Below are 57,671 nucleotides of genomic sequence, written 5' to 3' on the forward strand. Positions count from 1 at the left end.
GAATCCAAGGTGGTACTGTCAATTTCCTTCAATGGTTTAACATCGCCAAAACCGTAAGCGTTTCGCAAAACCCCGATTGTCGGGTCAAAATAGCCGTTTGTTTTGGTGTTTACTTTTTTGGAAATTTCAAAAACTTCCTTAAAAATGGAATCCACAACCACGGTGGAATCGCCTTGGTTTACTTTGGAAATATCGCTATCGGGAATATAGGTGCTCACGGAATGGTTTACGGCGGCAATCACCGAATCCAATCCTTTTTTAAAATCAATATCCTTTTCGGAATAAAATTGAATGTTATAGGTAGTTCCAAAAGCATCACCTTGTAAAAAAATGGGGCGTGGTTCTTTCTTTTCACAAAAAACGAAAAGCAACAATACGGGTATTAAAAATAGTTTCCTCATAATATTTGCTGTAATCCTTTATAAACCATGGTATAATCCTCATCTTTTAAAACCGGTTGTCCATAATCGTTTCCATGGCCAAGACCTACTCCTGCATAATATGTTTTGGCTTCAAATTTTTCGGCATGCGCTTTTATGGTTTCCATAAAAATTGGATCATAGGCGTGCGCATCCTGTGGATATGTGATGGCGCGTACTATTATGAAATGAAGTACTTTATCCTTTAACGCTACAAACTGTGGGTCTCGTTTCAATTTTGAATTGATACCCAAAAATTCATAGCCCTCAGCTTCAAGTTGTTTACCCACAATATTCATTGCAAGGTTGTGAAGTTCCTGTTTGGTAAGTTTCTCGCTCATAAGTGACTTCAAAATTACAAATATTTGAACTTATTTTTTCTACTTCCAAAGCATAAAAAAACCGTTTCTAAAATTAGAAACGGTTTTACAAAATAAATCTATGGGACTTTAATTATCCTCCAAAATCATCAAAACGTATGTTTTCATCAGGGATTCCAAAATCCTCACCCATTTTTTGCACAGCTTGGTTCATCAATGGTGGTCCACAGAAATATAGCTCTATATCTTCTGGAGATTCGTGATGGCTTAAATAGTTATCTATAACCACTTGGTGAATAAAGCCCACAAAACCATCACCAGCCTCATCGTTAATGTCTTTCTTCACTTTCCAATTATCTTCTTCCATTGGCTCTGAAAGTGCAAGGTAGAATTTGAAGTTCGGGAATTCGTTTTCCAATTGTTTAAAGTGATCTAAATAGAAAAGCTCTCTTTTGGAACGTCCTCCATACCAATAAGTAACTTTTCTTCCAGTTTTTAGGGTTTTGAAAAGATGATATAGATGCGAACGCATAGGTGCCATTCCTGCTCCACCACCTACGTATAACATTTCTGCGTCCGACGGGTTTATGAAAAACTCACCATAAGGTCCAGAAATCACAACCTTGTCTCCTTTTTTGCAATTAAAAATATAAGAAGAAGCTATCCCAGGGTTTACTTGCATCCATTGGTTTTTTGCGCGATCCCACGGTGGAGTGGCAATACGAACGTTTAGCATAATCTCGCGTCCTTCAGCTGGATAAGACGCCATAGAATAGGCCCTCTCTACAGTTTCGGTATTCTTCATCACCAATGGCCATAGTCCAAATTTATCCCATTCTGCTTGAAACTTGTCTGGAGTTTCATGCTCTTCGGGATGGGCAGTAATGTCAATATCTGAATATTTTATTTCGCAAGGTGGAATTTCAATTTGAATATATCCCCCAGCCTTGTAATTCATATCCTCTGGGATTTCAACCACAAATTCTTTAATGAAAGAAGCAACGTTATAGTTACGCACAACGGTAGCATCCCATTTCTTAATGCCGAATACTTCTTCAGGAATGCGGATGTTCATATCCTGCTTCACTTTTACTTGGCAGGAAAGACGAGCGCCTTCTTTTAATTCTTTGCGTGTAAAGTGAGGGGTTTCCGTAGGCAAAGCTTCACCGCCACCCGAAAGCACGTGGCATTCACATTGAATACAGGTTCCACCACCACCACAGGCAGATGGAAGGAATATTTTCTCACCTCCTAATGTAGATAAAAGTGTTCCGCCACTTTCTACTTCAATTACTTTTTCGTCATTAATAGTAATTTTTACAGGACCAGATGGCGAAAGTTTCTGTTTTGTAAAAAGTAATAATGCAACCAATAGTAAGGTTAAGATCAAAAAAGCGATAACCGTTACTAAAATTACTCCAAGGGTACTTACTGCTAAAAACATATTATTGCTTCGTTATGGTTGAAACTTCAACCGTTTGTGCGGTTTCTGTATTTTCTTCTTGAATTTGTTCGGTTTTGACACCCAAGTTTTCAGGATTTGAATCCAGTGAAGGAGTTTCTTCGTCTCCTCCCGTCAGCATTCCTCCAAAACTCATAAAACCGATGGCCATTAAGCCCGTGATGATAAATGTGATTCCCAAACCTCTTAAAGGCGCAGGAACATTGGAATATCGTATCTTTTCACGGATGGCGGCAATTGCCAGAATGGCCAAGAACCAGCCAATTCCTGAACTAATACCATAGTTTAGCGCTAATCCCAGGGTTGGAATCTCTCTAGACTGCATAAACAATGACCCCCCTAAAATAGCACAGTTAACGGCAATAAGTGGAAGGAAAATACCCAAAGAGTTATACAATGACGGTGAAAATTTTTCAACCACGATCTCTACCAATTGAACCATTGTGGCAATAGTTGCAATAAAAAGAATGAAGGAAAGGAATCCTAAATCGTACGAAGCGTATTCTTCGCCCAACCATGCCAGAGCTCCGTCTTGCAATAGATATTGATCCAGCAACCAGTTAATGGGCACTGTAACCGCAAGCACAAATATAACCGCAGCTCCAAGTCCTACAGCTGTTGATACTTTTTTAGACACAGCAAGATATGAGCACATTCCTAGGAAGGTTGCAAATACCATATTGTCTATAAATATCGATTTAAAAAATAACTCTATATGTTCCATTTTTCAGTATTCAATTTGCAGTTGCAGTATGCAGTTGCAGTAAGATTAATCACCGCTCTATCTACCGCCAACTCTATTTATTCTTCTATTAACTCTTTATTTCTAGAGCGTTGTACCCATATAATAATACCAATAACTATCAAAGCCATTGGCGACAAGAGCATAAACCCGTTATTTTCATAGCCTAGGGCATATAATCCTGTTTTGGAGATAGGGTCACCGAGCACTTTGAACCCTAAAAGTGTTCCAGAACCCAATAACTCTCTAAAGAAACCTACGATTATAAGTATAACTCCATAACCAGCGGCGTTTCCTATTCCGTCTAAAAAAGAGCGCCAAGGACCGTTACCCAAAGCAAAAGCCTCGAAACGTCCCATAATGATACAGTTTGTAATAATCAATCCAATAAAGACCGATAATTCTTTACTTAATTCGTAAGCAAAAGCTTTTAATACCTGATCCACGATTATCACCAAAGCAGCAACTACTACCAACTGAACGATAATTCGGATTTTTGAAGGAATAATGTTTCTCATTAGTGAAATCACTACATTACCCACTCCCAAAACAAATACAACCGAGATGGCCATTACAATAGAAGCCTTAAGTTGTGCAGTAATTGCCAAAGCTGAACAAATTCCCAAAACCTGAATGGTAATTGGGTTATTATCTGCTAGTGGGTCTAGAATTAACTTACTGTCTTTTTTTGATAGCAATCCCATAATTTATTGATTTAATGAGTTTAGATAAGGCAAATACATTCTTACGTCCTTTTTTATCATAGCCGTTACACCATCACCAGTGATAGTTGCTCCGGCAATGGCATCAACCTTATTGTCAGTTTTATTTTCGTTAACTGGGTCGTTATTACCTTTTGCTACAGTAATTCCTTTAAAAACATCAGCGTCCATTATGCTCTCTCCTTTGAAGTCATCCATAAAGTATCTCTGCTTAATTTCAGCCCCCAGTCCAGGAGTTTCACCTGCGTGATCAAAAAACACTCCTTTTACAACCAAAGATTTATCAACAGCTACAAAACCCCAAATAGCATCCCATAGTCCTTTTCCTCGCATCGGTATTACATAAAGTGTTTCCCCGTCTTTCTCGCCAACAAAAAGTGGAAGTCGGCGTTGGTAATTAGGATCTTTAGCTAAGGTTTCTTCTTTTTTTATATCAATCAAGTAAGCTTCTGGATCTTCGGTTACGTCATCGCCTTGAATAACCAATTGCTTTTTAATATTTGCAGCAAATACTCCTTCAACTTTATCGGTAGAAATAAAGGTAATGTCACCATCACTTTCATTCTCGTTAATGCCCATAGCGTAAAGAATGTTTTGCATTTTCTCAAAACGTTCATTTAGTGTTATCTTACTTTTAAGTCCTTGTGCAACCCCGGCCAAAAGCGATCCCACCACAATAACCATTATCACTGAAAAGATAATGGTGTATGAGTTTTTATCTGTTTTCTTTGCCATGATTACGCAGTTTTAGCTTTTAAACGTTTCATTCTTTTCTTTATATTTCCTCGTACCACATAGTGATCTATAGTTGGTGCAAATACGTTCATCAATAATATCGCGAGCATTACTCCTTCTGGGTAAGCAGGGTTGAAAACACGAATCAATACTGAGATAAAACCAATAAGGAAACCATAGATCCATTTACCTTTATTGGTCTGTGAAGCGGTTACAGGATCTGTAGCCATATACACTATACCAAAAGCAAGACCTCCTATTACTAAGTGATGCCAGAAAGTTTCGCTCATCAATCCGTAAAAACTGCTGCCATCTTTAATCCATCCAGCATCTACAACACCGTTAAAAATAAGACCCATCGCCAATGCACCAAGCACGGCAGAGAGCATAATCCTCCAACTTCCTATTTTGGTGAAAATTAAAAACAATGCACCTATTAGAATAAGGAAAGTAGACGTCTCACCGACTGACCCGGGAATAAAACCCCAGAAGCTATCCCATATACTGTAAATAGGCTCGTGGTTTTGCGCTAAGCTTCCTAAGATTGTTTCTCCGGAAATTGCATCTGGTTGACCGGCCATTTCTTTTGCACCGTGAACCCATACTTTATCCCCACTCATCCAAGTAGGGTATGCGAAGAACAAAAATGCTCGGATAGTTAATGCAGGGTTCAAGATGTTCATCCCTGTTCCGCCAAAAACTTCCTTCCCAATTACAACACCGAAGATTACCGCAACAGCAAGCATCCATAGTGGAATATCGATCGGAACAATAAGTGGCACGAGCATTCCCGTTACCAAATAGCCTTCTTCAACTTCGTGGCCTTTTATTACGGCGAATATAAATTCGACCAAAAGACCTACTCCGTATGATACTATAACCAAAGGCAAAACCGTCCAGGCTCCTAAAATAAAGTTATCCCAAGTGAAGAAATTTCCTAATGGATCCAGTCTTAAAGTATTGTCTATAGCCGCATAATGCTGATAACCCGCATTGAATATTCCAAAAATCAAACAAGGAATAAGTGCCATAATTACGGTATTCATCGTACGCTTTAAATCGTCTGCCGCGCGAACGTGTGATCCGGAATGCGTAGTTTCATTTGGAGTGTACAAAAAGGTATGCAATGCGTTGAACGCGGGGGCCATCTTGGTTCCCTTGTACTTTTCCTTTAGCTTATGTAAATTCTGTTTCAATCCCATAGCGGTTATCCTATTTCTTTATACATTAAATCAAGACCGTTCCTGATAATTTGTTGATGCGGCTGCTTGCTCACGCAAACAAACTCGGTAAGTGAAAAATCTTCCGGAGCCACTTCATACATTCCCAGCGCCTCCATTTCATCTAAATCTTGAACCATGCAGGCTTTCAATATCTGCATTGGATAAATATCCAGTGGAAAAACTTCTTCATAATTACCCGTTACCACGAAAGCACGGTGCTCTCCATTGGTATTGGTGTCGAGATCGTATATTTTGTTTGGCGTTAGCCAAGAAAAGGTTAATGCTCTTGAAGTTGAAATCTTATTGAAAACCGGCTTGTTCCAGCCAAACAGTTCGTAATCATCTCCTTCAGGGATTACGGTTACCGTGTTGCTGTAATAGCCCAAATGCCCTTTCGGGGAAATCTTTTTTCCAGTAAGCACATCGCCGCTGATAACGCGAACATTCTCGTCTTTTAGACCAGAGTCGTATAAAAAGGTCGCTGCCTCTGAACCGATTCTTGTTTTATAATATTTTGGAGTTTTCACTTCAGAACCCGAAAGTGCAATGGTGCGTTCGGCGTTGAATTTTCCGGTAAGTAACAATTCACCAATAATCACAAGGTCTTGTGGCGCAATGGTCCAGACAATTTCACCTTTGTTAACGGGCCCCAGCTTGTTTATTTGCGTACCCACATTTCCTGCCGGGTGCGGTCCAGAAACATTGTGAAGGGAAATATCTTTTAATCCTTTAAAAGAAGAATCATTGCCTTTGCCAATGCCCACATGTACTTGTCCTTTAGTAAGTTTGCTTAGCGCGGTCACAGCTGCCTGTAATTCTTTTTCTTTTCCTTTTAAAGAAAAATCCACATCGTTTGCCAAGGGAGCGGTACTGTATGCGGAAACAAAAACATCTCTCGGCTCTTGCTCCGTATCGGCAATCACCGCATACGGACGCTGCATAATAAATGGCCAGCATCCAGCCTCCAGCAAACGCGCTTTAATAGCATCGGCACTTGCAGCATCTGGGCTTAAAATGCCAAAATCCTTAAAAGTATCCTGCGGATCTGCTTCAATGATTATATCAGTAATCACACGTTTTGCGCCACGCTCAATTTTGGTAAGTGTTCCGCTAACGGGAGAAACAAACTTTACGGCCTCATTACTTTTTGAGTAGAAAATTATATCGCCAGCCTGAACTTTTCCACCTTCTTTAACCACCATTTTTGGTGTAATGAGATGAAAATCGGAAGGTCTTATTGCGAAAGTTCTTGATCGCGGGGCGCTGGAAAGTACTTTTTCGGCTTCGCCCTTTAATTTAATGGTAAGACCTTTTTTAATCTTAATGTCTTTGGACATAAATATGGATATTAATAATGCCTTTTTAATACCCTATTTCCCCTCAAAACAAATGCGCGGGGAATAAGGGCGTGCAAATTTATAAATTAAATATACCATTGCACAATAAATGCATATAATTTTCTGTGTTAAAAAGGAGTGGACTGTTATTTTAAAATGTTTTTAAATTAGGGAAAGGATAAATATAAAAAAGTTGCTTTTGAAAATTGCCATACTTAAAACGAGACTCAAAGAAACTAACAATGCGGCAATTATATTTTTTTTTGAGGGTTTGCTGTAAAAAACTACTGTTTCAAACAAAGATTTGGGTTGAAAAATAAATAATTCTCCATCACCCTAATAGCTATCTGGTTTTTTACATTGTTATTCTAAGCCATTTACGGGTCTAGGTTTCAATTTCATTAAAAATTACCAAAGCCGATAATTAACTGAAAATCATTAACTTTAGTAATTAATAAATTTCACAAGGAATAATAATCTCGCTAAAGGTCTTCACAGAAAAAAAATGTATTAAAACACCATTCTGGCTAATTAAATCAAAGAAAATCATGAGAACAATCTTTATTATCACCTTAACGGCATTTATTACCTTCCAATCTTTCGGGCAATCTTCAGAAACTGATTCACTGTCAAAATCAAAAATATCTGAACTAAAATTTATGGTTGGCAATTGGAAAGGTTCTGGATGGATGATGGGCAAAGAGGGTAAATCTAATTTTGAACAAACTGAAAAAATTCACTTTAAATTAGATTCTACTGCTATATTAATTGAAGGAATGGGAAAGGTGAACGGAAAAATTGTCCACAATGCCCTGGCAATCTTAACATATAACAAAACAGACAATAACTACCTTTTTAGATCTTACCTGCCAAGTGGGCAAAATGCAGAATTCAAGGCAGAATTAATTGACAACAAACTTTATTGGTATCCAAATAATAATGTAAGATATATTATTTGGCTGAACGAAAATGGGCAATGGTATGAAAAAGGAGAATACAAAAGGGAAGAAAATTGGACCCAATTTTTTGAAATGACACTTGACCGAGTAAATTAAAGCTAGACCACTCTTATTATCAATAAACACTTTTGACCAAAACGGTTAAGGACTATTAAAGCTATTAAAAAATGACCAAATTTTAAGACTGTTCTTGCATTCCCAAAAACACCAATGGAAGAGGCACAAAATTTGTTTATATTAGCTTTTTAAATTCCAGTTATGTCTAGAATCTTTGCCACTACCCTATTTATCATATTTTCAGTCCTTCCAGCATTCTCACAAATTGTTGAAAAAGTAGAACCTCCATACATCAGCACCATACAGTTTCGTGGCGCTACGGACCTCAGCCAACTGCCCGTTATCAGACTGGGCGGTCAGTTGCAACTTTCTTTTGATGCGCTTAACGGTGAAGAGGAAGATTATTACTATACCATCACCCACCATGATTTTGACTGGAGCCCCAGCGATCTTTCAAAAAGTGAATACATAGATGGTTTTGATGATGTGCGCATAGACACCTATCAAAACTCGGTAAATACACTTCAAATTTTTTCGCATTACGAACTCACCATCCCCAATCGTGATACCCGGGCGATTGAAAAAAGCGGAAATTATCTGTTAAGCATTTTCAACAGCGATGGAGAGTTGGTATTTACGAGAAAATTTTTGGTGATTGAAAACATAGCTTCTGTGGGTGTGGAAATAAAACGCGCACGGGACCTAAGGGTTATTGAAGAAAAGCAAGTAGTTCATTTTACGATAAATTCACCCAATTTATTATTGGTAAACCCTAAGCAAACCGTAAAAACACTGGTGCTGCAAAACAGCAACCTTAAAACTGCCATTACAGATCTGGTGCCGCAATACACTATGGGTAACGAGCTTATTTATAGATACGATAAGGAAGCTTCTTTCGGCGGCGGCAATGAATTTCTTGCTTTTGACAATAAAGATGAACGGTCTGCCACTAATGGCGTGCGCTCCATAGACCTTACTGATGTTTATGAGAATTATCTTTACACAAATATACCCCGATATAATAGGCCATACACCTACAATCCAGATATTAACGGAAATTTTGTGGTGCGCAATGTAGATGCCAGAAACCAAGACTTAGAAGCCGAATATGTCCGAATGCACTTTAATCTTCAGTATTATGAAGATCTGGAAGACAAGGAACTACATATTTACGGGAATTTCAATAATTGGACTATAGACGGCAGCACCTATATGAAATATGATCCAAAAAGCGACACCTACAGGAATGAACGTTTATTTAAGCAAGGATTCTACAACTATAAGTATGTTGTAGTAAATAGAGATGGAAGTATTGACGAAGGCGCCGTGAGTGGCGATTTTTGGCAAACGGAAAACGACTATACCGTAATTGTATATTTCCGTGATTTGGGGGCTAGATATGACCGCATAATTGGTACTGGTTATGCAAACTCCACAAATATTAGCAATAACTGATTTTCCTAAAATTAAATGAAGCGCTAACCCTTTTTTCATCAAGTCATGAAACGCAAAAAAGACGAGGTTTCCACTGGAAGAAAGTCGTTGCAATATCGTGGCAACAAATGTTTAAACTGCAATCAACCACTGGACGTTAGTGATGTTTACTGCCCCTATTGCTCACAATTAAACAGCAAGAAACAACTTTCAGCAAAAGATTTTTTTGCAGAATTTTTGAGCAGCATTTTAGTCTATGACTCGCGATTGCGCAATACGCTCAAAGATCTTTTATTCCGCCCCGGGGTAATATCAAAAAATTACGTAAAAGGCCAACGGTTAAAATACGCCAATCCGTTCCGGTTTTTCTTGAGTGTTTCCATTATTTATTTTTTGATGGAAGGCTTCATTGGCTATATAAATCCTTCTGAAAAGGATAATCAATTAGGTTTAAATGTAAAGCCTGCAAATGAAGCATCTATTGATTCTCTTTTTGCCAATCAACCTCCTGAAATATTTACGCCAGATTCTCGCGGAGATACTTTAAAGGCAAAACAGCTTGGAATACCTCTTTATTATTCCGAAAAGAGCCTTGACACGCTAGCATTTTTCGAGAATTACAGTAAGCGAAGCTCTCTATATATGTCTTATTATTTCCGCACAAAAACAGAAAACCCAGTAGTGGCTTTAGACAGCCTGAACCACTCAAATAGATTTAAAAATCGTTGGCTCTACTCCCGCTCTATAACTTGGTACAAAATTATAAGCAATCCAAATGCCTTCATAAATTATATAACTTCAAAGATTCCATTCTTCATTTTCTTCTTTACGCCGTTTTACGCACTTTTTTTCTGGCTTTTTTATTCTCGAAAGAAATTTACCTATATGGAGCACGTAATTTTTTTGTTCCACATTTTCAGTTTTATATTTCTGACGATGTTAATTTTTCGAATTCCAGAAGTGATTGTGGGGACTAATTTTTTTCAGATCATTTTATTCTTAATTCTTGGCCCGTTGTATTTTTACCTTGCCCTTCGGAAATTTTATAGCCAAGGAAAGTGGAGGACGTTATTTAAATTTGTATTTTTAAACATTATATTTTTTCTAAGCTTTCTAGTGGCAACTAGCTTATTTGTGGTAGCAAGCGCAGCAATTTATTAAAATGGTACAACAGGTAACACAAGGAATTAAAATTTCGGTCAAAACCGAATTTGATGGCACGTTTTACAAAAACCGTAAAATGCAGTATGCCTTTGCCTATACCGTTACTATTGAAAACCAAAGCAAAGACACGGTTCAGTTAACTTCACGCTGTTGGAAAATCAAAGACTCCCTAAACAATTCTGAAACTGTGGAAGGTGAAGGTGTAATCGGTCAAAAACCCATATTGCAGCCTGGCGAAAGACACGCATATACAAGCGGATGCCTTTTGTATTCTCCTTTTGGCGCAATGAAAGGCCACTACAATATGGTGAACTTTACCACTACCCGAAAGTTTCGGGTTTCCATTCCCCTTTTCAATCTGAGTGCGCCTTTTTCGATGAATTAACCCACAGAGAAATATTTAATTCTACATACTGATTGCTAATTTACTGGTTTTACCTGTTTGCAAATCTTCATAACGCATTTCTATAGCATTTTCTTTTTTGGAAATCTGCGTAATGCTTTTTGTTTTTATGAAACCGCGATCCATAATTAGGTTGCTGTTTAAATCACCCTCGCCCGCTGTTTTGTGGAATTGGAGCAGTTCTTCTTCCGAAGGTTTTATGGTTTCAAGTAAAAATGCAGAAAACCACTGTTCACGTTTTTTCTTTAAATTTTCAGGATATAAAGGGGAAGAAGACCAAATATGCGGCGCCAAGGGTTCTTCGGAAAAATGATACGTTTCGCCATCCCAAACCAATTGTAGTAATTGTACTTCAGTTTCCCATTCAATCAAAACTGTTGTAAAGGGCTCTATTCCGCAAAAATCATAGTTTTCAATTTCTTTTTTTAAATTGGCTGATTTCAATAAATCTTTTACGACCAATCCCCTGCTTTTTCTGTAAAAAGCCTCCCGTTTGTGGGCCACAAACCCACCGTTCATCAAACAGACAATTCTTTTTTTATCACTTGCACCAATCCACGTTCCTCCGGCCACGGCGTCTTTTGGGTAAAGCAATTTTACACCATCTTCTTCATAAATTTCTGGCGGAAAAGTTTCGCGCCCAGGCGCTTCATCACGATTGGAAGTTAAAACAAAATCGTTGTTGATTTTTGGGATAAAAGTTATTGTGCACATACGTTAAATTTGAAATTCCAAATAACAAGCACCAAATTCCAAATAAAATTCCAAAGGACAAGTGCCAAAATCCAAATAAATTGCGAAGTACAAAATCCAAATTCCAAAAAAAATAGAGAAACCAATTTGTAATTGGGGATTTCAAGGTTTGGTGCTTCCATTTTTGTACCTTTGCAATCTTCATAAATTAAAATTTAAAAAAGTTATGGGAAATGGATTTTTTGAAGTGCCAATCGCCGTAAACGAACCTGTAAAAAGCTATGCGCCAGGTTCACCGGAACGTGAGGAAGTACTTAAAACTTACAAAGAAATGTATAAGGCAAAAATAGAGGTGCCTTTATTTATCAACGGAAAAGAGGTTAAAACCAAAGAAACTGCTACTATGTCTCCGCCGCACGACCATAAGCACGTGCTTGGAACCTATTATAAAGCTACCAAAAAAAATGTGGAAGAAGCAATTGAAACTGCTTTGGAAGCCAGAAAAAAATGGGCCGTTATGCCGTGGGAACAACGTGCGGGAATCTTTCTTCGCGCCGCCGAATTGCTTGCCGGCCCCTACAGAGCTAAAATAAACGCAGCTACCATGCTCGCCCAGTCCAAAAATATTTATCAGGCAGAAATTGATTCGGCATGTGAACTTATTGACTTTTTAAGATTCAACGTTCAGTATATGACCGAGATTTATGCCGAGCAACCGGAATCTACTTCCGCAGCCTGGAACCGAATTGAATACCGTCCATTGGAAGGTTTTATTTATGCAATTACTCCTTTCAATTTCACTGCAATTGCCGGAAATCTTCCCGCCAGCGCCGCGTTGATGGGGAATGTTGTTGTATGGAAACCGAGTAATGCCCAAATATATTCTGCAAAAGTCATTATGGATGTATTCCGTGAGGCTGGTGTTCCCGCAGGTGTAATCAATATGGTTATGGGAGATCCTGAGATGATTTCGAATACGCTTATGGCGAGCCCAGATTTCAGCGGGGTTCACTTTACAGGCTCTACCGGTGTTTTCCAGGGAATTTGGAAAAAGATTGGTGATAACATTAAAAATTACAAAACCTATCCGCGTATCGTTGGGGAAACCGGCGGGAAGGATTTCATTGTTGCGCATAAAACATCAAACCCTAAGCAAGTTGCAACCGCAATGGCCCGTGGTGCCTTTGAATATCAAGGTCAAAAATGTAGCGCCGCTAGCCGTTGCTATATTTCAAAAAGTATTTGGAAAGACGTCAAAGAATATTTGGTTGATGATATCCGCTCCTTCAAAATGGGAACTCCAGAAGATATGGGCAACTTCATAAACGCTGTTATTCACGAAAGCTCTTTTGACAAACTTGCAAGCTATATAGACCAAGCCAAAAAGGATAAAAATGTTGAAATAATTGCCGGTGGAAATTATGACAAAAGCAAAGGCTACTTTATTGAACCTACAGTAATTGTCACTAAAGATCCAAAATACACTACTATGTGTACTGAGCTTTTTGGGCCTGTTCTTACCGTATATGTTTATGACGACAATAAGTGGGAAGAAACCTTGCATTTGGTTGATGAAACCAGTGAATATGCCTTAACAGGTGCTGTTTTCAGTGAAGATAGATATGCTTTGGAAGAAGCTGTGAAGATTCTTGAAAACGCTGCTGGCAATTTCTACATCAACGACAAGCCTACGGGAGCTGTTGTTGGCCAACAACCTTTTGGTGGTGCCCGTGCAAGTGGAACCAATGATAAAGCTGGAAGCAAGCAAAACCTATACAGATGGATTTCGCCAAGAATGGTGAAGGAGACTTTTGTTTCACCAACTGATTATAGATATCCATTCCTTGGATAAGACAGTGGGTGAATCCATAAAAAAACCCATCCTGAAGTATTCAGGATGGGTTTTTTGTTTAATATAAATTTTCTCTATTCGTATTGCTTGTTTTCTCCCACTTCAGCATGTTGTGAGTTTTTAGCCTCGTTATTTGCATTAACCACCATTACAATAACGCTCAAATTATCAACATTGTATTCGGAAGGAATTTCAATGCTATATTGTTTTTTGTATTCTGTATAGGCAGATGTATTGGCAATAGCATCACCAAAAATATCAGATAAAGAATTTCTAAGCGCATCGTTATGGACAAAATCTGGAATTGGATTACCGTGACCTTCCAATGGATGCCCAGAGGTATTGTTGAAATAATTTGTTTGAGCATAGATTATTCCACTTTCCACAAGATATACCACTAGTTTATCCCCAGCTTCAGAACCATTGGCATACATTAGCTTTGTATCAATCGTCAAGTTAGAACCAGTCATTTTTGAATCAATGGCAATAGAAAGATTTGTTTCGTTACCAGCCATAGCTAGCACATCTTCTTTTTTATAAGGATCGAGCCATTTTTGTGTACGGTTTAAACGTGCTTGTGGAAGTCCGCCTATTCCAAATTCATCTTTTAAAATTTCAATATCATCAAAATGCATAGGGTCAGGCAGCGTAGATCCTGTTTCGTGAATGGCTACAACCGAAATATGGTTTGTTGCCGCTTTAACGGTGTCTATTGCAAGTGCAACGGCTGGACAGAAACCACACCATGTACCGGTATAATCTTCTACAACTACTTTTCTTTTTGGCGTGTAAACGGAGAAGTTTTTGACTGGAGTGCTAAAGCTTTCATTATCTACCACGTATTCTGCATAGACTTCAAAACTTCCATCATTTGCTGAGTTATATGTAAATCCTGAAATTACATTTCCGTTTACATAAAAAGTAGCTTCTGAAGCAGTATCATCGCCATTACTATCGAGCAAACCAAATGTTATGGTTTGATTTTTCATTGCTCTAGAAAAATCAATTGTCAAGGCTCGTTCGGTTGGCGCAAGCACTTCAAAATTAAGAATGTTACTAGTAATATCATTATAAACGGCTTTAACTGCATAGGTTCCAGTTGCACTAAAAGTATAGGTTCTTCCCGTTATCGGAGTGTCGTTTATATAATAGTTTGATGCTTCTGAATAATCTTCGCCATCACTTCCAGTTACGGTAAAAACAACTGCATCGTTAAGAGACAGCACTTCGAGTTCACCGTTTCCGGCATCACTTTTGAGTTCTAAGGTTAACATTGGGTCTGAGGCAACAAAAGGATCTTCCTTTTTGCTACAAGAAACAATAGCTATGATAACAAATAGTGATAAAAACTTTAAATAGATTTTCATATTTAAAAAACTTTAAGAAATAAAATGTGCGCTAATATAGTCTAATTCTTAAAAATGCTTTTGATTAATATGTTAAATGAACAATTTTCAATCAAACCAATTCGATTTTATTAAAAAAAACTTAATATTGCTACAGTAAAATTAATCATAATCCATTTTCTCATGAAAAAAATTATTCCCCTTCTTCTTTTATTGGTGTCTTTTATAGGCTTTTCGCAAAGTGAAATGCCAAAGATTGAATTGACAACTGTTGATGGAACAACTATTAGTTCTAAAGATCTTTCAAAAGAAGATAATGTTATCGTTGTCTCTCTGTGGGCTACTTGGTGTGTGCCATGTCTAAAGGAACTTGATGCAATAAGTGAAATTTACCCAGATTGGCAAGCCGAAACCGGTGTAGAGCTCTACGCAGTTTCTGTTGATGATAGCCGTACCGTAAAAAGAGTAAAACCTTTAATTAATGGTAAAGGGTGGGACTACACTGTTCTTTTAGATACAAATAACGATTTTAAACGAGCATTGGGAGCTGCCACGGTACCTTTGACACTATTGGTAAAAAACAATGAGATTGTTTACCGCCATTCAGGTTATAGCCCAGGGGCTGAATATGAACTTTATGAAAAAATAAAGGAGTATTCAAACTAATTTATAAATTACAACCAACCAAAATTTTATAATGAAAAAAATTATTCTCGGCGCCTTTATGCTTATGGGCGCTATCGGTTTTTCACAGGATAATGGCTACTTTTTTGGTGGCCTTGAATCTAACTCACAATGGCTTCTTGATGATGAAGATTTTGATTTTATCGCCCCAGAAGATCAATTTAGAGCAAACAATTATCTACAGTTAAATTATTCACTAGGCAAATTTACGGCGGGAGTTCAATACGAATCTTACCTGCCTTCTGCCCTTTTGGGGTATTCCCCAACTTGGGACGGGCAAAACGGAATTGGAACTTATTACCTTAATTTTAAAAATGAATCCTTAGACATTACAGGAGGCTATTTTTATGAACAATTTGGTAGCGGATTAATACTTCGCACTTGGGAAGACAGGCAATTGGGCATAAACAATGCTTTAAAAGGTGTTCGGGTTAAATTTAGTCCCTCTGCTATTTTTGATATGACTGGAGTTTATGGACAAACACGTAACGGATTTGATGTCTCTGAGGGAGTAATTCAAGGACTTGATGCGAATGTGGACCTAAGCGGCTTAATGAATATGGATGCGGTAGATCTAAGATTGGGCGCAAGCTATGTGGGGCGTTACCAATCCAATGGCTCGAGCGACACCATTCCTGCTAACGTAAATGCATATGGTGGCAGATTGGATTTTGTGGTTTCCAATTTCTATGGCGGTGTTGAAGCAATTACAAAAGATCCAGATGTTTTAATAAATGAAGAAGTAGTTACTACACCTCAACTATTTGACGGAACAGCACTACAAGTTAATTTAGGTTATGCACAAAAAGGATTGGGAATTAATTCTACTTTTAGAAGGTTGGAAAATTTTACTTTTTATGCAGATAGATATGCCGAAGGAAATCAATTTAATGAACAAGTAGTAAACTATATTCCTGCAATTACAAAACAACACGATTACCTACTTTCAAACATTTACGTTTATAATGCGCAGCCTCGCCTTCTCTTTACTGAAAATGAAAAACGCGCAGGTGAAGTGGGTACACAGGTAGATGTATATTATTCATTTGACAAAGAATCTGCATTAGGCAAAGTGGGAACCAAATTAGCAGGAAACTTTTCCTACTGGGCAGGGCTTGAAGCCACTTTCAATGCTGATGATTTAACTTATGACACAAAGTTTATTGGTGATGGAGATCGCTATTTCCGCGATTTGAATATTGAAATAAAAAACCGTTGGTCTTCTAAATGGAATACCGTACTGTCGTATCAAGATGTAATAATAGATAAAGCAGTTTCAAAAGGAGGAATTTTAGGTTCCGAAGGAGATATCAGAGCACAAATAGCAGTTATTGAAGGTACCCGACGTTTTGAAAAGGGGAAAGCTCTACGTATGGAACTTCAGCACTTATGGACTGCCGATGATGATAAAAACTGGGCTGCCGGAGTTTTGGAGTATAACTTCAATCCATCAATTACTGTTTATGCAGCAGATTCCTGGAACTATGGCGGCGAAAAAGAACTACATTATTATAGTGTAGGCGGAAGCTACTCTAAAGGTAGAGCTCGTTTTGCAATGAATTACGGCAGACAGCGCGGAGGCTTGATTTGCGTGGGCGGAGTTTGTAGAGAAGTGCCTCCAAGTACTGGTGTAACGGCAAATCTTGTTGTTACTTTCTAAAATAGAATTATTAAAACGAAAAAAGCCCCGAAGATGAACTTCGGGGCTTTTTTTATTATTCTATTTTCAATGTTTTTTATTGAACTACAATTTTACTTGTTTGCACACCACCTTTCTGATTCTTGAACTGAACAATATAAATTTGTGAACTTAAATCGGAAACATTAACAGTTTGACGACCTGTCTCAAATTGCGCTTGCTTAACAACTTTTCCTTGAACATTATACACAACCATACTAATTGGTTCATTTACATTCAAGACTAATTCATTTGAAACAATAGTAGATTGAATTGTCAAATCCACAGAATTATTTGCAGAAACACCCAAAGCAGGATTATAACGATATGTAAAAACAATCGGAGTGCCAGTTTCTATTGTACCTGCCGCATCTTCATATTGACGGAATGCAAATACAAAATCTATATTATCTACACCATTACCCGGATCATCATTATAAAAGTGATTACCCATAGGCGTAGTTTCGCCAATCGCTAAAACAAGTGCATTATCGTTTGAAGGAGGTACAGTTTCTCCTGGTACAAGATTATTATAGCAAAGACCATAACATAACTGTTCAAATTCTCCATTTGTAGAGTTCGTTTGCTGAACGTATTCAATTCTAGTATATATTTCCTCTGAGGGATTATCATTTGTAACAAAAAAGTCAAAAGATGCCTCCGGATATGTTAACACACCAAATTGTATAACATCGCCATCATTCAGGACATTTCCTGATCTGTCCGTAACAGTAAACTGTGCATTTGCAAATGCTACAGCACCGAAAATACTTAAAAGAAGTAATTTAAATTTCATTGTTTTAATTTTTAGGATTAATTTTTAGAATATGTTTACTAAGTATGGCAAAAGTAAAGATAATTATTAAAAACAACCATTCCTTTAATCTTTCTCTTTCAATTATTTAACATTTGGCAGTCATTAAATGTATATACTTTAGAAAATACACCCCAAAACACAAATTTCATATAGAACTGGCTATATAAAATTTGAGCCCAATTATATAAATGTAGAGAAATTTGATAAAGCATTAATAATTTAAGGGAGAAATTCTTTATTTTAACACAAGAAGTACAGATATTTACCTCCTAAGAGGTTAATAATAAATTATAAAAAAGTACATTTGTTGTTTAACTTAATTTTAATAACTACTTTAATTTGAAAAATCATGTTTAAAAAACTACCTCTCTCCTTAGTTTTTGCAGTGTTTGCTTGTGTTTCGTATGGACAAACAATTGTATCTACTTCCCCAGAAAACAAAAATGTAATCCTTGAAGAATTTACAGGTATCAAATGTGTTTACTGCCCTGATGGTCATCGAATTGCGCAAGGCATAAAAAACGATAACCCCAATGACGTTTTTTTAGTTAATATCCACGCTGGCGGATTCGCAGTTCCAGGAACTGGACAACCAGATTTCCGTACACCAGATGGTGAAGCAATAAGAGCTTTTTATGGTGTTAACAGTTATCCTTCAGGAATGGTAAACCGTCATATTTGGAGTGGAAACAGTCCCGTTATAAGTAGATCTGCTTGGGCAAGTCGATCTAATGTTATCTTGGGCGAAAGTTCTTATCTAAATGTGGGTGTAGAAGCAACAATCAATGTACAAACGAGAGAAGTAGTAATCCATGCGGAAGGTTATTATACTGGAAATAGCCCGGAGAGTACAAACTTCTTAACAGTTGCACTCTTACAAAATAATACAAAAGGACCACAGACTGGAGGTGGCCAGGGCAATAACTATAATCACATGCACCGCCTTGTGGATATTATAACTCCTACTTGGGGCGACCCAATAAACACAACAACAACTGGTACCCTTGTAGACCGCACATATACTTATACTATTCCTGCTATGTACAATAATGTACCAGCAGTAGTTGACGATATGGAAGTTGTAGCATTCATTACCGAAACAGAAAGTGAAATTATTAGTGGCCACGGAGCAAGACCAACTTTTACAGGAATAACAACCGCTAACGATGCAAGTGTTCTTTCAATAGAAGAGATTCCAGCTACCTGTGAAACTACCTTAGCACCGAAGGTTAAAATTAAAAATGAAGGACAAAATACAATTACTTCTTTGGCAATAACGTATGAAATTAACGGAGATTCCCACACATACAACTGGACAGGAAGCATTCCTGCTTTATGGGATGAAACCATAGAGTTACCAGAAGTATCCTACACAGCTCAAGGAACAAATACAATTGTAGTATCAGTCCCTAACGATGATAATAACGCAAACAATAGTTTTGACACTACTTTTGAAGAAGCTCCAGCGGGTACAGGTACAGTAGATATGCGTTTAATTACTGATGCATACGGATTTGAGTGCCGATGGAACCTTCAGGATTCTAATGGAAACACTATTCAAAGCGGTGGGCCCTATCCAAACAATACAACTATAGAAATGAGGTTTAATTTAACCGCAGATTGCTATACATTTAACCTTATTGACACTGCTAGTGATGGTGGTACAAGAGTAACTTTGACTGACCATGAAGGAACTATTCTATTTAACGCTATTGGAAACTGGGGCGCCCAGGTATCTGGCGAGTTTAATAGTAATGGTGTATTAGGAGTTAATGACACTCAATTAAATGATATTAGCCTATACCCAAACCCAGCAAGCACTACCTTAAACCTTAAAAATGCTGAAAATGCTAATATCCAAGTATTCGACGTTCTTGGAAAATTGATTCTTTCACAAGAAAATATTTCAATGGATGAGCAGATTAACATTTCAAATCTTGAAAATGGAACTTACTTTATGAAAATTTCTAAAGATGATGCAGTAGCAACAAAAAGATTTATTGTTACTAAATAAATCACATTATTAAATATTTATAAAAACCCCGACGTGTTCGGGGTTTTTATTTTTATTAGCTTTTCAATTCAAAGTCAAAAACCATAAATACCTGATATTAAATTTTTTAGATAGAACACTTATACTTAATTTTATGTAATTATTTCGTTTAAAATAAAAATCAAAAATTATGTTTAAAAAATTACTCATCTCATTTGTTTTTACTCTGGTTGCCTTCGTTACGTATGGGCAAACGATTGTATCAACTTCACCAGAAAACAAAAATGTTGTTCTTGAAGAATTTACAGGTATTCATTGTGTTTTCTGTCCCGACGGTCACGCCATTGCACAAGGCATTCAGGATGCCAATCCTGATAGAGTTTCATTAATTAATGTACATCAAGGCAGTTTTGCCAACCCTTCAACCGGCGAACCGGATTTCAGAACCCGATTTGGTGATGCGTTAGCAGCTCAAACTGGTTTACAGGGTTATCCATCTGGTACTGTGAACAGACATGTTTTTAGCGGCAGCAATACTATACTAGATAGAAGCCAGTGGGCAACTCGCTCAAACCAAATTATGGGCACCCCTTCTTATGTAAATCTTGCAGTAGAAGCTGACATTGACGTTCAAACCAATATGATGAATATTCACGTGGAAGCATATTATACAGACAGCAGTCCAGAAAACACAAATTTTTTGAATGTTGTGATGCTTCAGAACAATACAAGAGGGCCTCAAACTGGAGGGGGACAAGGAAATAATTATAACCACATGCACCGTCTGGTAGACATGATCACTGGCCAATGGGGCGAGGAAATTACCCAAACCACCTCCGGTACATTTGTGGAAAGAGATTATGCATACCCCATTCTTCCACAAAACAACTATGTTCCTGTAGAAATAGGAGATCTCGAAATTGTAGTGTTTATGACAGAAACCAGACAAGAAATTATTAGTGGAAATCGAACTACACCAACAACAAACGTCTCAAATGCAAACGATGTAAATGTTCGATATGTTGAAGATTTTGATTCGGATTGTGCAGGATCAAACCTAACCTTTTCACCAAGAGTAAATATCCAAAATGTTGGTAGCAATCCTGTTACTTCCTTGGCTATAGAATATACAATCAATGGAACTACCGATACTTATAACTGGACCGGAAACATAGCTTCTCTAAAGAGCGAAACCGTAGAACTGCCAGAAGTATCGTTGACCCTTGCGGAAACCAACTCTCTCGAAATTTCCGTGCCAAATGACGATTATAACGCCAACAATTCATTAACCATGCCATTTGGAGCACCACTATCCAGTGGAACTCTTGAATTAATTATTACTACCGATGATAGAGGTGACCAATGTAGATGGAAAATAAAAGATAGCCAAGGCACAACAATTGAAAACGGAGGACCTTATGGTAATAATCAAACTTATTATCAGCGTATAAATGTTGATGAAGATTGTTATGAGTTTAATTTAATTGATACTGGCGGTAATGGTGGAAACGAAATAAGTTTAAAGGATCATTTGGGGAATGTGATATATGAAACAAATGGTAATTACCGCACCAATGAAATCACCAAGTTTTATAGTGATGGTATATTAGGCTTAAATGAAAACTTACTTGAAAACATTGCTATTTACCCAAATCCTGCTAGCACAGTTCTAAATATAAATAATGCCAAGAATGCAAATATTCAGGTATTTGACATATTGGGAAAAACGATTTTTTCACAAGAAAATATTTCTGTAAACGAGCGAATTAATATTTCAAACCTAGAAAATGGAACTTATTTCATCAAAATTTCTATGGATAATGCAGTAACAACCAAGAAATTCTTGATTTTTAAATAGACCCTATAAATTACATTTTTGAAAAACCCCGATTTGTTCGGGGTTTTTTTATTACTTTAAAATAAAAATTTCCGTTATGAAATGCCCACAAACAAATTGTTAACCCACCGAAGATGAATAATGTGGGCATTCCATCTTCCGCTTTATCAAATATTTTATACAGATGAAATATACTATTAAAAATGAAAGGGTAGTTTTCAACGATCACTACAAAATGGTAAAAGCCAAAGTAACCTATGATACATTTCGGGGAAATAAAATAGAAACAGAAAGATTGGCTTTTGAAAGAGGAAATTCCGTTGCTATTGTACTTTTGGAAAAGGAGACAGAAAGTATATTATTAACCAACCAATTCCGTTACCCTAGTTGTAAAAACAATGATGGTTGGCTTTTGGAAATACCCGCAGGTTCTTTGGAAGAAAACGAAAAACCAGAAGATTGTGTACAACGTGAAGTCTTGGAGGAATTGGGATATAAATTGGCTTCCGCAACTTTACTACATACCTTTTATACATCACCCGGAGCTTCAACCGAACGTATTTTCTTATACTATGCCGAGGTTTCAGCAAAAGATAAAATTGAAAAGGGAGGTGGAAATTCCGAAGAAGATGAAGACATTCAATTGGTAAAAATTCCCGTTGCGGAAATAACTTCAAAAATTTCTAAAATGAAGGATGCCAAAACAATACTTGCGCTACAGTGGTATTTGCTCAATAAGATTTCTTCTTAAAATTTCAACAGGAAAAAATCAACCTTTAAATTTTAGGGGTAGATGCACTACACTCTTGGTTTCAAAAAAGTCTTCCTCAAAATAATCACTCAACGGAAAAACAGTTGCGGTTGTATAAATTTTTAACTCTTCAGTCAAATCGCCTCCCTTTAAATACAGGATTCCATTTCTGCGTTCGTGCAGGTTTTTTTTGGCAATTTTGCCATTTATCCAATGGACAAAGGTCTCCATTTGGGCGACGGCACGACTAACAATAAAATCATATTTCCCCGAAACAGTTTCCACTCGGGCATTTGTAGTCTTTACATTTTGTAGTTGCAGGCCAGCAACCACTTCTTCCACTACCTTTATTTTTTTTCCAATACTGTCCACCAAATGAAACTGTACTTCTGGAAATAAAATAGCCAGCGGGATACCCGGAAAACCACCGCCCGTGCCAACATCTAATATTTGTGAGCCGGGAAGAAAAGCTTGAATTTTTGCAATCCCTAAAGAATGTAATACATGCCGAAGGTAAAGTTCTTCAATATCTTTTCGTGAAACCACATTTATTTTAAGGTTCCAATCCTCATAAAGTTCCCGTAACTGCTCAAATTGTTGCTTTTGAATTTCGGTTAAGTTTGGAAAATATTTTAATATGAGTTCCATAATTTAATTTAAGAGGCAAAAGTATGTTATCTTTGTGAAAATTATGATTTTGAATCTCTCGATTTTCGCAAAAGATAATTATTTTTGTGCTTTTCGCAGTAAAAATCCCCAGTTAATATATATATATTTTGACGTATACAAACTTAAATTTTTCCAGAGTTGACAGTGCTAAATTTTTCAGAACCCTAAATAGGCGTGTGAATGATTACTTTAAGGAAAATAATATAGCTAGAACTGGCAACTGGAAACTTCACTTGAAAACTATTGTGATGTTTTCATTATACCTTACCCCCTACTTTCTTTTGCTAACATTGGATTTTCCAGGGTGGGCCCAATTACTTTTTACCATAGTTATGGGCGTTGGTATGGCTGGCGTGGGAATGAATGTGATGCACGATGCTAATCACGGTTCCTATTCCTCAAAAAAATGGATCAATAAGGTAATGGGTGGCAGTATGTATATTCTTGCTGGAAATGTTTATAATTGGCAAGTGCAGCACAACGTTTTGCACCACACTTATACAAACATCCACGGCCACGACGAAGATTTGGAAGCGGGAAGGATTCTTCGTTTCTCCAAACATTCAAAATGGCACAGGTTTCATAAATTCCAACATTGGTATAGCATTTTCTTTTATGGCCTTTTAACCTTCAATTGGGTTCTAACTACTGACTTTTTTCAGACGAAAAGATATTTGGCACGTAAACTTTCCTATGGAAAACTTCCCAAACCCGTAACACAGTGGAGCATCTTGGTCATTACCAAAATGATTTATGTGTCGCTTTGGATAGTTATTCCTATTCTTTTTTTCAATATTGTTTGGTGGAAAATTTTGCTAGGGTTCTTTATAATGCATTATGTTGCAGGACTAATCTTGAGTATTGTTTTTCAACTTGCGCACGTGGTTGAGGACACTGAAATAATGCTTCCGGACGATAGCGGTACGATGAAAAACACTTGGGCTATCCATCAACTTTTTACCACTGTCAATTTTTCGACAAACAATAAAATTGTCAATTGGTACACTGGTGGTTTAAACCATCAAGTGGAGCATCATATTTTTCCAAATATTAGCCACATTCACTATAAGAATATTTCAAAAATTGTGAAGAGCACAACCAAGGAATTCAATTTACCTTACAAAGAATATAAAACTACGCGCAAGGCTATTATTGCACATTTCAGACACTTAAAGGAAATGGGGCTAAAACCTGCAGTACCCGCTTAATTATTATGGACAACAGACTTTCAAAACGTGTGAATGAGATGGCTACATCTGCCACTCTGGCAATGGCAGCCAAAACAAGAGAACTAAAGGAGCAAGGGATAGATATTATAGGTTTAAGCCTGGGAGAGCCAGATTTTCCAGTTCCTGAATTCATAAAAGATGCCGCTATTCAGGCCATTAAAGATAATTATCATTCCTATACACCAGTTGACGGTTATGGCGATTTAAAAAAAGCCATCATCACAAAATTTAAAAGAGACAATAATTTAGAATATAAACCTTCCCAAATTGTTGTTTCTACTGGCGCTAAGCAATCATTGGCAAATTTGACAATGGTACTATTGGATGAAGGCGATGAAGTTTTATTGCCTGCACCCTATTGGGTAAGTTATGCAGACCAATGTAAGGTAGCTGGAGGTATACCGAAGGAGATCCCTACTTCAATAGAAACAGATTTTAAGGTAACGGCAGAGGCACTCGAAGAAGCAATTACCCCAAAAACCAAAATGATAATTTATAGCTCCCCTTGCAATCCAAGCGGCTCGGTTTACAGTAAAAAGGAGCTTAGAAAGCTAGCTGATGTATTGGTAAAGTATCCAGACATTATCGTAATCAGTGATGAAATTTACGAACATATCAATTTTAGTGGCGGTCACGCTTCTATGGCAGAATTTGATGATATGTACGATCGTACTGTAGTAGTAAACGGCGTTTCCAAAGCATTCTCTATGACTGGTTGGCGCATCGGTTACATTGGCGGCCCGGAATGGATTGCCAGAGCTTGCAACAAGATGCAAGGGCAAGTAACCAGCGGCGCTAATGCCATTGCGCAAAGAGCTACAATTACTGCCTTAGAAAATCCACCGAGCAAGATTCAGTTTATGGTAGATGCCTTTAAGGAGAGAAGAAAGTTGATATTGGGTCTACTTTCGGAAATTGAAGGTTTCCAAACCAACGAACCCGAAGGTGCTTTTTATGTATTTCCCGATGTTTCCTATTTCTTTGGAAAAACATTGCGGGGCAAAAACATAAACACTGCTTCTGATTTTTCATTATATCTTTTAGAGGAAGCCAAGGTAGCGACCGTAACCGGTGAAGCCTTTGGAGATCCAAACTGTATTCGCCTATCTTATGCAGCTTCAGAAACGGAAATAAAAGAAGCTATGCGGCGGATTAAGGAAGCTGTAGCTTAATCTATTTAAAAAACGGGATTGGTTAAAGTTACTCAATCCCGTTTTCATTTTACAATTTATCAGTACTTTAGACGCTTATATTTTTTTAATTTAATCCCTATCATTAATAATGAAAACTAAAATTACCTTAATTCTATTTTTCTTTGCCCTTATCTTTAACGTGCAGGCTCAGGAAAAAACTAATGCTACTTATGTTGGTACCGTGGGCTCTGTAGAGCACGTACCTTCTATTTCTTCGCAAACCAATTTAGCTCCCGCTAGAGTTAAAGAGCAAGTAATGCAAGACGGAAGAGCATCAAGAAATTTGATTATCCCTGGAAAAGATCCACAGATAGAAGATGATTATTTCAAAAGAAATCCAGATAAAATGGAGCAAGTGCTTAGCGGAAGAGCCCCTACACTTGTTTTTGATGCGGCTCAATCAAGTTCGCAACCCACAGACCCGTCGATCGGAGTAGGACCAAATCACGCCGTTGTGGTATTTAATACTGGGTTCAGAATTTTTGACAAAAGTGGTAACCCACTTACTGGACAAATATCTCCAAATCCTACAATTTTCCCTAACGGAGGATGTTGCGACCTTACCATTTCATATGACAATGCTGCCGATAGATGGGTTATGACCTTTTTGGGCAACGGTGCGCAAATTGCTGTATCAGATGGTCCTGACCCCGTAAATGATGGGTGGTATGTTTATACCATTCCTCAAATTAATGACTACCAAAAGCTTTCAGTTTGGAGCGATGGTTATTATATGACAGATAATACTTCGGCCACTAACAAAATTTACGCGATGGAGCGAACTAAAATGCTAGCTGGTGATCCAACTGCACAAATAATTGGTTTTCCACTTCCCGGAATTGTAACTAGTGGTTTTTACAGCCCTCAAGCGTTAAATGTAACCAATGACGATCTTCCAGCTCCTGGAGGTTTGCCTATTGTTTATTTACAAGATGATGCTTGGTCTGGAGTTTCTCAAGATCACGTAAAACTTTGGACGGTAGATGTTAATTGGGCAAGTCCAGGAAGTTCTACCATTTCTGCGCCAGTAGAATTAACTACCACTCCTTTTATCTCAGTTTTTGACGGCGGAAGTTTCTCAAATTTAGCTCAACCAGGCGGTGGCGCAGACATTGATGCACTACAAGCAACTATCATGAACCAAGCACAATTCAGAAAGTTTGGAGGCCACAATTCAGCAGTTTTTAATTTCGTTGTTGATACTGATGCATCAGGAGGAGAGTTGGCTGGAATACGTTGGTTTGAATTAAGACAACCTGGAGATGGCCAGCCTTGGTCCATTTACCAAGAGGGCACCTATACATCACCTGACGGAAAACACGCATGGCACGCCAGTATGATGATGGATGTACAAGGGAACATTGGAATGGGCTATACGGCTATGGCAGGACCCACAACACCTGATCCAACTACCAAAAGAGTAAGTTCATACTATACTGGTCGATATGCAAGTGATCCTCTAAATACAATGACTATCTCTGAAGAATTGATTGCAGCCGGAAACCAAAACATTCCTGGGCTTCGTTATGGCGATTATAGCAAAATTGATTTAGACCCTTCTAACGATAAAGAATTTTGGTTCATCAATGAGTATATGAACAACGGTAGAAAGGATGTAGTTGGGGTTTTCCAAATTGCACCTAACTTCAATAACGATGTAGGAGTTGTAAGTATCGACTCTCCCGTAACAGGAACACTTTCCAATAGCGAAACTGTAACCGTTACTATTTTTAATTACGGACAAAATAGCGCTTCAAACTTTCCTGTAACATTTCAGGTTGATGGTGGAACTGTTATTTCAGAAACCTTTACCGGAACCATTGCATCAGCCGAAACGGCCCAGTATACCTTTACCGCTACTGCTAACTTGGGTACAGTGGGACAAACCTATACAATTGTTGCAGCAACCAATTTAGCTGGTGATGAAGACACAACAAACGACTCCAGAACAAAAATGGTTACCTACTTAGAGCCAAATGATATTGGCGTGAGTGCCATTACATCTCCTGTGTCTGGCACTGACCTAACTGCTACAGAAGACATCGTGGTTACCGTTACAAACTTTGGCGGTGAGCCTCAATCAAATTTTGATGTGTCCTATGATTTGGAAGGAACTGTTGTTACCGAAGTATTTACTGGCACTCTGGCAGGAAACACTTCTACTTCTTATACGTTTGCCCAAACTGGTGATTTTTCTGCTTTGGGAACGTATAATCTAAGTGCTTACACATCATTGCCTGGCGATAGCGATACTTCAAATGATATAACCTCTGTAATTATTATAAAACAAAATTGTCAACCAACTGGCGACTGTACTCTTGGCGATGGATTACAGCTTTTCAATGTTACAGATATAAACAATCCTTCTGCTTGTGAAGGCTATGGAGACTTCACAGACCTTGTGGCTGGAATGGAAGCAGATACAACCTATGACCTTACAATAACTACTGGTTATGGAGATCAATTTATTCGTGTTTGGATAGATTTTAATGATGATTTTGTTTTTACAAATGATGAAACCGTTGTAAATAATGTAGAAGTTGCTTCTGGTCAAGGTTCTGGAAATTACACCATAACAACAGATCTTGTTGTTCCTGCTGGAGTGCCATCTGGCCAGCATTTAATGCGTGCCAAAACTAATTGGAATGCTCCCGTACCGGATGATGCTTGTGAGGAAACCACCTTTGGCGAAACAGAAGATTATTCCGTACAAATTGGTACCGTGGGAGTTACAGACAATATTTTTGACGAAAATGGCTTAACAATATTGTCGTTGGATAATAACAAATTTGACGTTAGCTTAAAAACTGTAAATTATACCGAATCAATGAACCTTTCGGTTTACAATACTTTAGGACAGCGATTGTTATACAAAAAGCTGGAAAACAACGGTAATGGTTACAAATATAAGCTTGACATGAGCTATGTAGCCACAGGCGTTTATTTAGTTCGCGTTGGAAATAAAGAAAACGGAAGAGTAAAACGAATCATCGTTAAATAATTCCAAAGAATATTTATTTGAATAACCCAAAGTACAAAATGTGCTTTGGGTTTTTTCATGAAATCAATTGCTGTATTTTTACAGAAAAACATACAATGGCGAAAATTTTACTACTGGGAAGCGGAGAATTGGGCAAGGAATTTACAATTGCCGCAAAAAGAATTGGGCAAACCGTTATAGCTGTTGACAGTTATGAGAATGCACCCGCAGCCCAGATAGCAGATATTTCAGAAGTAATAAACATGCTCGATGGCAATGCGTTGGATGCCCTTGTTGAGAAACACAAGCCAGACTATATAGTTCCCGAGATTGAAGCCATACGCACCGAACGTTTTTACGAATATGAAAAACAAGGTTATACCGTAATCCCTTCTGCAAAGGCAGCAAACTTTACGATGAACCGAAAAGCCATTCGGGATTTGGCCGCCAATGAATTGGGTTTAAAGACCGCCAAATATCGCTACGCAACCTCAGCCGAAAGTCTTAAAAATGCGGTTTCGGAAATTGGGATGCCCTGTGTTGTAAAACCGCTGATGTCTTCCAGCGGAAAAGGTCAAAGTACTATAAAGACCGAGGCAGATATTGAAAAAGCCTGGAAGTATTCACAAGAAGGATCCCGTGGTGATGTGGCCGAAGTAATCGTGGAAGCCTTTGTAAATTTCAACTATGAAATAACCCTCCTAACTGTAACACAGCGTAACGGCATAACACTTTTCTGCCCTCCTATCGGCCATCGGCAGGAACGCGGGGATTATATGGAAAGTTGGCAACCGGCTCCAATGAAAAATGAAATTTTGGAAGAAGCCCAGCAAATGGCAGAAAAAGTGACAACCGCCTTATCGGGTTGCGGTGTTTGGGGAGTTGAATTTTTTGTAGCGGATGATGGAGTGTATTTTTCGGAACTCTCGCCCAGACCTCACGATACAGGAATGGTTACGCTTGCAAAAACACAAAACTTCAACGAGTTTGAATTGCATCTCCGTGCAATTCTGGGGCTTCCAATTTCTGAAATAACACAGGAGCGTATTGGCTCCAGTGCTGTAATTTTAGCTATGGAAAATTCTGAAAACCCCACCTATGAAGGTTTGGAAAAGGTAGCTGCTTCACCAAAAACAGATTTCAGGATTTTTGGCAAACCTACTTCTCGTCCTTTTCGAAGAATGGGGGTTGTTTTAACACACGATAATCTAGGTGGCGATATTTCTGAAGTAACCGAAAAGGCCAAAAATTTAGCAAGTCAAATAAAGGTCATTTCAGAATAAATCTGAAGTTTTTAAAACTATCTATTTCTCCAGAAAAAAGGAGTAAGCAGAATAAGCACGGTAAAGAGTTCCAACCTACCAATTAGCATCAAAAAGCTGGACCACCACTTGGCGGCGGCAGGTAAAGCTGCATAATTGTTTACCGGGCCAAGATCACCCAGCGCAGGACCCACATTTCCCAAGGTAGATGCCGCACCGCCGAGCGCCGTGTTAAAATCAAGGCCTAACCAAGAAAAAACCAAGGTTCCCATTATAAAGGAAAGCATGTACAGAATAAAGAAGCCCAGGATATTAAAAACAATGGGCTGTGGCACGGCTTTGCTATTATAGCGCACCGGTAAAATGGCGTGTGGATGCAGCGTTCGTTTAAATTCCAAAACGCCATTCCTGATCATAATCAAGTGTCGCATTACCTTAATTCCCCCCGCGGTGGATCCGGCACAGCCTCCTAAAAACATCATTCCGAAAAAGAAGATGGTTAAAAACGGAGTCCAAAGCGTATAGTCCGCACTTACGAAACCGGTAGTCGTAATGATAGTTAAAACTTGGAACAGGGCATGGCGAAAGGCACTTTCAAAAGGTCCCCATACCATCGGGTGCCCAATACTGGAAATGGCCACGTCTGCCTCAAAATAGATTAGCAACGAAGCTACAACCGTAAGCCCGATAATGAGTGCCGAATACATTTTAAACTCTTCATCCTGAAATATTTTTTGAAATTTTCGCTTAAAGGCGAAATAGCTTAAAACGAAATTACTGCCCGCCAAAAACATAAATACAATAATGATGTACTGCACCATAGGGTTATCGTTCCAATAAGCAACGCTAGCATTTTTTGTTGAAAAACCTCCCGTACTCAAAGTGGCCAACGAATGGTTTATGGCGTCGAAAAAACTCATCCCGGCAAGTTTCAGCAGCACTGTTTCTGCCAAGGTATAACCTACGTAAATTAACCAAAGTCTTTTTGCGGTATCCGTAATTCTCGGATGCAGTTTGTCCCCACCGGGACCGGGAGCTTCGGCAGCAAAAAGCTGCATACCGCCAATCCCCAGCAATGGCAAAATAGCAATTGCCAAAACAATAATCCCCATCCCGCCAATCCAATGCGTGATACTTCTCCAGAAAAGCACACCATTGGGAATGCTTTCAATATCGGTCAAAATAGATGCACCCGTCGTGGTATATCCACTCATCGTTTCGAAAAAGGCATTGGTAAAACTGGGAATGGCCCCGGTAAAAATATACGGCAACGTACCGATAAGGGCCATAAAAATCCAACAGAAAGTTACTATTATATAGCCTTCCCTTTTTTGGATTTCCTTCCGGTGGTTTTTGGTCAACAGCATAATGGCGCCCCCAATTCCCAAGGCGACCGATCCGGCCAATAGCATTTCTTTGAGCACGCCGTCCTTATAATACCAACTTACTATCGAGGAAAGAAGCATAAAACCACCGTTCACCATGAGCAAAAGCCCCATTAGGTGCGAAATGATTTTATAATTGAGTTTGGTGATTGAATTCATTATATAAAAAGCTTTTCAACCTTTCCGATGGATTGCGGAAGGCAGCAAACCACTACCCTGTCCCCACTTTTTATTTCGAAATCGCCCAAGGCAATGATGCCCTCGCCGTTCCTAACTACCCCGCCAATAATGGCCGAGACCGGAAAATCGAGATCTTTTATTTTTTTGTTGCAAACTTTGGAATGGGAATACACCACAAATTCCAATAATTCCGCATTCATATTGTTTAGCTTGGTCATGGCCACCACCTCCCCCTTGCGGACATAGCGAAAAATATTGTTCGCGGCCAATAATTTTTTGTTGATCAATGTATCAATACCAATGGAGTGCGAAAGCTGAAAATAATCCATATTCTCTACCAGGGCGATTGCTTTCTTAACTCCTTTTGATTTTGCTACCAAGCAGGACATAATATTGGTTTCGCTATTTCCGGTTACGGCAATAAAAGCGTCCATATCTTCTATGGATTCTTCATTCAATAAATCTACATTTCTGCCATCGCCGTTTATAACCAGGCAACCGGGAATGTCATCGGCAATTTCAAAAGCCTTGTCCTTGCTGCTTTCAAAAAGTTTTACGTTAAACTTGTTCTTGCACAGATCTTTTGCGGTTTTGTAACCGATCTTACTTCCACCCAGAATCATCACATTTTTAATTTCCTGCTTACTTTTTCCCGACAGCTTAAAAATTTGGTCATCGCCTTTCTGCACAGTGGTGAAATAAACCTGATCGCCTTCCTTAAATTGCGTATCGCCGCGCGGAATGATAGTGTACTGGGTGCCATAGCGCTGCAAGGCAATGGGCACAAACTGCAACTCGGGATAGACTTTTGCCATTTCCTTTACCGACTTTCCCACAAAGGCAGAAGTGCGCGACAGGCTCAGCCCGATCATCGTCAAGGCGCCATCCTCAAATTCGTAACTTTCATTGAAGGCGCTTTGGCTGAGCAGCAATTCAATTTCATTTGAGGCCAAGGATTCCGGGGAAATCAATTCGTCGATTCCGAATTTCTCAAAACCCACCTCATCCTTTCTGTCAATAAATTCAGTATTGGAGATTCGGGCTATGGTGCGTTTGGCCCCCAATTGTTTGGCAAGCACGCAAACGGTGATGTTAGTGGTTTCGCTTGAAGTTACCGCAATTACAAGATCAGTCTCATCTACTCTGGAATCCTTCAAAACGGCTATAGAGGTAGAATCGCCGCGCACTACCCGTATATCCAGATGTGCATCTGCGTGGGCAAGTGCCTCGCGGTTGGTGTCAATAAGCGTAATGTTTTGCGATTCAAAAGACAGCAATTTCGCAAGGTGAAACCCCACTTCGCCGGCACCGGCAATGATGATTTTCATTGAGTTATTAGTTTAGGGTTTAAAATAAACAGTGCAAAGATATAGAAATAAAAGGCACTGAAGGACAAATCATTTTTGATGAATAAGCTAGGGCAAAAGTCTGAAACTTAAACAAAGTTGACAACACCTCTTAAAAAATATGTAGTTTTGCAAGCGCAATTTTATGGAAAAGAAAATAACACCCTATAAGGATTCTTCGGAAGGAAAAAAGAAACAGGTTGAACAAATGTTTGATACTATTTCTGAAAATTATGACGGGTTAAACCGTGTAATTTCCCTCGGCTCTGATGTAAAATGGAGAAAAAAGGTTATTAAAATGGTAGCCGAAACCAGACCGAAAACCATTCTCGACATTGCAACGGGCACAGGCGACCTGGCCATCCAGTTTGCTGAAAAGACTTCCGCCGAAAAGATTGTGGGCTTGGACCTTTCCGAAGGAATGCTCTCCGTGGCCCGCAAAAAGGTATCAGGAAAGAACATTTCAGAAAAAATTGAATTTGTACAGGCAGATTCCGAAGCCTTGCCGTTTGACGACTACACTTTTGACGCAATTACAGTTTCCTTTGGCATCCGAAATTTTGAAAATCTGGAAAAAGGCCTATCCGAAATTTATCGCGTACTCAAAAAAGGTGGCATTTTTGTTATTTTGGAAACTTCGGTGCCTTCAAAATTTCCCTTTAAGCAAGGCTATTATTTTTATTCAAAAAACGTTTTGCCGCTTGTGGGCAAGCTATTTTCCAAAGATAAGGTGGCATACAAATATTTAAGTGAAAGCGCCTCTGTTTTTCCGCACGGGGAAGTGCTCAACAATATTTTGCGCAAAATTGGGTTTAATGAAGTGAAAAATAAACCACAAACTTTCGGTGTGGCAACCATCTATAATGCTACCAAATAATCTATGAAGAAGCTTTTTTTTGTATTGGCCGTTTTATGTATCGCAAATAGCGCAAATGCGCAGTGGTTTTTCAACAAGGAGCGTTTGGCCAATTTGGAAAATTTTGACAAAAAACGTTTTACCTGGGGCTATTTTTTGGGGTTCAACAGTTATGACTTCAAAATAGATTATAAAGAACAGTACGCCGACGATAACACAGATATTATAGTGGACCGCTCTGCGGGGTTCAATGTGGGGCTTATTGGCGATATGCGCATTAATGAATATTTCAACCTGCGACTGGAACCAGGACTTTATTTCACCCAGCGTAACCTCAATTTTCCGGGCTTTACCGAACAAAAGGATTATCTGCGGGAAGTGAAATCAACCTACATTCACGTGCCATTGCTGCTAAAGGTTTCAACCAAGCGATTGAACAATATAAAACCGTTCATTATTGGCGGTGTTTCCACTTCGCTGAACCTTTCCAGCAACGAGAAAAACCCAGAGGACAACGAGCAGGGGAAATTCCGGATGACCAAAAGCACCAACTATTACGAACTTGGTTTTGGGATTGATTTCTACCTCTATTATTTCAAATTTACACCCTCCATTCGCGGTGTTTTTGCGATGAGCGATGAACTGGTGCCGGACGATGACCCCAATAGTCCATGGACGGGCAACATCGATAAATTAGCCACTCGCGGCATTTTTATAAACTTTACATTTCAGTAAACCTTCGGAATTCGCTTAAAAGAATAGCGGTAGCCGTAGCAACGTTGAGGCTCTCGGTTTTTTGAATTTTCCCAAACCGCGGAATCGTTATTCTGTGGGTAATTTTTTGGGAAATTTCTTCGGAAATGCCATTGGCTTCATTGCCCATTACAATGATACCTTCCTGGGGAAGTTTTTCGGAATAGATATTATTTCCGTCCATAAACCCTCCAAAAATAGGCAACTTCGTTTTTCCGAAGTATTCCGAAAGCTCCAAATAATGTACCTGCACCCGTGCCAAGGAGCCCATCGTGGCCTGTACCACCTTTGGATTGTAACAGTCTGTTGTGTCTTCGGAACAAAGTAGTTGCTGCACGCCAAACCAATCGCAAAGCCGGATGATGGTTCCCAAATTGCCGGGGTCGCGCACGGCATCCAACGCCACGATCAAACCCGAATCCTGCGGGATTTTAGGTTGTGGAATTTTAAAAAGCGCCAATGAAGTATTCGCCGTTTTTAGAAAACTTATTTTTTTGAGTTCTGTTTCGGTAACGTGAAAATGGTTTTCGGCAGTAATTTCAGAAGCCTTTGTTGAAAAAAGAGAATGAAGTTCCATATTTTCGTTCAATAACTCGTCTATTACTTTTGGCCCTTCGGCTACAAAAAGTCCGCTTTGGCTTCGGTACTTTTTCTGCTGCAGACTCGTTATTAATTTTGTTTGACTTTTGCTGACCAAAATATAGTATTTTTGAAATTGAATTAAAACACACACTTGAAGCGCGACCTCACAAAAATATCACTATTTATAGTATTTATTGGGTTATTTTTATCCTGCAATGCTGTAAAAAGAGTGCCGGACGGTGAATATCTGCTCACCGAAAACACTATATTGGTAGATAGCGTAAAAATTAAGGATGCAGGGGTTTACAGCCAATTGGCACAGAAACCCAATACCTCCATTCCCCTAATTGGCGTACCGCTGGGGCTTCATATATATAATTTGGCCGATCCACATCCGGATTCTACCTACCAAAAATGGCTTCATAAAAATCCGAAACGCGAGGAACGGCTTATCAAACTTCTCTCAAAGAAACAGGTAAACCAGATAGACAGCAGCTATGTAGGGTTGAACAAATGGCTTCAAAAATCTGGCGATGCGCCCGCCATTATCAATGAACAGAAAATCGAGAAATCTATGGTGCGCCTTAAGCGATGGTACGCCAGTTATGGCTATTTTAACGACGAAGTAGATTATAAAATTGAGCCCAACGAGAAAAAGAAGAAGCGGGCAAAAGTCACGTATTTTGTGACGAAGCACAAACCTTATTTTGTAGGCGATTCCATTGTTGAAAAAATAAGTTCGCCGGTAGTGGATTCGTTATTTCAGCTTACCAAAGCCAAGTCTTTTATAGTGCCGGGTAAGCAATATGCCGCCAATGATTTTGTAAACGAACGCGACCGGCTGACCATTCAGTTCAGAAATTCGGGCCTTTACCATTTTGAGCAGGAATATGTGGGTTTTGAGGCCGATACTGTAAACACGGACCACAAAGCGAACATTACCTATATTATTCCCGATCGAAAAATAACTAAAAACGACAGTACCTATACGGTTCCTTTCCAAGTCCATACCATAAACGAGGTTCGGATTGTGACGGATTATTCCTATGAAAATCGCGATGAAGCTTTTCAGGATTCCATCAGCTATAAGGGGTATAAACTTTTTAGTTATGGCAAAATGCGCTTCCGTCCAAAGGCCATTGCCGATGCCGTTTCAATAACGCCGGGAAAAATTTATAAGGATATAGACCGTAGGTTGACCTATAACCAAATTAGCGATTTGCGTATTTTCAAATATCCAAACATAAATTACTCCGAAGTAGCGGCAGATTCCACGGGAAAATTGTTGAACGCCACCATCCTCCTCAATCCGCGCGATCGGTTTACGCTCGGGGTAGATTTTGACGCCTATACCTCCACCATTCAGCAGTTTGGGATTAGTTTCAGCGGAAATATGATTTTCAGGAATATTTTTCGCGGAGCGGAAATCCTTGAAATTTCTGGCCGTGGAAGTCTTGGCTCATCTAAAGATGCTGCGGACAGCGAAAGCAAGTTTTTTAATATTTCAGAATTTGGCGGTGACGTAAAACTCACTTTTCCTCGGATAATTTTTCCTATCAACACTGAAAAACTGATACCCAAATATATGTCTCCCTCAACAAGTGTTAGTTTTGGAGCCAGTTTACAGAATAACATTGGTTTGGATAGACAAACTATAAGCGGAATTTATAATTATCGCTGGAAACCTTCAAAAATTCTAACATATCAGATAGATTTATTAAACCTGCAATATGTAAGAAATTTAAATGTTGAGAATTATTACAATGTTTATAAAAGTTCTTATAACAGGCTTAATGAAATTGCGCAAAGCTTGAACTATGATTTCAATAACCCCGACACCAATCCAACGCTTGAAATTCCTGACGAAACAGAAGATTTTATTTTAGATGTTTTAAACCAGAACATAGCTGCAGATACTGATACATTTGATGAAGTTTTAAGTATTGCAGAACGACAAGCAAGGCTTACAGAAAACAACCTGATTTTTGCTTCAAACATAACATTGACAAGAGATACACGGGAAAATATCAACGACAATAATTTTTCACGGTTGCGATTAAAACTTGAATCTGCAGGCAATGTACTATCAGGAATTTCAAGTGTTGCCGGATCCCAAAAAAATTCAGCAGGAAATTACAGAGCGCTGGGAGTAGTTTATTCACAATATATAAAACCAGAAGCCGAATATATAAAACACTGGGATATAGACGGAAAAAATATAATCGCCGTCCGTGCTTTTGGTGGGATTGCCATACCTTACGGCAATAGCAACAGCATTCCCTTTACACGAAGTTATTTTGCTGGAGGAGCCAATGATAACAGGGGCTGGAAAGCCTATGATCTGGGCCCGGGAAGCAGCGGAAGTATTTTGGACTTTAACGATGCAAACTTCAAACTTGCATTTAATGCAGAATATCGTTTCACCATTCTTGGAGATTTTAAGGGCGGCTTATTTGTGGATGCTGGTAACATTTGGAACGTTTTAGACAATATTGAAGACGATGCCTCAGTTTTCAACGGCATTGCAGATTTAAAGGAAATTGCTGTTGCCACTGGAATCGGTCTGCGGTATGATTTTGGATTTTTCGTATTCCGCTTTGATGTTGGTTTTAAAACCCATAATCCCGGAAAACCTATTGGTGAACGGTGGTTTACGGACTATAGTTTCCGTAAGGCTGTTTACAACATCGGTATCAACTATCCCTTTTAAACGATATAAATTTGTTATTTTTGCTTGCTAAACACTTATAATCATGAGCCACGGAATTGTACCCGGCGTAGCAACCGGAAAAGAAGTTCAAAAAATACATAAATACGCAAAAGACAAAGGTTTTGCTATGCCCGCCGTTAATGTTGTGGGCTCCGATAGTATAAATACAGTAATGGAAACAGCCGCTGAGCTGAATTCTCCTGTAATTATCCAATTTTCCAATGGCGGGGCACATTTCAATGCAGGGAAAGGTCTTTCAAATGAAGATCAAAAAGCTGCAATCGCAGGCGGAGTGGCTGGTGCAAAACACATTCACGAACTGGCAAAGGTTTATGGAGCTACTGTAATCCTGCACACAGATCATTGCGCCAAAAAATTGCTTCCGTGGATTGATGGCTTGCTGGATGCCGGTGAAAAATTCTACAAGGAAACGGGGAAACCACTTTACAGCAGCCACATGATAGACCTTTCCGAAGAGCCTATCGAAGAAAATATTGAAATCTGCAAACGCTATTTAGAGCGCATGAGCAAGATTGGGATGACCCTCGAAATTGAATTGGGCATCACCGGCGGCGAAGAGGATGGCGTTGATAATACCGGCGTAGATTCGTCCAAACTTTACACCCAGCCCGAAGAAGTGGCCTATGCCTATGAAGAGCTTTCAAAAATAAGTGACCAGTTTACTATAGCCGCGGCCTTTGGAAATGTACACGGCGTTTACAAACCCGGAAATGTAAAATTGACGCCCGTGATCCTTAAAAATTCACAGGAATATGTTCAGAAAAAATTCAATACGGGACACAACCCAATTGACTTTGTTTTTCACGGTGGAAGCGGTTCTACGGTAGAGGAAATTCGCGAGGCGATTGGTTATGGCGTAATAAAAATGAACATAGACACCGATCTGCAATTTGCATTTACCGAAGGCGTTCGCGATTACATGGTGGACAATTTGGAATATTTAAAAACCCAAATCGGCAATCCCGAGGGCGATGACCTTCCAAATAAAAAATATTACGATCCACGAAAATGGCTTCGCGAAGGCGAAATCACCTTCAAAAAAAGACTTGAACAAGCTTTTAGGGATTTGAACAACGTTAACACGTTATAAACTTTTATTGATAATAAAAACATTAAATAAACAATAGTTTATGCCTTGGTTTAAAAGAACAAAAAAAGGGATACAAACCCCAACCGAAGAGAAAAAAGACGTCCCAAAAGGACTGTGGTACAAATCGCCCACAGGAAAAATTGTTGATAGCGAAGAGCTTGAAAAGAATTTTTACGTAAGCCCCGAAGATGGTTATCACGTGCGCATTGGAAGTAAAGAATATTTTGAAATCCTTTTTGACGACAACAAATTTAAGGAGCTCGATAAAAATCTTACCTCACAGGACACCCTTAAATTTGAGGACAAAAAGAAATATACTGACAGGTTAAAGGAAGCGCAGGACAAAACCGGCCTCAAGGATGCAATTCGCTGTGCCGTTGGGAAATCCATGGGCGCAGATTTGGTTGTAGCCTGTATGGATTTCAGCTTTATTGGCGGTTCCATGGGAAGCGTTGTAGGCGAGAAGATTGCCCGTGCTGCCGATTATTCGCTTAAAAAGAAAATCCCTTTATTGATAATTTCAAAAAGTGGCGGCGCCCGAATGATGGAAGCTGCCCTTTCCCTGATGCAGCTTGCAAAAACCAGTGTGAAACTTGCCCAATTAAGTGATGCGGGAATACCCTACATTTCGTTGTGTACAGACCCAACTACCGGGGGAACGACCGCTTCGTTCGCAATGCTGGGTGATATCAATATTAGCGAACCAGGTGCCCTGATAGGCTTTGCTGGACCGCGCGTAGTTCGCGATACTACCGGGAAGGAATTGCCCGAAGGTTTCCAAACTGCTGAATTTGTTTTGGAGCACGGTTTCTTAGATTTCATTACACATCGCCGTGACCTGAAAAGAAAAATAAATCTTTACCTCGATTTGGTACTAAACAGGCCGCTTCGTGAAAAGACCGCATAAATAAAAAAAGCTGCTCCAAACGAGCACCTTTTTTATTGAAAGCAATTTTCAATCAATTCATTGTAAAAGGATACTCTTGGCCATTGTATATAAATATGGCCTGATTGTCACATTCGCCGTCACCAAAATCGATAGCTGCCGTTACCCCGTCCTGTGAAACCTCAAGCCGTCCATCAACAACCCAACGACAGGAAGTTTTATAAACAAGGGTTTCTGTAACCTCTCCACTACGTTCAAAACCATTGGTAAATACAGTTTGCCAATTTCCGGTTACGTGATACACATTGTCAAGCCACGTACCAGAACCTACACCTTCCACCCATTCAGAAACACGGGTTCCATTACGAGTGCCCGTTACTGTAGTGTTTGGAAAACTCACGGTGATACTTTCGTTAACAGTAGATTGTGGGTTATCGTTTTGATTTGCTATTTCATATAGAATGCTTCCGCCACCGCTTACACCATTTCCATTAAAAACAAAGTCTTGAAAGGTATAATTAACCGTATAGGTACCAGAAACCAATGGGCCATATTCCAGAAAGATGCTTCCAGAAACCACATTTCCGTTATTTAATGTACAGGAATCGCCAAAATCCAAAAGAATGGTAAAAACGTTTCCTTGCATTCCAACAGTAATTTCAGTACAGTTCGGGAAAAGAGAAAATTGTGTGGTGCCACGACCTCCAGTTTCATTTTCTACAAAAGCCTGCTCTATAATATTAAATGTACCTTCGGCAACATTATCGGTTTTTGCAGCTCGCATAGAATTATCTGAAGAAAAATTAACTTCTTCCGAAGCAGTATCCTCATCTTTAACACAACTTGTAAAAAGGAAGATTCCCATCACAAAAATTAAAAGAAATAATTTAAAAGGGATGATTTTCATAAATTTAAAGGTTTAGGGGTTTAGATTCCTATAACGCTGAAAAACATCATTTCAATATATTTGAATTAATTTTTATTTGAAATACAGCTATTTCAAAATCGATTTTGTACTTTTGCAACCTTGATTATCAAAATGGTAATCAGTACATAAAAATCATTTTAACAATATTGGCATGTATTTATCCCAAGAAGAAAAAGAAAAAATTTTCGCAAAACACGGAAAGTCCAAGACTGACACTGGTTCAGCCGAAGGACAGATTGCGCTATTCACGTACCGCATCGAGCATTTAACAAAACATCTTAAAGCAAATCACAAGGACTACAACACTGAGCGTTCTTTGGTAATGTTGGTAGGTAAGCGCAGAGCATTGTTGGATTATCTTATGAAAAAAGACATCCTTCGTTACCGTGCTATCGTTAAAGAATTAGGATTACGTAAGTAATATTTTAAAGGGCTCTTACGAGCCCTTTATTTTTATTTTTTTTTCAGAACTTACTTCTGATACACATAGAAAAGCTACCCTTAGGTTTTTCATTGGTCAACCACAACAACACAACAACACGCGACTGATAAACAGTCGTTGACCATTTTTAACCGTGCGCCCTTGGCGTACAAAATGAAAAACAAATGATACCTAAAGTATTTAGAGAGGTCATAGACCTAGGTGATGGACGGGAGATTTCCATCGAAACCGGAAAATTGGCAAAACAGGCCCACGGTTCTGTGGTTGTTCAATCCGGAAAATGTATGTTGCTATGTACTGTAGTTTCAAACTACAAACAGAGCGATGTTGATTTTCTACCTTTAACAGTAGATTATCGCGAAAAATTTGCAGCTTCGGGTCGTTACCCAGGTGGTTTCTTCAAAAGAGAAGCTAGACCAAGTGACGGTGAAGTTTTAACAATGCGTCTTGTGGATCGCGTATTGCGTCCACTTTTCCCAAAAGATTACCACGCTGAAACCCAGGTGATGATCCAATTGATGAGCCACGATGAGGATGTAATGCCAGATGCAATGGCAGGTTTGGCCGCTTCTGCAGCTATACAGCTATCCGACTTCCCTTTTGAATGTGCTATTTCTGAAGCGCGCGTGGGAAGAATAGATGGTAAATTCATTATCAACCCAACCCGTGCACAATTGGAGGAATCTGACATCGATATGGTAATTGGCGCATCGGCTGATTCTGTAATGATGGTGGAAGGTGAGATGAAGGAAATTAGCGAAGAGGAAATGGTTGAGGCCATTAAATTTGCCCACGAGCACATCAAAAAACAATGCGAGGCCCAACTTAGATTGGCAGAAGCTGTTGGCAGAAAAGAAGTTCGCGAATACGAACCAGAGCGCGAAGATGAAGATTTAAAGAAAAAGATTCACGAGATGGCTTACGATAAAGTATATGCCGTAGCGAAGTCTGCTTCTTCAAAACACGATAGAAGCGCTTCTTTTGATGCAATTAAAGAAGAAATTAAAGCCACGTTTTCTGAAGAGGAATTGGAAGATTTTGGAGATTTAATTTCAAAATATTATTACAAAGCAGAAAAAGCTGCGGTTCGCGATCTTACCTTAAACGAAGGTTTGCGTTTGGACGGAAGAAAAACCGATCAAATTCGCCCAATCTGGTGCGAGGTTGATTACCTTCCTTCTACACACGGTTCGGCTATTTTTACACGTGGTGAAACACAAGCTTTGGCAACCGTTACGTTGGGAACTTCTCGCGAAGCAAACCAAATTGATATGCCATCTTTTGAAGGCGAAGAGACTTTCTATCTTCACTACAATTTCCCTCCTTTCTCAACTGGTGAGGCACGCCCAATCCGCGGTACTTCACGTAGAGAGGTTGGTCACGGAAACTTGGCGCAACGCGCATTGAAAGGAATGATTCCTGCAGATTGCCCTTATACCGTTCGTGTGGTTTCAGAAGTTTTGGAATCTAATGGTTCTTCTTCTATGGCAACCGTTTGTAGCGGAACTATGGCCTTGATGGATGCCGGCGTTCAATTGAAGAAACCAGTTTCCGGGATTGCAATGGGATTGATTTCTGATGGCGAAACTGGAAAATATGCAGTGCTTTCAGATATTTTGGGTGATGAAGATCACTTGGGCGATATGGACTTTAAAGTTACCGGAACGACTGACGGGATCACCGCTTGCCAGATGGACATTAAAGTAAAAGGTCTTTCTTATGAAATTTTGGTAAACGCTTTAAAGCAAGCCGCTGCCGGAAGACTTCACATTCTTGAAAAATTGACGGATACCATCGCACAACCAAATGCAGATGTGAAACCTCATGCTCCAAAAATGGTTACCGTTACTATTCCGAACGAATATATTGGTGCATTGATTGGACCTGGCGGAAAAGTAATCCAAGAACTGCAAAAAGCTACAAAGACTACAATTGTAATCAACGAAGATCCCGTTACTGAAGAAGGTATTGTTGAAATTCTTGGAACAAACCAAGAGGGAATTGATGCCGTATTGGCGAAAATTGATTCGCTTACTTTTAAGCCAGAAGTGGGTAGTGTTTACGAAGTGAAAGTTATCAAGATGCTTGATTTTGGGGCTGTTGTTGAATACACAGACGCTCCCGGAAACGAGATTTTACTTCACGTTTCTGAACTTGCTTGGGAACGTACCGAAAATGTTAGCGATGTTGTAAACATGGGCGATGTATTTGATGTGAAGTTTTTAGGAATTGATCCAAGAACCAAAAAAGAACGCGTTTCCCGAAAGGCATTGTTGCCAAAACCGGAAGGTTTTAAAGAGCGCCCTCCACGTGATGACAAACGTAACGGCGGACGTGATAACCGAGGGCGCGACAACCGTGGCCGTGACAATCGCGATAGAGACAGAAAGAGAGATTAATTTTTCTTTTTAATACAATAAACGCCTTTCAGCAATGGAGGGCGTTTTTTTATGCTTACACGCAACCTTTTAAAAACTTTCAGACTATAGAGTAACAACGTAATGATACATTTATGAAAAATATTTGGTTTTTATCGCTTATTCTACTTTTTACAATCATATCTTCCTGTGAAAACGAACCCATAAGCAAAGCAGATCCTTCAAGAGTTATCAAAGTAGATTCTGAACTTTATAATCTAATTGAACGCGCTGCCGGTAATGATTTTGACAATGAAATTACTTGTATTGACTTTAATTACGCCTTTACATTGATAATTTATGATGAAAATATGGATATTTTCGGCTACCAGATAATAAAAAGTGATATTGAATTCAGTGAGTTTTTGGGTGCATTAGGGGAAGATAAATCCATAAGTTTAAGCTATCCTATCACCAGCATTCTAAATGACGGTCAACCATACACTATCAATAACAATGAAGAGTTGAAAGATGCAATAGATCAATGTTTGGGAGCCGACACGGTTATTACCTGCAACAATATTCTTACTGAAACTTCGTGTATTTGGAAGGTAAATCATTTAGACGGTCCCAACAGCGAATACGACGGCTCTTATTTTGAAGTGAGCAATTTGGGGAATGCAGCACTTTATTTTCAAGAGAACGCTTTCGGCGGAACTTGGGTTTCCTATTTTATAGAAGATGAATTACATCTCAATATCTTTTTGACGGGAAATGAAAACGTAAGTGATGATTGGAATTTTGACTGGAAAATAACAAGTTTTGACCCAGGGCAAATACAAATTGAAAATGGCACAGATCGTATTTCCCTCATCAAGGACTGTTACCAACCTTGTAGAAAAATTCTCTTTGAGGAATGCGAAACCGAGCCAAATTCAGGCAGAGCTATATTTGATTTGGAAAGTTATTTTGAATGTTTCTTTCCGTTTTCGGGTATTCCAGACCCTTCAACCGTTACTTGGAATTACTATGAAAATTACGATGATATGCTGGAGGGCTTAAATCCCATAACCAATTTATTGTATGAAAACAGGGAAAATCCACAGGTAATTTATGTTAGATTTGATAATATAAACACCGGGATTCAGGTTTCCGGAGTACCCATCGTTTTAAAAGCCCTTAACTGTTTCTAAAATTTCAAAATTTATTTGAAGGAAGCCGAACTTATAAAAGCGTGTATTAAAAATAACCGGACAGCACAAAATGAGTTGTTCCGAAAGTACAAAGACACCCTATATTTTACCTCGCTGAAATATTGCAGAAACGAAACCGATGCCGAAGACAACCTACACGATGCTTTTATAACAATTTTTCAAAAATTAAAAACATATAAAAGCCAGGGTTCATTCGAAGGTTGGATGAAACGAATTACAATCTTTAAAGCAATTGATAAATACAAAACAAAAAAGCCCCTGAATATTGAAATTAAAGAGGATATACTTGAAGATGAAGTGATAGTTGAAAAGGAAGAAAACCTTTCGCTGGACCAACTTTTGGCTCTAATACAGGATTTACCGGATCAGTACAGGCTTGTGTTCAATCTTTACCAAATGGATGGTTTTTCACACAAGGAAATTGCGTCATTTTTAAATATTTCTGAAGGAACTTCAAAATCAAACTATCATCGCTCAAAACTCATTTTACGTGATAAAATTATTACGTTAAGCAAGGAAATTAACCCAAAAACATATTGAAATGGGAGAAAAAAAAGACATAGGAAAGCTTTTTGAAAATAAGCTGAACAAAGGAAAAAAAGCTCCCAAAAATACACTTTGGGAGAAAATAAATACTTCGCTTGACGAAGAAAAACACCGTAGAAAAAGAATCTTTTACTATTGGATTTCGGGAGGTGTGATTTTAACTTTATTGGGAGCGTTTTTGCTTTTTGGCAACAGTGATTTTTTGAAAATCAATTCAACTGTAACAAAAAAGTATAATGAAATTTTGGAAAATACCGTTTCTTCCTCGGAAAAAGTAGGTAATGTAAAATCCACTGAAACTTTACCTATTGATTCACTTTCCGCAGAACTCCAAGATGAAAAGTTGAGTAAAATAGCAACGGTTGAAGAAAATCAGCCTGTAAATTCTTTACAGAAATCAGAAGGGAAAGAATCAATTAATACTTCTGAAAAAAAGGTTTCAAAAAGTAAAAGCTTAGATGAAACTTTTACAGTTTCAGAAAAATTTTATTACTACAACAGCCGTGACGGAAGACAAATTGTAACCCAAGACAAAAAAGAAATTGACAGTTTAATTTTAAAAAACAAAAACGAGCTAGATTCTGCAAATATTAAAAAGAAAGATACTTTAAAGTAATAATTAAATTGCTTCTGTAGTTTAATATTAAGAAGATTTTTAAAAAAAATTAAAACTTTTGTAACCTTTTCCGTATTTGTTACGTATAACCCAACACACAAGTTTAAACCTTAATCTACAGGACAAACCTTAATGAGACAACTTAAAATTACAAAGCAGGTAACCAATAGGGAAACTGCTTCATTAGACAAGTATCTTCAAGAAATTGGAAAAGTTGACTTAATCACCGCAGACGAAGAAGTAGAATTGGCACAGCGCATAAAAGCGGGTGACCAGCGCGCTTTGGAAAAATTGACCAAAGCAAACCTTCGTTTCGTAGTTTCGGTGGCAAAGCAATACCAAAACCAAGGACTTACCCTTCCAGACCTTATTAATGAAGGAAACCTTGGCCTTATTAAAGCCGCACAACGTTTTGACGAAACCCGTGGTTTCAAATTTATCTCGTATGCAGTTTGGTGGATTCGTCAGTCAATTTTACAAGCTTTGGCAGAGCAATCACGTATTGTGCGGTTGCCATTGAACAAAATTGGAAGCATCAACAAGATAAATAAAATGTATGCTTATCTTGAGCAAGCCAATGAGCGCCCGCCTTCCGCAGAGGAAATTGCAAAGGAGCTGGATATGACCATCAACGATGTAAAAGAGTCCATGAAAAACTCTGGCCGTCACGTATCCATGGACGCACCGCTTGTGGAAGGAGAAGACAGTAACCTTTATGACGTATTGCGAAGTGGTGAGAGTCCAAACCCAGACCGTTCCTTATTGCACGAATCACTTCGAACCGAAATTGAACGCGCATTGGAAACCCTTACTCCCCGTGAGGCAGATGTAATTCGGCTGTACTTCGGTCTAGGTGATCAGCACCCGATGACCTTGGAAGAAATTGGTGAAACTTTTGATCTTACCCGTGAGCGTGTGCGCCAAATCAAGGAAAAAGCAATAAGAAGATTGAAGCACACTTCGCGAAGCAAAATATTGATGACCTATTTGGGATAATTCCCGTAAAGATAACTTACAGTATCAGTTTCTCAGTCTTACTGAGAAAATACTGTTCGTTTTTTGATTGATGAATGACCTCGGGCTGATTACCCGAGGTTTTTTCTATCTTTACATTCGCATGGAACACACAATCTGTTATTTAAGCAAAGAAGCCGAAGCTTTGAAAGATTCAGAGCTTGAAAGCTTGTTTAAATTCATTGTAGCCATGAATCCAACATTAAATATTTCGGGAGCGTTACTTTACAACAATAATTTCTTTCTGCAAGTGCTGGAAGGCAAAAAGGAAATAATTAAAGAGCTTTTCGCAAAAATTAGGAAAGACAAAAGACACAAAGACATTTTAATGATTTTGGATCAAAAAATTGAAAATCGGATTTTCGAAAATTATGAAGCCAACTTCAGTATTATGAAAACAAAGAAGGATATTGAAAAACTCAATACGTATCTTTCACATTATGATTTTGAAAACAAATATCCCAAAAACATAAAAACACTTATAGAACCCTTTTTACTTTAAATCCAATGAAAAATACAATTATAGCTCCTTCCATACTTGCAGCAGATTTTGCAAACCTTCAGCGCGATATTGAAATGGTTAACAATAGTGAGGCAGATTGGTTTCATCTTGATGTAATGGACGGGGTTTTTGTACCGAATATTTCCTTCGGAATGCCCGTTATAAAAAGTATTGCGGCCCACGCCAAAAAACACTTGGATGTACACTTAATGATAATTGATCCCGATAGGTATATAAAGACGTTTGCAGATCTGGGGACAAACACCCTCACAGTTCATTATGAAGCCTGCACCCACCTTCACCGTTCGCTGCAGGCAATAAAAGCTGAAGGCATGCAAGCTGGTGTTGCGTTAAACCCGCATACAAATGTTTCATTACTTGAAGACACCATCAACGACATTGATTTGGTTTGTATGATGAGTGTGAACCCTGGTTTTGGCGGACAAAGCTTCATTGAAAACACCTATAAAAAAGTAAAACAACTTCGACAAATTATTGAGGCCAATGGCGCTTCAACCAAAATTGAAATAGACGGGGGCGTGACCAACAAAAACGCAAAACAATTGGTTGATGCAGGCGCCAACGTTTTGGTGGCAGGCAGTTATGTCTTTGGTGCAAGCAATCCATCACAAACCATTTCTGACTTAAAGGAACTCTTAAAATAATTTTTGAATGTCTATTGACAAAAAAACGAAAGACGCTCTAATAATCGGCGCAGGACCCATAGGCATAGCCTGTGCGCTTGAATGTAAAAAGAAAGGCTTGGATTATGTTGTGGTGGAGAAAGGCGCGCTAACCAATTCCCTTTACAATTATCCGCTGAACATGACTTTTTTCTCCACTTCGGAAAAATTAGAGATTGATAACATCCCTTTTATAAGCAGCAATCCCAAGCCTAACAGAAATGAGGCTCTGGAATATTACCGAAGAGTTGCCACCTCAAATAATCTTCACATAAACCTGTACGAATCGGTTATTTCTGCCGTAAAAGAGGGTGAATACTTCAATATTATTTCTGATAAAAGCACATATGTCGCTAGAAACATTATCGTTAGCACTGGTTTTTACGACATTCCAAAAATGTTGAATGTTTCTGGCGAAGAATTGCCAAAAGTGATGCATTACTACAAAGAAGCACATCCCTTTGTAATGCAAAAAGTAATAGTGGTTGGGGCAAGCAACTCTGCTGTTGATGCAGCTTTGGAAATATGGCGAAAAGGCGGTGAGGTAACTATGGTAGTCAGAGGTTCTGAAATAGGTGAACGGGTAAAATATTGGGTAAAACCCGATATTGAAAACCGAATTAAAGAGGGAAGTATAAAAGCCTATTTTAATTCTGAAATTGAAAAAATCACAAAATCAGAAGTTTTTATAAAGACTCCCGAAGAATCGGTTAAATTAGAAAACGATTTTGTAGTAGCACTAACAGGTTATAAACCCAACTTTACTTTTTTAAAACAATTGGGAATTAAACTTACTGATGACGAAAACTGCTTTCCCACTTACAATCCCGACACAATGGAAAGTAATATAAAAGCACTTTATCTGGCCGGAGTAATTTGCGGTGGAATGGAAACCCACAAGTGGTTTATTGAGAACTCCAGAATACACGCCAAAATGATTCTGGAACACATTTCAAACAAAAATCAATAATCTGCAAAATTAAAATTTAGCATTTTTTTTGTGTGAAAGTATATTTTAGGAAAAATACGCTTAAAGTCTTGTGGAGATTCAAAAAAATATTCAGCCAACACAGCCATAAATTCATACTGATTGGTAAATGCATAAGCACGAAAATACTCTGTTCTGTCTAATTGATCTTTTACCTCAGGCTTAGTTAATTGCCTTAAAATATTTTGAAATTGTTTTGCGAAACGAATTGAATCCAAGTCTCGGTTTTTTTTGGCCTCTAGTTGCATTGCATGCATAAATTCATGAATTCCCACATTTAAATTATCATTACTTATAGCAAAACCTTCCTCAAAATCTTTCCATGATAGCACCAATGCCTTTTCTCTAGGATTAAATTCTCCTTTATGGTAATTTTTGTTGACCGTGCTAAAAAACTCAGCGGGATAGATAAGTATGAAATCTATTAGGGAATAACTATAATTTTTTCTACCGAAACTAAGCATACAGCCAATTGCCGCCACCAACACTTTCATATGGTCGGTAATGACCAAATCATCCCTTCCCACATATTTTTTTTCAGAAATAAATTGGGCTACCCTGTGTTGAAATTGTTTTTTATGTTTTTCAGAAAGTTTATTGTAAAAGATGAAATCCTTTTCTAGTATTTTCAATTTAGAATCGGAGAGTTTTTTATAAACAAAATAATGTCTGTAGAGTGGTTTGTCAAAATTTGCTGCATACCAATTTTCAAAAACCCTGAAAAGAAAAAATGCAAACCCAAGTAATACAACTGCATATGCATAGGGCGCGAGCCAGGGAGCATAGGCTTCAGATAGAAAAAATAATGACATAGTATAAATGGTAGCATTTAGGGATTATCATAAATATAACGCTTTTCAGGTATCAATATTTCTTTAAAAATAGATATAAAAAAATCCCCGGCATGAGCCGGGGATTTCTATTGAATAGAGTCTGTAATACACTATTTATTAAAAGTCAAAAGTATAAAACTTATCCCAGAAAAGTTGAGTCTCTGGAGCATCACCACCAATTGCAGAAGCAGCAGCTTCATAGTTTGTACCATTTAAGGTTTGCTCTACTACTGGATATGTATAACGAGTTGGGAACCCTGACTGAGCATCAGTTGGTTCGGTTAAAATTGGATAATCCAAACGACGAACAGATAGATAACTAGCAAAAGTTCTATTGTAAAGTCCTAAATATGCTTGTACACCAACCACTTGTTTCCAAGCAGGAGTAGAAGTACTAGTGGCAAGTGCACTAGCGTAATCTACTTCTGGTTTTGCCAAATATGAAGCTACATCAGGAGCTCCCCAATAATCAAAGGAAGCTGTAATAGCAGCAGCATAATGAGTAGCAGCGTCTCCACCTACAGAGTATCCTCTTGCGGCAGCTTCAGCCAATAAAAATCTAACTTCCACATAAGAAAGCAAAACTCCAGGAGCTGTAGGATCTACTAATGCATCTGCGACATGGGAATGGTCTGCATAGGCAGAGATTTCACCTATCTGGCCTCCAATATATTCACCATCAACATCGGTGAAATAAGATGGTCTTCTTGGGTCTTCCAAATCATTCATTATATCAATTATTGTTACAGCAGCAACATAATCGTTACGTCCACTAAGAACTAAGTTGTCGTTCATAGGGTTATTGTTTGGAGCAGCAGCAGAATATTGGTAACTACCATTGTCAGCATTGCTTGTAAATACACCACTAGAAAAAGCAGATTCAACCGTAGACTTTGACAAACCAGCATCTACATCTGAAAGCATAATACCCATTCTTAATTTCAAAGAGTTTGCAAACTTCTTCCATTGTGCAACATCACCACCATATATAAGGTCGGTTGACCCATCAAAGCTACCTACAGAAGTGTTCATACTTCCAATAGCAGCATTCAAACGAGAAATCAAGTCTTTGTAGACAGTTAAACCATCGTCATATACAGGCAGAAGGTTATCAATATCCAATGCTTCAGAATAAGGAATATCTCCATAAGTTTCTACCAAATTACTAAATGCGTAAACATTTAATACCTCAATAATAGCCAATTTGTTAGGCTTAAGGTTATTGGTAAGATCATTATCTGTTTCTGTAATAACTCTTGCAGATTCTTTAAGATCTTTTAAAACATCTCTATAAAGCTCTCTCCAATGGTTATCAGGAATAGCACGAGTTATTTGATCGTATTGACTCTCATCAGTATAAGTAGTCTCCTGCAATTGTTGCGTCCATAAACGTAAGTTGTTTAGGTTTACGTTAGGAGTAACAATTTGATCCGCAAGTTGCTTTTGGGCAGATGCGAACAAACTCTCACCACTAACCGTAGTAGGATCTTTTATATTTTGGTTCAGGTCCTCAAGGTTATCTGAACACGACACGGCAAATACAGCCGCAGTTAAAATTAAAATCAGTTTCTTCATTTTTCTATGTATTAAAATTGTGCTTTAATGTTAAACCCATAATCCTGGGTAGTTGGCAATGAACCTGTAACATATCCTTGAAGGTTACCAGAACTCAAACCTGCTTCTGGATCTGCGTAAGGTAAATTCTTATCAATAATCCACAAGTTAGATCCAGTAACACTAAAAGACAAACCAGTCATAAAAGTGTTATCAAGGAACTTTGAAGGTAAATTATAAGTAAGTGAAACCTGACGAAGTTTTATATAGCTTGCATCGTATACAAACTCAGCAGCTGGAAGTGCGGCATAACCAAAGGCACTAAATCCATTAGCATCAGTTCTAGTTGTGTTTGTAGAACCATCAGGGTTTACACCCGGGTTGATAAATCCACCGCCTTCATCTAAAGGATTTCTAACTGGATTACCAAGATCGTTTATGTAAGCAGTATTTGCATAAATACCTGTTGCCTGACCATAGTATTGATCTAATGAGAATAGGCTACCACCTTCTTGTATATCAATAAGGAAGCTAAAAGAAAGATCCTTATAAGTCAAGGTATTCGAAATACCCATTAACCAATCTGGGTTTGTATCTCCAAGAACATTATTTGAAGTTGGAGTCTTAAGATATCTTCCGTTATCAGGATTTACAACTTTTTCACCATTTAAGTAAACATAGTCTTGACCGTAGATTACTCCGTAAGGCTCACCTTTTACAGCATTAATTGTAACACCTCCCTGAAAGCTACCTAACTGCAATGTTTCAATACCATCAGGTAACTCAACAACTTCGTTGTCATTTTGAGACCAGTTAACATTTAAGCCCCAGCTAAAATTATCAGTTTTAACAGGCATTGCATTTAAGGAAACCTCAATACCAGTGTTTTCAATTTCACCAGCGTTCAATAATTTTCCTGTATAACCAGTAGCAGCAGAAATTGGCACTGTTACAATTTGGTCAATAGAGTTTGACTTGTAGTAAGCCACATCAAAACCTAAACGGTTATTTGCAAAACGCATTTCTAAACCTGCTTCGTAACTTTTTGTAGTTTCAGGCTTAAGGTTTGGATTGTTTGATACGTTTGGAATAGAAGTTCCTATATCATTATTAATGGTATAAGTATCAACCAATCTATCAAACGGAGCTCCGTTACCTACCTCAGCATAGTTCAAACGTAATTTACCAAAAGAAATAGCATTTACATTCAGCAATTTGCTGAACACGAAACTTGTAGATACAGATGGGTAGTAGAATGCACTCTCATCTTCAGGCAATGTAGAGAAACGGTCTCTTCTGATGGTACCATCCAAGAATACAATGTTTCCAAAACCAAAAGATGCACTTGCATAAACACCATCAACTCCAATTTTTTCAGCTCTTTCAACTGGATTTGGAAGCGGTGATGCACTGTTCTGCAATGAATATAAACCTGGAACTACCAATCCACCGGCAGTAGATGAAGTAATGGAGTTAAACTCATTTCTACGAATGTTTGTACCTAAGATACCCGCAAAACTGATGCTCTCAGAAAAATCGGCATCAAAGTTGAACATTAAATCGTAGTTTGTTTCAGTAGCTGTAATATCTCTTCTCAAATATCCTGAATCCACATTACCACGCGCTACACCAAATGGAGTTGCCACAGAACCAACTGCTCTGCGCTCTTCTTGGTTTTCATTATATGTATCTGTAGAAACTCTACCTGTTACATTTACCCATTCAGCCAGTTCATAATTTAACTCAAAATTACCGATAAAACGGCTTCTTCCATCATTCTGATAGTTTTCGTATCGAGTCCAATATGGGTTATCCCAATATATTGGAGGTGAACCAGCTTCAGAAGTATCTGGATTCCAACTTACGTTTCTACGGGTTGCAAAATAAATATCTCTTTGCTGTTTAATATCTGTACTTACTGCCCACCATTGTTTAAAGTTACCAACAACGTTGTCATTATAACCGGTAGAGTTACGACCCAATGCGTCAGTTTTAATATAGTTGGCAAATCCACTAGCTGTCAATTTTTCAGAAACATCATATGTTCCACTAAAGATAAAGTTGTGTCTATCTAAAGTACTATTTGGCAATAATCCAGATTGATCTAGTTTAGTATACGACAAACGGTATGAACCATTTTCAAGACCATTTGAAATAGAAATGGAGTTTGTTAATGTTATAGGAGTTTCAAAAAATGTTAATGGTCCATTCTCAGCAGCTATGTACGGAGATTTTTTTAAGTAATTTGGCGATGAAGGATCAAATGAATCCCACTGATAGATAAATAAGTTAGGGTCAAATGCAGGACCATAAGACGCATCATCATGGTAGTTTTCTACTTGATCATCTATACCGTCTCCATTAATATCCTCAAATGTAAAGTAATCACCGTAACCAGGACCGTATTGAGTTTGATATTCAGCAAAGGTGCTCTTATCAACAAAACCAACAGTAGCATTAGAGTTAATAGTTACTCCTAAGCCTTTTGATTTTTTACCTTTTTTGGTAGTAATGATAATTACACCATTAGCAGCACGTGAACCGTAAAGTGCAGATGCAGCAGCACCTTTAAGCACGTTAATAGACTCAATATCGTCCGGGTTAATATCCGAAGCAGCATTACCATAATCGTAGTAATTACCCCTTGCCTGAGTTTGCGCAGCGTCGTTGGTATTTCTGTTACTAATTGGCACACCATCAACCACAAACAATGCTTGGTTATCACCAGTTAAAGAGGTGTTACCTCTAATAACTACGTTGGTAGAACCACCAAGGTTGTTGTTTCTTCTAATTTGAAGACCGGAAACTTTTCCTGAAAGTGCATTTGTAAAGTTGTTACCCTTTACAGTAGAGATATCTTCTCCTTCTACTTGCTGTGTTGAGTAACCCAATGATTGTTTTTCACGAGAAACACCAAGTGCAGTTACAACCACCTCGTCCAAAACTGAACCAGCCTGCATTGTAACATCTATTTTATTTGAAGCCCCAACAGCAATCTCTTGGGTCTCAAAACCTACATAACTATAAACAAGCGTTTGTCCCACCGCAGCCTCAATGGTATAATTACCATCAAAGTCCGACTGCGTTCCGGTACTTGTACCCTTTATAATTATGTTAACTCCTGGAAGCGGCAGACCCGTGTCATCGGTCACCATTCCGGAAATTGTTTTTTCCTGTGCAAAAGCGAGCTGCACAACCAACACTAATAATAGTGTTAAAATTCCACTAAACTTTGTTTTCATTTTTTTGTTTGTTTGAATTAGCACTCCAAAAGTGCCAATAAAATCTTACAATTCCAACTTTTATAGGAAGTAGATTATGAAAATTTTATCAAAAAGTTATTTTAAAAACACTCTCACAACTTAATTTTTAACATAAAATTTTGCAAAGCGTTGATTTTCTTACGTTTTCGGAAGACTTCAAAAAAAGTGAATTTAAAAAAAGTGTTTGAAAATATTTTAAAATATTTTCAAACACTTTATGAACAATTGCCCCAATAATGCAAACTAAGGAGATTTACGGCATTTTAACACAATCTTTAAAATTGTAAAAATATTGTTAAACTAACATTTCAATTTATACTCAAAAAGATAGTGAATTTTCTATGGAAATCACAGATAAAAAAGATTACTTACCAGCGCTTTCTCCTTTAAATTGTTGCGAATTATTCTTAAACAAAACATTAAACGTAGTTAAGCTACCATAGCACCGTGTTATGTATTGCTGCAAATCTATTTTATCCTGTTCTGCCAATTCTTTACTAGAATTGATTTTTTGTTCCATAACCCGCAATCTATCGCGGAGCATCACTATTTTGTGAAAAAAAGTATCGATAGGAATTTCCTTTGAAGCCAAATTTGAATCTGCTGGCTTTAAAACCATAGTCCCGCCTTTCCATTTATCGGCTATGGGTACAATTTCACTGAATCCATTCCATTTTTTTAAAATATCACGCAGGCTTTTTTCTACTTCGTAAAAACTTACGGTGTCAACCTCGTCCTCGGCGGCATCAATGATCTCAAAATCTTCGTCTGTGGAGATTGTTTCAAGGCCGTTTTCAATAAAGGTTACCCAATACATTTTTGCAGTAACGTTTGTTACAACCCCTTTACCGTATTTTGGATGGTTAATTCTGGAACCTATTCCTAAAATCTGTTTCATTCTTTATAATTTTAGCCAGTAAAAATAATTAAAATGATTTTATCCTTAGTCCACAAAAGCTGTATTTCATAAAAAAACCATCCAGATTTAAAAATCGGGATGGTTCTTTGGGTCTAATATGACCGGCCATAAACTACTTCTTCTTTGGAGCAGCTTGTGGAGCCTTTTTGTTATCCTGCTTTTTGGCCTGTGGACCTTTTGCGGGTTGCGGCTTTTTGTTTTGCTGTTGTTGTGGCATAACAATTACTTTTTTTGAATTAACTATATAAAGGTAAAAGGAGCCACTGTTAAATTATTCTCTTCTTAGCTAAACTTTAACAGCCTGTTTAAGCTAAGTAATTACGACACTCTTCGGCACATTTTCTACAGGCTTCTGCACAATCTTGGCAATGTTTTGCTTCGTGCTTTGAACATTCATCTGCGCAGGTGTCGCATATTTTTGCGCAGTATCGCACAAGATCGTCAACATCGTTAAAGTTCATTGCCAGCAACTGGTTGAGCGTACTACAAACTTCCGCACAGACTCTGTCCGTTCGGATGCAGTTTACCATCATTTTTACATTTTCTTCGTCCAAACATGCATCTGCGCAATAATTGCAATGGTTAATGCAATTGCCCAAAGCGTGAATTAATTTTTCATTTTTCATAATTTGAATTTTTTTATAAAATCAAATTACCAAAATCAATGCTTACTCACTATTAAGAAAATTATAAAATCCTGCTAAAATTACTCTGCGCCTTGCTTATGATCGTCAATAACTTGCTGGTCGCGATATCTGCAGCAAGGATCTATTTTTTCATAAACCTCATCTTTCGCCTTTATATCTTGGGTATCGTGCCCGGTATCAGCAATACTTTGTTGAATTTTTGTCAAATCGGTTTTCCCTTCGTTATAAATCAAGTCCAGTTGATGTGTTTCCACATTCCAAATTGCCGATTTCACACCTTTGGCCTGAATAGATGCCTTTTCAATGCGTTCCTTACACATGCCGCAAACACCGTCCACTTCAATCGTAGCTTTGGCATTTTTGTTTTGGGCGAAACCAGTTGCTCCAATAAAGAGAATTCCTAAAATTAAAATTACATTTTTCATACATTACATTTTTAAAGTTGATTATTAGAATTAATTAAGTCGATATCTTAAACCTGCATAATACGAGCTTCCAAAAATGGGGCCGTAAACATAGGTAGTGTCAAAAGTTGTTCCAAACGGGCTGTCACTGCCCACAATTGGATTTTCCTGCGTAACATTCGTTATGTTTTCACCGCCTACGTAAATTTCAAAATTAGTTGAAAAAACTTTAGTAATCTGCGCATTCAAGGTGGAAACCGAAGGTGAAAATTCTGAAAGTCCAATGGTATTCAAATAGCTTTCGGTGGAAGCAAACCGTTGCTCGCCCAAATAGTTGAACGTAGCATCAAACTTCCAATTGCCGCCATTTGCCCCTTGCCCGGTTTCATACGAAGCGTTCGCAAAAAAACGATGGTTTGGCGTCAATGGCGTTTGCTTTTTACCGCTTAAATAAGTTGTTTCCACGTCGTAATATTTATAGGCCAATCGCATGTCAAAATGGGTAAAGGGATTATAATTGAATTCTACTTGAAAATTATTCGAAAAACTTTCACCTTCCAAATTATAAAAATTAATTTCATTCGGGTTTTCCCAATCCACAACAATTTGGTTTACAAAATCAGTCCTGTAAAAATCAAAAGTAATATCCGCCTTTCTGCTAAAAAGATTGAAACCCTGTAAATATGAAAATCCATAATTCCAAGCTATCTCTGGGTCCAGCCCGTAAATTTTCCCACCGTTGCCCAAAATATTCAAGCTGCGCGATGTGGCAAAAAGACTTTGGTTTTCAGTGAAAATATTTGCGCTTCGCTTTCCTCTGCCCGCAGAAACTCTAAAAGCCGATTTATCCCAAGGTGTGTAACGCAAATGGAACCGCGGCGTTAGGAAAGTTCCCAATCTGTTGTGCACATCAGCGCGAATTCCCGCAGAAAAATTAAGATCGCCCAAATTGTCGAAATTGTATTCAAAAAACGCCCCAACGGAATTTTCA

The 57,671-nt window shown here is 38.3% G+C and carries 51 protein-coding genes (2 of these 51 only partly in view); 28 read left to right on the forward strand and 23 right to left on the reverse strand.

Going from position 1 to position 57,671, the window contains the following annotated elements:
• The 8 genes from LS48_RS09730 to LS48_RS09765 all read right to left on the reverse strand — a co-directional run.
• Positions 1–401 carry the start of an FAD:protein FMN transferase gene (locus LS48_RS09730; RefSeq protein ID WP_062622347.1) on the reverse strand. 607 nt of this gene lie to the left of the window's left edge, so 401 of the gene's 1,008 nt are visible here — the first part of the coding sequence; the start codon lies at positions 399–401; the stop codon falls past the left edge of the window.
• On the reverse strand, positions 398–760 hold the full coding sequence (locus LS48_RS09735) for a DUF8840 domain-containing protein (RefSeq protein WP_062622348.1): 363 nt from the start codon (positions 758–760) through the stop codon (positions 398–400). The genes LS48_RS09730 and LS48_RS09735 overlap by 4 nt, the downstream gene beginning before the upstream one ends.
• Before the next feature lie 112 nt (positions 761–872).
• Positions 873–2,183 (reverse strand): NADH:ubiquinone reductase (Na(+)-transporting) subunit F, encoded by a 1,311-nt coding sequence (gene nqrF, locus LS48_RS09740; protein WP_062622349.1) that lies wholly within the window; start codon positions 2,181–2,183, stop codon positions 873–875.
• A gap of 1 nt (position 2,184) precedes the next feature.
• Positions 2,185–2,925: an NADH:ubiquinone reductase (Na(+)-transporting) subunit E gene (gene nqrE / locus LS48_RS09745; protein WP_062622350.1), complete on the reverse strand. Its 741-nt coding sequence runs from the start codon at positions 2,923–2,925 to the stop codon at positions 2,185–2,187.
• 77 nt (positions 2,926–3,002) lie between these two features.
• A complete protein-coding gene (locus LS48_RS09750; RefSeq protein ID WP_062622351.1) occupies positions 3,003–3,647 on the reverse strand; it encodes an NADH:ubiquinone reductase (Na(+)-transporting) subunit D in 645 nt (214 codons plus the stop codon).
• A gap of 3 nt (positions 3,648–3,650) precedes the next feature.
• Positions 3,651–4,400 carry a Na(+)-translocating NADH-quinone reductase subunit C gene (locus tag LS48_RS09755; RefSeq protein WP_062622352.1) on the reverse strand — a complete coding sequence of 250 codons (750 nt, stop codon included), beginning with the start codon at positions 4,398–4,400 and terminating at the stop codon, positions 3,651–3,653.
• 2 nt (positions 4,401–4,402) lie between these two features.
• Positions 4,403–5,602: an NADH:ubiquinone reductase (Na(+)-transporting) subunit B gene (locus tag LS48_RS09760; protein ID WP_062622353.1), complete on the reverse strand. Its 1,200-nt coding sequence runs from the start codon at positions 5,600–5,602 to the stop codon at positions 4,403–4,405.
• A 5-nt stretch (positions 5,603–5,607) separates the two neighbouring features.
• Complete coding sequence (locus tag LS48_RS09765) at positions 5,608–6,960, reverse strand: Na(+)-translocating NADH-quinone reductase subunit A (protein WP_062622354.1); 1,353 nt, start codon at positions 6,958–6,960, stop codon at positions 5,608–5,610.
• Positions 6,961–7,508: 548 nt separating this feature from the next.
• On the opposite strand from LS48_RS09765, the gene LS48_RS09775 reads away from it, so the two are divergent.
• The 4 genes from LS48_RS09775 to apaG all read left to right on the forward strand — a co-directional run bounded on the left by LS48_RS09775 (position 7,509) and on the right by apaG (position 10,959).
• Positions 7,509–8,015, forward strand: coding sequence for a hypothetical protein (locus LS48_RS09775; protein ID WP_131807717.1), 507 nt, complete (start codon positions 7,509–7,511; stop codon positions 8,013–8,015).
• Between the two features lie 162 nt (positions 8,016–8,177).
• The gene (locus LS48_RS09780) at positions 8,178–9,431 is read left to right on the forward strand and encodes a type IX secretion system plug protein (RefSeq protein ID WP_062622357.1); all 1,254 of its coding nucleotides are present in this window, start codon (positions 8,178–8,180) and stop codon (positions 9,429–9,431) included.
• Positions 9,432–9,476: 45 nt separating this feature from the next.
• Positions 9,477–10,571 (forward strand): DUF3667 domain-containing protein, encoded by a 1,095-nt coding sequence (locus LS48_RS09785; RefSeq protein WP_062622358.1) that lies wholly within the window; start codon positions 9,477–9,479, stop codon positions 10,569–10,571.
• 1 nt (position 10,572) lies between these two features.
• Entirely contained in the window at positions 10,573–10,959 is a 387-nt protein-coding gene (gene apaG, locus LS48_RS09790; RefSeq protein ID WP_062622359.1) for a Co2+/Mg2+ efflux facilitator ApaG/CorD, read from the forward strand.
• A gap of 21 nt (positions 10,960–10,980) precedes the next feature.
• Here apaG and LS48_RS09795 read toward each other — a convergent pair whose 3' ends face one another.
• Complete coding sequence (locus LS48_RS09795) at positions 10,981–11,691, reverse strand: NRDE family protein (protein WP_062622360.1); 711 nt, start codon at positions 11,689–11,691, stop codon at positions 10,981–10,983.
• Between the two features lie 205 nt (positions 11,692–11,896).
• Here LS48_RS09795 and pruA point away from each other — a divergent pair, with 205 nt between their 5' ends.
• The gene (gene pruA, locus LS48_RS09800; RefSeq protein WP_062622361.1) at positions 11,897–13,522 is read left to right on the forward strand and encodes an L-glutamate gamma-semialdehyde dehydrogenase; all 1,626 of its coding nucleotides are present in this window, start codon (positions 11,897–11,899) and stop codon (positions 13,520–13,522) included.
• 74 nt (positions 13,523–13,596) lie between these two features.
• On the opposite strand, the gene LS48_RS09805 is transcribed toward pruA, so the two are convergent.
• Positions 13,597–14,889, reverse strand: a complete 1,293-nt coding sequence (locus LS48_RS09805; RefSeq protein WP_062622362.1) for an Omp28-related outer membrane protein — start codon at positions 14,887–14,889, stop codon at positions 13,597–13,599.
• A 162-nt stretch (positions 14,890–15,051) separates the two neighbouring features.
• On the opposite strand from LS48_RS09805, the gene LS48_RS09810 reads away from it, so the two are divergent.
• Positions 15,052–15,534 carry a TlpA family protein disulfide reductase gene (locus LS48_RS09810; RefSeq protein WP_062622363.1) on the forward strand — a complete coding sequence of 161 codons (483 nt, stop codon included), beginning with the start codon at positions 15,052–15,054 and terminating at the stop codon, positions 15,532–15,534.
• Between the two features lie 31 nt (positions 15,535–15,565).
• Entirely contained in the window at positions 15,566–17,212 is a 1,647-nt protein-coding gene (locus tag LS48_RS09815) for a DUF6029 family protein (RefSeq protein ID WP_062622364.1), read from the forward strand.
• Between the two features lie 76 nt (positions 17,213–17,288).
• On the opposite strand, the gene LS48_RS09820 is transcribed toward LS48_RS09815, so the two are convergent.
• A complete protein-coding gene (locus LS48_RS09820; protein WP_062622365.1) occupies positions 17,289–18,026 on the reverse strand; it encodes a T9SS type A sorting domain-containing protein in 738 nt (245 codons plus the stop codon).
• A gap of 370 nt (positions 18,027–18,396) precedes the next feature.
• Here LS48_RS09820 and LS48_RS09825 point away from each other — a divergent pair, with 370 nt between their 5' ends.
• The 3 genes from LS48_RS09825 to LS48_RS09835 all read left to right on the forward strand — a co-directional run bounded on the left by LS48_RS09825 (position 18,397) and on the right by LS48_RS09835 (position 22,628).
• Positions 18,397–20,061 carry a T9SS type A sorting domain-containing protein gene (locus LS48_RS09825; RefSeq protein WP_062622366.1) on the forward strand — a complete coding sequence of 555 codons (1,665 nt, stop codon included), beginning with the start codon at positions 18,397–18,399 and terminating at the stop codon, positions 20,059–20,061.
• A gap of 169 nt (positions 20,062–20,230) precedes the next feature.
• Positions 20,231–21,898 (forward strand): T9SS type A sorting domain-containing protein, encoded by a 1,668-nt coding sequence (locus LS48_RS09830; RefSeq protein WP_062622367.1) that lies wholly within the window; start codon positions 20,231–20,233, stop codon positions 21,896–21,898.
• A 163-nt stretch (positions 21,899–22,061) separates the two neighbouring features.
• A complete protein-coding gene (locus LS48_RS09835) occupies positions 22,062–22,628 on the forward strand; it encodes an NUDIX domain-containing protein (protein ID WP_062622368.1) in 567 nt (188 codons plus the stop codon).
• 18 nt (positions 22,629–22,646) lie between these two features.
• On the opposite strand, the gene rsmG is transcribed toward LS48_RS09835, so the two are convergent.
• Positions 22,647–23,276 carry a 16S rRNA (guanine(527)-N(7))-methyltransferase RsmG gene (gene rsmG, locus LS48_RS09840; RefSeq protein WP_062622369.1) on the reverse strand — a complete coding sequence of 210 codons (630 nt, stop codon included), beginning with the start codon at positions 23,274–23,276 and terminating at the stop codon, positions 22,647–22,649.
• Positions 23,277–23,545: 269 nt separating this feature from the next.
• Here rsmG and LS48_RS09845 point away from each other — a divergent pair, with 269 nt between their 5' ends.
• The 4 genes from LS48_RS09845 to purT all read left to right on the forward strand — a co-directional run bounded on the left by LS48_RS09845 (position 23,546) and on the right by purT (position 29,982).
• Positions 23,546–24,505 (forward strand): fatty acid desaturase family protein, encoded by a 960-nt coding sequence (locus LS48_RS09845; protein WP_438829842.1) that lies wholly within the window; start codon positions 23,546–23,548, stop codon positions 24,503–24,505.
• Positions 24,506–24,510: 5 nt separating this feature from the next.
• Positions 24,511–25,698, forward strand: a complete 1,188-nt coding sequence (locus tag LS48_RS09850; RefSeq protein ID WP_062622371.1) for a pyridoxal phosphate-dependent aminotransferase — start codon at positions 24,511–24,513, stop codon at positions 25,696–25,698.
• Positions 25,699–25,807: 109 nt separating this feature from the next.
• Positions 25,808–28,720: a GEVED domain-containing protein gene (locus LS48_RS09855; RefSeq protein ID WP_062622372.1), complete on the forward strand. Its 2,913-nt coding sequence runs from the start codon at positions 25,808–25,810 to the stop codon at positions 28,718–28,720.
• Positions 28,721–28,815: 95 nt separating this feature from the next.
• Positions 28,816–29,982 carry a formate-dependent phosphoribosylglycinamide formyltransferase gene (gene purT / locus LS48_RS09860; RefSeq protein ID WP_062622429.1) on the forward strand — a complete coding sequence of 389 codons (1,167 nt, stop codon included), beginning with the start codon at positions 28,816–28,818 and terminating at the stop codon, positions 29,980–29,982.
• A gap of 17 nt (positions 29,983–29,999) precedes the next feature.
• Here the strand turns inward: purT and LS48_RS09865 are convergent, their stop codons facing one another.
• Both LS48_RS09865 and trkA read right to left on the reverse strand, forming a co-directional pair.
• The gene (locus LS48_RS09865; RefSeq protein ID WP_062622373.1) at positions 30,000–31,505 is read right to left on the reverse strand and encodes a TrkH family potassium uptake protein; all 1,506 of its coding nucleotides are present in this window, start codon (positions 31,503–31,505) and stop codon (positions 30,000–30,002) included.
• Entirely contained in the window at positions 31,505–32,854 is a 1,350-nt protein-coding gene (gene trkA / locus LS48_RS09870; protein ID WP_062622374.1) for a Trk system potassium transporter TrkA, read from the reverse strand. Before trkA ends, LS48_RS09865 begins: the two co-directional genes overlap by 1 nt.
• Positions 32,855–33,017: 163 nt before the next feature.
• Between trkA and ubiE the strand changes: the two genes are divergently transcribed.
• Positions 33,018–33,749, forward strand: a complete 732-nt coding sequence (gene ubiE, locus LS48_RS09875; protein WP_062622375.1) for a bifunctional demethylmenaquinone methyltransferase/2-methoxy-6-polyprenyl-1,4-benzoquinol methylase UbiE — start codon at positions 33,018–33,020, stop codon at positions 33,747–33,749.
• Between the two features lie 3 nt (positions 33,750–33,752).
• Entirely contained in the window at positions 33,753–34,463 is a 711-nt protein-coding gene (gene porT / locus LS48_RS09880; protein ID WP_062622376.1) for a type IX secretion/gliding motility protein PorT/SprT, read from the forward strand.
• Here the strand turns inward: porT and LS48_RS09885 are convergent.
• On the reverse strand, positions 34,450–35,178 hold the full coding sequence (locus tag LS48_RS09885) for an RNA methyltransferase (RefSeq protein ID WP_062622430.1): 729 nt from the start codon (positions 35,176–35,178) through the stop codon (positions 34,450–34,452). The genes porT and LS48_RS09885 overlap by 14 nt on opposite strands.
• A 36-nt stretch (positions 35,179–35,214) precedes the next feature.
• Between LS48_RS09885 and tamL the strand changes: the two genes are divergently transcribed.
• The 3 genes from tamL to accD are packed head-to-tail and all read left to right on the forward strand — an operon-like array spanning position 35,215 to position 39,791.
• Positions 35,215–37,773 carry a translocation and assembly module lipoprotein TamL gene (gene tamL, locus LS48_RS09890; RefSeq protein ID WP_062622377.1) on the forward strand — a complete coding sequence of 853 codons (2,559 nt, stop codon included), beginning with the start codon at positions 35,215–35,217 and terminating at the stop codon, positions 37,771–37,773.
• A gap of 43 nt (positions 37,774–37,816) precedes the next feature.
• The gene (gene fbaA, locus LS48_RS09895; RefSeq protein ID WP_045080758.1) at positions 37,817–38,884 is read left to right on the forward strand and encodes a class II fructose-bisphosphate aldolase; all 1,068 of its coding nucleotides are present in this window, start codon (positions 37,817–37,819) and stop codon (positions 38,882–38,884) included.
• 40 nt (positions 38,885–38,924) lie between these two features.
• Complete coding sequence (accD, locus tag LS48_RS09900; RefSeq protein ID WP_062622378.1) at positions 38,925–39,791, forward strand: acetyl-CoA carboxylase, carboxyltransferase subunit beta; 867 nt, start codon at positions 38,925–38,927, stop codon at positions 39,789–39,791.
• A gap of 52 nt (positions 39,792–39,843) precedes the next feature.
• Here accD and LS48_RS09905 read toward each other — a convergent pair whose 3' ends face one another.
• Positions 39,844–40,677: a hypothetical protein gene (locus LS48_RS09905; RefSeq protein WP_062622379.1), complete on the reverse strand. Its 834-nt coding sequence runs from the start codon at positions 40,675–40,677 to the stop codon at positions 39,844–39,846.
• A 172-nt stretch (positions 40,678–40,849) separates the two neighbouring features.
• On the opposite strand from LS48_RS09905, the gene rpsO reads away from it, so the two are divergent.
• The 9 genes from rpsO to LS48_RS09950 all read left to right on the forward strand — a co-directional run bounded on the left by rpsO (position 40,850) and on the right by LS48_RS09950 (position 49,042).
• The gene (rpsO, locus tag LS48_RS09910) at positions 40,850–41,119 is read left to right on the forward strand and encodes a 30S ribosomal protein S15 (RefSeq protein WP_062622380.1); all 270 of its coding nucleotides are present in this window, start codon (positions 40,850–40,852) and stop codon (positions 41,117–41,119) included.
• A gap of 185 nt (positions 41,120–41,304) precedes the next feature.
• The gene (locus LS48_RS09915) at positions 41,305–43,539 is read left to right on the forward strand and encodes a polyribonucleotide nucleotidyltransferase (RefSeq protein WP_062622381.1); all 2,235 of its coding nucleotides are present in this window, start codon (positions 41,305–41,307) and stop codon (positions 43,537–43,539) included.
• Positions 43,540–43,652: 113 nt separating this feature from the next.
• Positions 43,653–44,690 carry an FIDD domain-containing protein gene (locus tag LS48_RS09920; RefSeq protein WP_062622382.1) on the forward strand — a complete coding sequence of 346 codons (1,038 nt, stop codon included), beginning with the start codon at positions 43,653–43,655 and terminating at the stop codon, positions 44,688–44,690.
• A 15-nt stretch (positions 44,691–44,705) separates the two neighbouring features.
• Entirely contained in the window at positions 44,706–45,251 is a 546-nt protein-coding gene (locus LS48_RS09925; protein WP_062622383.1) for an RNA polymerase sigma factor, read from the forward strand.
• A gap of 1 nt (position 45,252) precedes the next feature.
• Positions 45,253–45,873 (forward strand): hypothetical protein, encoded by a 621-nt coding sequence (locus tag LS48_RS09930; protein ID WP_062622384.1) that lies wholly within the window; start codon positions 45,253–45,255, stop codon positions 45,871–45,873.
• Between the two features lie 132 nt (positions 45,874–46,005).
• A complete protein-coding gene (locus LS48_RS09935) occupies positions 46,006–46,869 on the forward strand; it encodes a sigma-70 family RNA polymerase sigma factor (protein ID WP_045080767.1) in 864 nt (287 codons plus the stop codon).
• A 70-nt stretch (positions 46,870–46,939) separates the two neighbouring features.
• On the forward strand, positions 46,940–47,389 hold the full coding sequence (locus LS48_RS09940; protein WP_062622385.1) for a BLUF domain-containing protein: 450 nt from the start codon (positions 46,940–46,942) through the stop codon (positions 47,387–47,389).
• Between the two features lie 5 nt (positions 47,390–47,394).
• A complete protein-coding gene (gene rpe / locus LS48_RS09945; protein ID WP_062622386.1) occupies positions 47,395–48,054 on the forward strand; it encodes a ribulose-phosphate 3-epimerase in 660 nt (219 codons plus the stop codon).
• Positions 48,055–48,061: 7 nt separating this feature from the next.
• Positions 48,062–49,042, forward strand: coding sequence for a YpdA family putative bacillithiol disulfide reductase (locus LS48_RS09950; RefSeq protein ID WP_062622387.1), 981 nt, complete (start codon positions 48,062–48,064; stop codon positions 49,040–49,042).
• Here LS48_RS09950 and LS48_RS09955 read toward each other — a convergent pair.
• The 7 genes from LS48_RS09955 to LS48_RS09985 form a co-directional block, all read right to left on the reverse strand.
• A complete protein-coding gene (locus LS48_RS09955) occupies positions 49,036–49,872 on the reverse strand; it encodes a zinc-dependent peptidase (RefSeq protein WP_062622388.1) in 837 nt (278 codons plus the stop codon). The genes LS48_RS09950 and LS48_RS09955 overlap by 7 nt on opposite strands.
• A 138-nt stretch (positions 49,873–50,010) precedes the next feature.
• Positions 50,011–51,468, reverse strand: coding sequence for a SusD/RagB family nutrient-binding outer membrane lipoprotein (locus LS48_RS09960; RefSeq protein ID WP_062622389.1), 1,458 nt, complete (start codon positions 51,466–51,468; stop codon positions 50,011–50,013).
• Positions 51,469–51,479: 11 nt separating this feature from the next.
• Complete coding sequence (locus LS48_RS09965) at positions 51,480–54,689, reverse strand: SusC/RagA family TonB-linked outer membrane protein (RefSeq protein ID WP_062622390.1); 3,210 nt, start codon at positions 54,687–54,689, stop codon at positions 51,480–51,482.
• Positions 54,690–55,074: 385 nt separating this feature from the next.
• The gene (locus LS48_RS09970) at positions 55,075–55,608 is read right to left on the reverse strand and encodes a DUF8685 domain-containing protein (RefSeq protein ID WP_062622391.1); all 534 of its coding nucleotides are present in this window, start codon (positions 55,606–55,608) and stop codon (positions 55,075–55,077) included.
• A gap of 326 nt (positions 55,609–55,934) precedes the next feature.
• Positions 55,935–56,255, reverse strand: coding sequence for a four-helix bundle copper-binding protein (locus LS48_RS09975; RefSeq protein ID WP_062622392.1), 321 nt, complete (start codon positions 56,253–56,255; stop codon positions 55,935–55,937).
• Between the two features lie 80 nt (positions 56,256–56,335).
• Positions 56,336–56,701 carry a heavy-metal-associated domain-containing protein gene (locus tag LS48_RS09980; protein WP_062622393.1) on the reverse strand — a complete coding sequence of 122 codons (366 nt, stop codon included), beginning with the start codon at positions 56,699–56,701 and terminating at the stop codon, positions 56,336–56,338.
• Positions 56,702–56,731: 30 nt separating this feature from the next.
• Positions 56,732–57,671: the 3' end of a TonB-dependent receptor gene (locus LS48_RS09985; RefSeq protein WP_062622394.1), read on the reverse strand. The gene runs 1,295 nt beyond the window's last position; the window shows 940 of its 2,235 coding nt (coding positions 1,296–2,235); its start codon lies beyond the right edge, outside the window; the stop codon is at positions 56,732–56,734.

The sequence above is a fragment of the Aequorivita aquimaris genome (assembly GCF_001573155.1).
In the GTDB taxonomy this organism is placed as follows: Bacteria; Bacteroidota; Bacteroidia; order Flavobacteriales; family Flavobacteriaceae; genus Aequorivita; species Aequorivita aquimaris.

Coding starts and splice junctions, on each gene's coding strand:
- LS48_RS09735 (WP_062622348.1), bottom strand. CDS start 760: ATGAGCGAGAAACTTACCAAACAGGAACTTCACAACCTTGCAATGAAT.
- nqrF (WP_062622349.1), bottom strand. CDS start 2,183: ATGTTTTTAGCAGTAAGTACCCTTGGAGTAATTTTAGTAACGGTTATC.
- nqrE (WP_062622350.1), bottom strand. CDS start 2,925: ATGGAACATATAGAGTTATTTTTTAAATCGATATTTATAGACAATATG.
- LS48_RS09750 (WP_062622351.1), bottom strand. CDS start 3,647: ATGGGATTGCTATCAAAAAAAGACAGTAAGTTAATTCTAGACCCACTA.
- LS48_RS09755 (WP_062622352.1), bottom strand. CDS start 4,400: ATGGCAAAGAAAACAGATAAAAACTCATACACCATTATCTTTTCAGTG.
- LS48_RS09760 (WP_062622353.1), bottom strand. CDS start 5,602: ATGGGATTGAAACAGAATTTACATAAGCTAAAGGAAAAGTACAAGGGA.
- LS48_RS09765 (WP_062622354.1), bottom strand. CDS start 6,960: ATGTCCAAAGACATTAAGATTAAAAAAGGTCTTACCATTAAATTAAAG.
- LS48_RS09775 (WP_131807717.1), top strand. CDS start 7,509: ATGAGAACAATCTTTATTATCACCTTAACGGCATTTATTACCTTCCAA.
- LS48_RS09780 (WP_062622357.1), top strand. CDS start 8,178: ATGTCTAGAATCTTTGCCACTACCCTATTTATCATATTTTCAGTCCTT.
- LS48_RS09785 (WP_062622358.1), top strand. CDS start 9,477: ATGAAACGCAAAAAAGACGAGGTTTCCACTGGAAGAAAGTCGTTGCAA.
- apaG (WP_062622359.1), top strand. CDS start 10,573: ATGGTACAACAGGTAACACAAGGAATTAAAATTTCGGTCAAAACCGAA.
- LS48_RS09795 (WP_062622360.1), bottom strand. CDS start 11,691: ATGTGCACAATAACTTTTATCCCAAAAATCAACAACGATTTTGTTTTA.
- pruA (WP_062622361.1), top strand. CDS start 11,897: ATGGGAAATGGATTTTTTGAAGTGCCAATCGCCGTAAACGAACCTGTA.
- LS48_RS09805 (WP_062622362.1), bottom strand. CDS start 14,889: ATGAAAATCTATTTAAAGTTTTTATCACTATTTGTTATCATAGCTATT.
- LS48_RS09810 (WP_062622363.1), top strand. CDS start 15,052: ATGAAAAAAATTATTCCCCTTCTTCTTTTATTGGTGTCTTTTATAGGC.
- LS48_RS09815 (WP_062622364.1), top strand. CDS start 15,566: ATGAAAAAAATTATTCTCGGCGCCTTTATGCTTATGGGCGCTATCGGT.
- LS48_RS09820 (WP_062622365.1), bottom strand. CDS start 18,026: ATGAAATTTAAATTACTTCTTTTAAGTATTTTCGGTGCTGTAGCATTT.
- LS48_RS09825 (WP_062622366.1), top strand. CDS start 18,397: ATGTTTAAAAAACTACCTCTCTCCTTAGTTTTTGCAGTGTTTGCTTGT.
- LS48_RS09830 (WP_062622367.1), top strand. CDS start 20,231: ATGTTTAAAAAATTACTCATCTCATTTGTTTTTACTCTGGTTGCCTTC.
- LS48_RS09835 (WP_062622368.1), top strand. CDS start 22,062: ATGAAATATACTATTAAAAATGAAAGGGTAGTTTTCAACGATCACTAC.
- rsmG (WP_062622369.1), bottom strand. CDS start 23,276: ATGGAACTCATATTAAAATATTTTCCAAACTTAACCGAAATTCAAAAG.
- LS48_RS09845 (WP_438829842.1), top strand. CDS start 23,546: ATGTTTTCATTATACCTTACCCCCTACTTTCTTTTGCTAACATTGGAT.
- LS48_RS09850 (WP_062622371.1), top strand. CDS start 24,511: ATGGACAACAGACTTTCAAAACGTGTGAATGAGATGGCTACATCTGCC.
- LS48_RS09855 (WP_062622372.1), top strand. CDS start 25,808: ATGAAAACTAAAATTACCTTAATTCTATTTTTCTTTGCCCTTATCTTT.
- purT (WP_062622429.1), top strand. CDS start 28,816: ATGGCGAAAATTTTACTACTGGGAAGCGGAGAATTGGGCAAGGAATTT.
- LS48_RS09865 (WP_062622373.1), bottom strand. CDS start 31,505: ATGAATTCAATCACCAAACTCAATTATAAAATCATTTCGCACCTAATG.
- trkA (WP_062622374.1), bottom strand. CDS start 32,854: ATGAAAATCATCATTGCCGGTGCCGGCGAAGTGGGGTTTCACCTTGCG.
- ubiE (WP_062622375.1), top strand. CDS start 33,018: ATGGAAAAGAAAATAACACCCTATAAGGATTCTTCGGAAGGAAAAAAG.
- porT (WP_062622376.1), top strand. CDS start 33,753: ATGAAGAAGCTTTTTTTTGTATTGGCCGTTTTATGTATCGCAAATAGC.
- fbaA (WP_045080758.1), top strand. CDS start 37,817: ATGAGCCACGGAATTGTACCCGGCGTAGCAACCGGAAAAGAAGTTCAA.
- accD (WP_062622378.1), top strand. CDS start 38,925: ATGCCTTGGTTTAAAAGAACAAAAAAAGGGATACAAACCCCAACCGAA.
- LS48_RS09905 (WP_062622379.1), bottom strand. CDS start 40,677: ATGAAAATCATCCCTTTTAAATTATTTCTTTTAATTTTTGTGATGGGA.
- rpsO (WP_062622380.1), top strand. CDS start 40,850: ATGTATTTATCCCAAGAAGAAAAAGAAAAAATTTTCGCAAAACACGGA.
- LS48_RS09915 (WP_062622381.1), top strand. CDS start 41,305: ATGATACCTAAAGTATTTAGAGAGGTCATAGACCTAGGTGATGGACGG.
- LS48_RS09920 (WP_062622382.1), top strand. CDS start 43,653: ATGAAAAATATTTGGTTTTTATCGCTTATTCTACTTTTTACAATCATA.
- LS48_RS09930 (WP_062622384.1), top strand. CDS start 45,253: ATGGGAGAAAAAAAAGACATAGGAAAGCTTTTTGAAAATAAGCTGAAC.
- LS48_RS09935 (WP_045080767.1), top strand. CDS start 46,006: ATGAGACAACTTAAAATTACAAAGCAGGTAACCAATAGGGAAACTGCT.
- LS48_RS09940 (WP_062622385.1), top strand. CDS start 46,940: ATGAATGACCTCGGGCTGATTACCCGAGGTTTTTTCTATCTTTACATT.
- rpe (WP_062622386.1), top strand. CDS start 47,395: ATGAAAAATACAATTATAGCTCCTTCCATACTTGCAGCAGATTTTGCA.
- LS48_RS09950 (WP_062622387.1), top strand. CDS start 48,062: ATGTCTATTGACAAAAAAACGAAAGACGCTCTAATAATCGGCGCAGGA.
- LS48_RS09955 (WP_062622388.1), bottom strand. CDS start 49,872: ATGTCATTATTTTTTCTATCTGAAGCCTATGCTCCCTGGCTCGCGCCC.
- LS48_RS09960 (WP_062622389.1), bottom strand. CDS start 51,468: ATGAAGAAACTGATTTTAATTTTAACTGCGGCTGTATTTGCCGTGTCG.
- LS48_RS09965 (WP_062622390.1), bottom strand. CDS start 54,689: ATGAAAACAAAGTTTAGTGGAATTTTAACACTATTATTAGTGTTGGTT.
- LS48_RS09970 (WP_062622391.1), bottom strand. CDS start 55,608: ATGAAACAGATTTTAGGAATAGGTTCCAGAATTAACCATCCAAAATAC.
- LS48_RS09975 (WP_062622392.1), bottom strand. CDS start 56,255: ATGAAAAATGAAAAATTAATTCACGCTTTGGGCAATTGCATTAACCAT.
- LS48_RS09980 (WP_062622393.1), bottom strand. CDS start 56,701: ATGAAAAATGTAATTTTAATTTTAGGAATTCTCTTTATTGGAGCAACT.